The 57,671-nt window shown below is 71.9% G+C and carries 45 protein-coding genes and 1 pseudogene (1 of these 46 running past the window's edge); 24 read left to right on the plus strand and 22 right to left on the minus strand.

Going from position 1 to position 57,671, the window contains the following annotated elements; genetic code table 11:
- On the plus strand, positions 1–294 hold a 294-nt coding region (locus tag VF330_RS16095), incomplete at its 5' end, for a tetratricopeptide repeat protein (RefSeq protein ID WP_330852404.1).
- A 522-nt stretch (positions 295–816) separates the two neighbouring features.
- On the opposite strand, the gene menC is transcribed toward VF330_RS16095, so the two are convergent.
- From menC to VF330_RS16150, 11 genes and pseudogenes are all read right to left on the minus strand, one after another.
- Positions 817–1,917 carry an o-succinylbenzoate synthase gene (gene menC, locus VF330_RS16100; protein WP_330852405.1) on the minus strand — a complete coding sequence of 367 codons (1,101 nt, stop codon included), beginning with the start codon at positions 1,915–1,917 and terminating at the stop codon, positions 817–819.
- On the minus strand, positions 1,914–2,723 hold the full coding sequence (locus VF330_RS16105; RefSeq protein WP_330852406.1) for a GNAT family N-acetyltransferase: 810 nt from the start codon (positions 2,721–2,723) through the stop codon (positions 1,914–1,916). The genes menC and VF330_RS16105 overlap by 4 nt, the downstream gene beginning before the upstream one ends.
- Positions 2,720–3,787 (minus strand): M20 family metallopeptidase, encoded by a 1,068-nt coding sequence (locus tag VF330_RS16110; protein WP_330852407.1) that lies wholly within the window; start codon positions 3,785–3,787, stop codon positions 2,720–2,722. Before VF330_RS16110 ends, VF330_RS16105 begins: the two co-directional genes overlap by 4 nt.
- Complete coding sequence (locus tag VF330_RS16115) at positions 3,787–7,017, minus strand: serine hydrolase (protein WP_330852408.1); 3,231 nt, start codon at positions 7,015–7,017, stop codon at positions 3,787–3,789. Before VF330_RS16115 ends, VF330_RS16110 begins: the two co-directional genes overlap by 1 nt.
- Before the next feature lie 17 nt (positions 7,018–7,034).
- Positions 7,035–8,066 carry a dipeptidase gene (locus VF330_RS16120; RefSeq protein WP_330852409.1) on the minus strand — a complete coding sequence of 344 codons (1,032 nt, stop codon included), beginning with the start codon at positions 8,064–8,066 and terminating at the stop codon, positions 7,035–7,037.
- Positions 8,067–8,074: 8 nt separating this feature from the next.
- Positions 8,075–8,788: pseudogene (locus VF330_RS16125) on the minus strand (ABC transporter ATP-binding protein); the annotation flags it as partial.
- Positions 8,785–10,626 carry a dipeptide/oligopeptide/nickel ABC transporter permease/ATP-binding protein gene (locus VF330_RS16130; protein ID WP_330852410.1) on the minus strand — a complete coding sequence of 614 codons (1,842 nt, stop codon included), beginning with the start codon at positions 10,624–10,626 and terminating at the stop codon, positions 8,785–8,787. The pseudogene VF330_RS16125 and the gene VF330_RS16130, both read right to left, overlap by 4 nt.
- Positions 10,626–11,603, minus strand: a complete 978-nt coding sequence (locus tag VF330_RS16135; RefSeq protein WP_330852411.1) for an ABC transporter permease — start codon at positions 11,601–11,603, stop codon at positions 10,626–10,628. Before VF330_RS16135 ends, VF330_RS16130 begins: the two co-directional genes overlap by 1 nt.
- Positions 11,600–13,180 carry an ABC transporter substrate-binding protein gene (locus VF330_RS16140; RefSeq protein ID WP_330852412.1) on the minus strand — a complete coding sequence of 527 codons (1,581 nt, stop codon included), beginning with the start codon at positions 13,178–13,180 and terminating at the stop codon, positions 11,600–11,602. The genes VF330_RS16135 and VF330_RS16140 overlap by 4 nt, the downstream gene beginning before the upstream one ends.
- Positions 13,177–14,055: a serine hydrolase gene (locus VF330_RS16145; RefSeq protein ID WP_414675382.1), complete on the minus strand. Its 879-nt coding sequence runs from the start codon at positions 14,053–14,055 to the stop codon at positions 13,177–13,179. Before VF330_RS16145 ends, VF330_RS16140 begins: the two co-directional genes overlap by 4 nt.
- Entirely contained in the window at positions 14,052–15,428 is a 1,377-nt protein-coding gene (locus VF330_RS16150; protein ID WP_330852413.1) for a serine hydrolase domain-containing protein, read from the minus strand. The genes VF330_RS16145 and VF330_RS16150 overlap by 4 nt, the downstream gene beginning before the upstream one ends.
- 236 nt (positions 15,429–15,664) lie before the next feature.
- On the opposite strand from VF330_RS16150, the gene VF330_RS16155 reads away from it, so the two are divergent.
- Both VF330_RS16155 and VF330_RS16160 read left to right on the plus strand, forming a co-directional pair.
- Positions 15,665–16,396 (plus strand): ABC transporter ATP-binding protein, encoded by a 732-nt coding sequence (locus VF330_RS16155; protein ID WP_330852414.1) that lies wholly within the window; start codon positions 15,665–15,667, stop codon positions 16,394–16,396.
- A gap of 109 nt (positions 16,397–16,505) precedes the next feature.
- Entirely contained in the window at positions 16,506–19,004 is a 2,499-nt protein-coding gene (locus VF330_RS16160) for an FtsX-like permease family protein (RefSeq protein WP_330852415.1), read from the plus strand.
- A gap of 40 nt (positions 19,005–19,044) precedes the next feature.
- Here the strand turns inward: VF330_RS16160 and VF330_RS16165 are convergent, their stop codons facing one another.
- Positions 19,045–19,572: a maleylpyruvate isomerase N-terminal domain-containing protein gene (locus VF330_RS16165; RefSeq protein ID WP_330852416.1), complete on the minus strand. Its 528-nt coding sequence runs from the start codon at positions 19,570–19,572 to the stop codon at positions 19,045–19,047.
- A gap of 4 nt (positions 19,573–19,576) precedes the next feature.
- On the minus strand, positions 19,577–20,383 hold the full coding sequence (locus VF330_RS16170) for a hypothetical protein (RefSeq protein ID WP_330852417.1): 807 nt from the start codon (positions 20,381–20,383) through the stop codon (positions 19,577–19,579).
- Between the two features lie 471 nt (positions 20,384–20,854).
- Here VF330_RS16170 and VF330_RS16175 point away from each other — a divergent pair, with 471 nt between their 5' ends.
- Genes VF330_RS16175 through VF330_RS16235 form a run of 13 tightly spaced genes read left to right on the plus strand, consistent with a single transcriptional unit; the run spans position 20,855 to position 38,479 of the window.
- Positions 20,855–22,564, plus strand: coding sequence for a non-ribosomal peptide synthetase (locus tag VF330_RS16175; protein WP_330852418.1), 1,710 nt, complete (start codon positions 20,855–20,857; stop codon positions 22,562–22,564).
- Positions 22,564–25,368 carry a condensation domain-containing protein gene (locus tag VF330_RS16180; RefSeq protein ID WP_330852419.1) on the plus strand — a complete coding sequence of 935 codons (2,805 nt, stop codon included), beginning with the start codon at positions 22,564–22,566 and terminating at the stop codon, positions 25,366–25,368. Before VF330_RS16175 ends, VF330_RS16180 begins: the two co-directional genes overlap by 1 nt.
- Positions 25,365–25,658, plus strand: coding sequence for an acyl carrier protein (locus tag VF330_RS16185; RefSeq protein WP_330852420.1), 294 nt, complete (start codon positions 25,365–25,367; stop codon positions 25,656–25,658). The genes VF330_RS16180 and VF330_RS16185 overlap by 4 nt, the downstream gene beginning before the upstream one ends.
- Positions 25,655–28,987: a thioester reductase domain-containing protein gene (locus tag VF330_RS16190; RefSeq protein ID WP_330852421.1), complete on the plus strand. Its 3,333-nt coding sequence runs from the start codon at positions 25,655–25,657 to the stop codon at positions 28,985–28,987. The genes VF330_RS16185 and VF330_RS16190 overlap by 4 nt, the downstream gene beginning before the upstream one ends.
- Positions 28,984–29,826: a 3-hydroxyacyl-CoA dehydrogenase family protein gene (locus VF330_RS16195; protein ID WP_330852422.1), complete on the plus strand. Its 843-nt coding sequence runs from the start codon at positions 28,984–28,986 to the stop codon at positions 29,824–29,826. Before VF330_RS16190 ends, VF330_RS16195 begins: the two co-directional genes overlap by 4 nt.
- Positions 29,823–30,062, plus strand: a complete 240-nt coding sequence (locus tag VF330_RS16200; RefSeq protein WP_330852423.1) for an acyl carrier protein — start codon at positions 29,823–29,825, stop codon at positions 30,060–30,062. The genes VF330_RS16195 and VF330_RS16200 overlap by 4 nt, the downstream gene beginning before the upstream one ends.
- Positions 30,059–31,153 carry an acyl-CoA dehydrogenase family protein gene (locus VF330_RS16205; protein WP_330852424.1) on the plus strand — a complete coding sequence of 365 codons (1,095 nt, stop codon included), beginning with the start codon at positions 30,059–30,061 and terminating at the stop codon, positions 31,151–31,153. The genes VF330_RS16200 and VF330_RS16205 overlap by 4 nt, the downstream gene beginning before the upstream one ends.
- Positions 31,150–32,112, plus strand: a complete 963-nt coding sequence (locus tag VF330_RS16210; RefSeq protein WP_330852425.1) for a 3-oxoacyl-[acyl-carrier-protein] synthase III C-terminal domain-containing protein — start codon at positions 31,150–31,152, stop codon at positions 32,110–32,112. The genes VF330_RS16205 and VF330_RS16210 overlap by 4 nt, the downstream gene beginning before the upstream one ends.
- Positions 32,100–33,149, plus strand: coding sequence for an HAD-IIIC family phosphatase (locus VF330_RS16215; RefSeq protein WP_330852426.1), 1,050 nt, complete (start codon positions 32,100–32,102; stop codon positions 33,147–33,149). The genes VF330_RS16210 and VF330_RS16215 overlap by 13 nt, the downstream gene beginning before the upstream one ends.
- Positions 33,146–34,546, plus strand: a complete 1,401-nt coding sequence (locus tag VF330_RS16220; protein WP_330852427.1) for an AMP-binding protein — start codon at positions 33,146–33,148, stop codon at positions 34,544–34,546. Before VF330_RS16215 ends, VF330_RS16220 begins: the two co-directional genes overlap by 4 nt.
- Positions 34,543–35,778 carry an MFS transporter gene (locus VF330_RS16225; protein ID WP_330852428.1) on the plus strand — a complete coding sequence of 412 codons (1,236 nt, stop codon included), beginning with the start codon at positions 34,543–34,545 and terminating at the stop codon, positions 35,776–35,778. Before VF330_RS16220 ends, VF330_RS16225 begins: the two co-directional genes overlap by 4 nt.
- On the plus strand, positions 35,775–36,815 hold the full coding sequence (locus VF330_RS16230; protein WP_330852429.1) for an LLM class flavin-dependent oxidoreductase: 1,041 nt from the start codon (positions 35,775–35,777) through the stop codon (positions 36,813–36,815). Before VF330_RS16225 ends, VF330_RS16230 begins: the two co-directional genes overlap by 4 nt.
- A complete protein-coding gene (locus VF330_RS16235; protein ID WP_330852430.1) occupies positions 36,812–38,479 on the plus strand; it encodes a DUF885 domain-containing protein in 1,668 nt (555 codons plus the stop codon). Before VF330_RS16230 ends, VF330_RS16235 begins: the two co-directional genes overlap by 4 nt.
- A gap of 42 nt (positions 38,480–38,521) precedes the next feature.
- Here VF330_RS16235 and VF330_RS16240 read toward each other — a convergent pair whose 3' ends face one another.
- From VF330_RS16240 to VF330_RS16265, 6 genes are all read right to left on the minus strand, one after another.
- Complete coding sequence (locus VF330_RS16240) at positions 38,522–41,242, minus strand: GH92 family glycosyl hydrolase (RefSeq protein ID WP_330852431.1); 2,721 nt, start codon at positions 41,240–41,242, stop codon at positions 38,522–38,524.
- A 100-nt stretch (positions 41,243–41,342) separates the two neighbouring features.
- The gene (locus VF330_RS16245; protein ID WP_330852432.1) at positions 41,343–42,611 is read right to left on the minus strand and encodes a hypothetical protein; all 1,269 of its coding nucleotides are present in this window, start codon (positions 42,609–42,611) and stop codon (positions 41,343–41,345) included.
- An 87-nt stretch (positions 42,612–42,698) separates the two neighbouring features.
- Positions 42,699–43,952 carry a cytochrome P450 gene (locus tag VF330_RS16250; RefSeq protein WP_330852433.1) on the minus strand — a complete coding sequence of 418 codons (1,254 nt, stop codon included), beginning with the start codon at positions 43,950–43,952 and terminating at the stop codon, positions 42,699–42,701.
- Positions 43,953–44,260: 308 nt separating this feature from the next.
- Positions 44,261–45,010, minus strand: coding sequence for a DUF899 family protein (locus VF330_RS16255; RefSeq protein ID WP_330852434.1), 750 nt, complete (start codon positions 45,008–45,010; stop codon positions 44,261–44,263).
- A gap of 2 nt (positions 45,011–45,012) precedes the next feature.
- Positions 45,013–46,632: an ABC-F family ATP-binding cassette domain-containing protein gene (locus VF330_RS16260; protein WP_330852435.1), complete on the minus strand. Its 1,620-nt coding sequence runs from the start codon at positions 46,630–46,632 to the stop codon at positions 45,013–45,015.
- Positions 46,625–48,235 carry an ABC-F family ATP-binding cassette domain-containing protein gene (locus tag VF330_RS16265; RefSeq protein WP_330852436.1) on the minus strand — a complete coding sequence of 537 codons (1,611 nt, stop codon included), beginning with the start codon at positions 48,233–48,235 and terminating at the stop codon, positions 46,625–46,627. Before VF330_RS16265 ends, VF330_RS16260 begins: the two co-directional genes overlap by 8 nt.
- A gap of 229 nt (positions 48,236–48,464) precedes the next feature.
- On the opposite strand from VF330_RS16265, the gene VF330_RS16270 reads away from it, so the two are divergent.
- Both VF330_RS16270 and VF330_RS16275 read left to right on the plus strand, forming a co-directional pair.
- On the plus strand, positions 48,465–49,406 hold the full coding sequence (locus VF330_RS16270) for a patatin-like phospholipase family protein (protein ID WP_330852437.1): 942 nt from the start codon (positions 48,465–48,467) through the stop codon (positions 49,404–49,406).
- Between the two features lie 4 nt (positions 49,407–49,410).
- Positions 49,411–50,883: an amidase gene (locus tag VF330_RS16275; RefSeq protein WP_330852438.1), complete on the plus strand. Its 1,473-nt coding sequence runs from the start codon at positions 49,411–49,413 to the stop codon at positions 50,881–50,883.
- Here VF330_RS16275 and VF330_RS16280 read toward each other — a convergent pair.
- A complete protein-coding gene (locus VF330_RS16280; protein WP_330852439.1) occupies positions 50,873–51,826 on the minus strand; it encodes an alpha/beta hydrolase in 954 nt (317 codons plus the stop codon). The genes VF330_RS16275 and VF330_RS16280 overlap by 11 nt on opposite strands.
- Positions 51,827–51,894: 68 nt before the next feature.
- Here VF330_RS16280 and VF330_RS16285 point away from each other — a divergent pair, with 68 nt between their 5' ends.
- Entirely contained in the window at positions 51,895–52,488 is a 594-nt protein-coding gene (locus VF330_RS16285; protein ID WP_330852440.1) for a helix-turn-helix transcriptional regulator, read from the plus strand.
- On the opposite strand, the gene VF330_RS16290 is transcribed toward VF330_RS16285, so the two are convergent.
- Positions 52,475–53,698, minus strand: coding sequence for an MFS transporter (locus tag VF330_RS16290; RefSeq protein ID WP_330852441.1), 1,224 nt, complete (start codon positions 53,696–53,698; stop codon positions 52,475–52,477). The genes VF330_RS16285 and VF330_RS16290 overlap by 14 nt on opposite strands.
- Positions 53,699–53,816: 118 nt before the next feature.
- Here VF330_RS16290 and VF330_RS16295 point away from each other — a divergent pair, with 118 nt between their 5' ends.
- A complete protein-coding gene (locus VF330_RS16295) occupies positions 53,817–54,473 on the plus strand; it encodes a helix-turn-helix domain-containing protein (protein WP_330852442.1) in 657 nt (218 codons plus the stop codon).
- Here VF330_RS16295 and VF330_RS16300 read toward each other — a convergent pair.
- Positions 54,448–54,624, minus strand: coding sequence for a hypothetical protein (locus tag VF330_RS16300; RefSeq protein ID WP_330852443.1), 177 nt, complete (start codon positions 54,622–54,624; stop codon positions 54,448–54,450). The genes VF330_RS16295 and VF330_RS16300 overlap by 26 nt on opposite strands.
- A gap of 119 nt (positions 54,625–54,743) precedes the next feature.
- On the opposite strand from VF330_RS16300, the gene VF330_RS16305 reads away from it, so the two are divergent.
- The 4 genes in view from VF330_RS16305 to VF330_RS16320 are tightly spaced (at most 9 nt apart) and all read left to right on the plus strand, a layout consistent with a single transcriptional unit that may run on beyond the window.
- The gene (locus tag VF330_RS16305) at positions 54,744–55,907 is read left to right on the plus strand and encodes a HAMP domain-containing sensor histidine kinase (protein WP_330852444.1); all 1,164 of its coding nucleotides are present in this window, start codon (positions 54,744–54,746) and stop codon (positions 55,905–55,907) included.
- Positions 55,904–56,545, plus strand: coding sequence for a response regulator transcription factor (locus VF330_RS16310; RefSeq protein WP_330852445.1), 642 nt, complete (start codon positions 55,904–55,906; stop codon positions 56,543–56,545). The genes VF330_RS16305 and VF330_RS16310 overlap by 4 nt, the downstream gene beginning before the upstream one ends.
- Before the next feature lie 9 nt (positions 56,546–56,554).
- Entirely contained in the window at positions 56,555–57,028 is a 474-nt protein-coding gene (locus VF330_RS16315) for a cation:proton antiporter regulatory subunit (RefSeq protein WP_330852446.1), read from the plus strand.
- A 5-nt stretch (positions 57,029–57,033) separates the two neighbouring features.
- Positions 57,034–57,671: the 5' portion of a cation:proton antiporter gene (locus tag VF330_RS16320; protein ID WP_330852447.1), read on the plus strand. Its footprint extends 541 nt past the window's final position; only the first 638 of its 1,179 coding nucleotides appear in the window; it begins with the start codon at positions 57,034–57,036; the stop codon falls past the right edge of the window.

Genomic DNA, 57,671 nt, shown 5'->3' on the forward strand with positions numbered 1-57,671 from the left:
CGGTACGAATTGGCCCGGTGGAGTGGCGAAGCCGGGGACGCGGCCGAGGCCGTGGCAGCGTGCGAGGACGTGCTGACCGACCAGTCGAGGGTGCTGGGACCCGATCACCCAAGCACCCTGGCCACTCGTGCCGGTCTGGCCAGTTTGCTGGGAAAGGCTCGCGGGCCTGCGCACGCCGTGGCCGAGTACGACGCGGTGCTGGCCGATCAACTTCGTGTGCTCGGGCCCGACCATCCCAGTACGGCGACGGTTCACCGGGAGCTCGTGCGCTGGCGCGATAGGTTGTCGCGTTGAGCGCCCAGACAGGAGAAAGACGTAGAACAGGCTATGGCCGTGGATCGCTTACTCCGCGCCGGCCCTTCCTCCTCGGCCGTGTCTTGTGCATCGACGGGCATCCTGTCGGATGCGAACAACTTGCTGCGACCCTTCTTGCGGCCTTTCATGTCATGTCTGTCGGCACCCATGTGGTTGGCCTCGCGGTCACCGCCTACTCCGACTATCCCGTCCTCTCGGCCCTGACCTAACTGAACCGCCGGTCTTGGCAACGTACTCGCGATCGACGTCAACGGGTCCGCGAACATGGTCCTTGGTGTGCTGTTCGCCACCGAGACGACTCCGCGCGGGTTGGTCGGCCTCGTCATGCACGCCTGGCGAGCGACAGCCACACCATGGCGCTGCCGGTCTTCGCTCTGTGGAACCACGCCGCGCGCTACGAGCGCGAGGAAGTGTCGAGCGCGGCAATACGTCCGTCAACGAACTTGAATGGAGTAGTGCTGACCGCAGGAGTTATGTTTCCACGTGTCAGAGCGGCTTTGACTACAAGGCGATCCACTCCGTCTTCACCGTCACGGCGTCGAGGGCGTCCGGCAGCGGTGTCACGCCCAGGCCGGGACCGGTCGGCACGGCCAGGTGGCCGTCGTCCAGCACGAACGGCTCGGTCACGTCCATCGCGTAGTAGCGGTCGGACGCCGAGGTGTCGCCCGGCAACGTGCAGCCCGGCAGCGCCGCCAGCGCCACGTTCGCCGCCCGGCCGATGCCCGTCTCGAGCATCCCGCCGCACCACACCGCGATGCCGTGCGCCGCGCACACGTCGTGGATGCGCCGCGCCTCCAGGTAGCCGCCGACGCGGCCCGGCTTGATGTTCACGATCTGGCAGGCGCCGAGCGTGATCGCGTCCGCGGCCGACTTGGCCGAGGTGATCGACTCGTCCAGGCAGATCGGCGTGCGCACGACCTTCGCCAGCTCGGCGTGGGCGAGGATCTCCTCCTCGTCCAGCGGCTGCTCGATCAGCAGCAGGTCGAACGGGTCGAGCCGGGCCAGGTGCCGGGCGTCGCCGAGGGTGTAGGCGGTGTTGGCGTCGACCTGCAGCAGCACGTCGTCGCCGAACTGCTCGCGCACCGCGCGCACCGGCTCGACGTCCCAGCCGGGCTCGATCTTGAGCTTGATCCGGACGTAGCCCTCGGCGAGGTAGCCGCCGACGGCGTCGAGCAGCTCCGGGATCGAGTTCATGATCCCGACCGACACCCCGCACGGCACGCGGTCGCGCGTCGCGCCGAGCTCGCGGCCGAACGACACGCCGCGGGTGCGCAGCTCGGCGTCCAGCACCGCCATCTCCAGCGCGCCCTTGGCCATCCGGTGCCCGCGGAACCTGCTCAGCCGCGGCGCGACGGACACGCCGTCGACGTCCCCGGACAGCGCCGGCACGAGGAACCGCCGCAGCACGTCCGCGCAGCCCTCCAGGTACTCCGACGAGTACACCGGGTCGGCCATCGCGACGCACTCGCCCCAGCCCTCCGCCGAGTCCGCCACGGCGCGGAGCAGCAGCAGCTGGCGCGTGGTCTGCGTGCCGAACGACGTGCGGAACGGGGACTTCAGCGGCATCTCGATCCAGCGGATCTCCACCCCGTCGAGCTTCACGGCTGTTCCTCCCTCTCCACGACGTACCAGCCGGACCTGTCGAACCCGGTGACGCGGGCGCCCGCGGCGAGCAGCTCGCCCAGGACGTCGCGCACGGCGTAGCGCCATTCGGTGGCCGCGGCCGGGTTCGTGGCCCGCAGCGCCTCGATGTCCGGCGGCACCGCGACGAGCACCGTGCCCGCCGACCCGGTGCCCCGCAGCGGCAGGCCGTCCTCGGAGATCCCGAGGCCGATCACGCCCGTGGCGGTGGTGGCGCGCGGGTGGCCCTCGCACGCCTCGGCGACCTCCGGCGAGGAGATCCGCCACCGGATCAGCAGCCGGTCGGTCTCGCCGCCGCCGTTGATGTCGTCGTCCATGTGCCCGTAGAAGTCCGGCAGGTACTCGGTCGCGTCCGCGGCGAGCTTGCCCAGGTTGAAGTAGGCGTTGCGGCGCACCAGCGGGTCGAACGTCCAGGTGATCTCGGTGAGCCCGCGTTCCAGGGCCCACGCCCGCTGGTCGAGCTTCATCGCGTAGCCGACGTTGCGGCCGCGCATCCCGGCCGCCACGCCCGCGATGTGGCTGTGCAATGCCCCCGCGGCCGGCGGCGAGCAGAAGCCGATGCACGCGCCGACCAGCTCGTCGCCGTCGAACGCGCCGCCGACGTAGCTGCCGGCCTTGGCCATCGCCCGCAGCAGCTCCGCGTTGACCGGCGGAGTGCCGCCGTCGCCGGTCGGCCGCCAGATCGACTCGTACAACCGTTGCGTCGCCAGCAGTTCCGCGTACTCGGTGAGCTGGCGCACCACCACGTTCTGCGCCACCAACGTCATGTCAGCTCCTTCACGAGCGCCGCGAGAAGCGCGGTGCGCGGTGCCAGCTCCGACACCAGCACGTGCTCGTTCTCGGCGTGCGCCCCACCGCCCACCGCGCCGAGTCCGTCGAGCGTCGCGACGCCCACCCCCGCGGTGAAGTTGCCGTCCGACGCGCCGCCGACCGCGGCCTGCGCGAGCTCGAAGTCCGCCAGCCGCGAGGCCAGGCCGAACAGCCCGGAGGACGCCGAGAGCTCCATCGGAGCGCGGTTCGGGCCACCGGTCACCTCGATCTTCGAGGAGTCCAGCACCGGTTCCAGCGCCCGCATCGCCCGGTCCACGCGCAGCTGCTCCGCGAGGTTGCGCACGCGCACGTCCACCATGAACTTCCCCTGTGCGGGAACGGTGTTCGTCGTCGTACCGGCGGACAGCACCGTCGGGACCACGGTCGTGCCGGCGGTGGCGTCCGCCAGCGCCGCCACGGCGAGGATCTGGTGCGCGGCCTCGACGGTCGCGTTCACGCCGCGTTCGGGTTCGAGACCGGCGTGCGACGCCCGGCCGTGCAGCGTCACCTCGTACATGGACGTGCCCTTGCGCTCGGTCTTGAGCGCGCCGCCGTCCGCGGACCCCTCGGTGACGAACACGGCCGAGTGCTGCACGGCCTCCTCCTCGATCAGCCCGCGCGACGACGGCGAGCCGATCTCCTCGTCCCCGGTGACCAGCACCGTGACGCCGTCGGGAGACCCCAGCGACGCGACGGCGTGGAAGATCATCGCGACGCCGGTCTTCATGTCGAAGCAGCCCGGCCCGCGCAGCACGCCGTCGCGCACCTCGAACGGGATCCGCTCCAGCGTCCCGATCGGCCACACCGTGTCGTGGTGGCCGAGCAGCAGCACCTTGCGCGGACCGGTTCCCAGCCGCCAGCGCAGGTGCGTGCGGCCGTCCAGCACGATCCGCTCCGGCGCCGCCCCGAGCAGGGCGGAGCCCACCTCGGCGGTGACCTCCGCGCTGCGGGCGACCGCCGCGAGGTCGGTCGACGGCGACTCGCAGGTCACGAGCCGCTCGATGTCAGCCAGCAGAGTCATCAGGACACCTTCGGCGTGGCGCGGACACCCATGTGCACGTACTCCTCACCCGTGGGCAGCGAGTAGAACACGACGGAGGTCCAGCTCGCGTTCTCCGACTCGCGGCACACGAACGTGGAGTCGTCGACCGGGACCAGGTCGACGTCCGGCGGGTCGGGGACGATGCCCTTCAGCGGACCGGTGATCGCCGCCTTGAGCCGCAGCCCGTGCTCGCCCTCGTAGACCTCCATGAGCGTGGACTCCCGCTCGTACCGGCCCACGTACCGCTTCGGGTCGATCTCCGGCAGCTCGGCCGGCGGCTCCATCGGCCGCGGCATGGCCACGCCGGCCAGCTCGGCGAAGATCTCGCGGTAGAGCTCCAGGTAGATCTCGCGCGCGTGGTCGCCGTTGGTCAGCAGCGTGACCGCGAGCTGCTGCTCCGGCAGCAGGCGCAGGAACGCGGACTGCCCGATCGTGTTGCCGTCGTGGCCGATCAGCCGGTGCCCGTCCCAGCCGAACCGGATCCAGCCGACGCCCCACGAGTCGCCGAGCACGTTCGGGTCCGGCAGGTCGGTCTGCTTCTCGGTCATCGTCGCCGCGGACTGCTCGGACAGCACCCGCGTGCCGTCCTGCGCCACACCGCCCTCGAGGTGCATGCGGGCGAACTTCAGCACGTCCTCGGTGGTCGAGAAGATCGTGCCGGCGGGGCCGAGCGAGCGCGGCAGCTGCCACACCGGCGCCGGCACCTGCTCGCCGTCTTGGTCCATGTGCCCGACGGCGGCGAGGTGCAGCAGGGCCTCCTCCGGCAGGGTGCCGGTGTGCTCGAGGCCGAGCGGCGCGAACAGCTTCTCCTTGAGCGCCGCGTCCCACGTCCCGCCGGTGAGCTTCTCGATCACCCGGCCCGCGAGCACGAAACCGGCGTTGCTGTAGGAGAACGTGGCGCCGAGCGGGTGGTTCTGCGGCGCGTCGGCGAGCAGCTCGACGTAGCGCTCCAGGCAGTCGTCGCCGCGGCCGGTGTCGGTGAACAGGTCGCCGTCGATGCCGCTGGTGTGGGTGAGCAGGTGGCGCATGGTCACCTTCTGCCCGACGACCGGGTCCTTCAGCTTGAGCTCCGGCAGCACGTCCACGATCGGCGTGTCGAGGTCGAGCTTGCCCTCGTCGACGAGCTGCATGACGACCGTCGACGTCCAGACCTTGCCGATCGAGCCGATCTGGAAGATCGAGTCGTCGGTGACCTCGACGCCGGTCCTGGTGTTCAGGACGCCGTGGTGGGCTTGGACGACCTCGCCCTTGTAGAGGATGCCGAGCGCCGCGCCGGGCACGCCGTGCTTCGTCGCGAGCGCGGAGAGCCTGCGCTGCCAGTGCTTCGCGTCGAGCGGCCGGCGGTGCTCGGCGTGCTCGCGCACCCAGTCGACGACGCGGTGGTTGAAGTCCGCGCGGTGCGACGGCTTGCCGTTGAGGATGAACAGGTGCGACTCGTCCGGGTACAGCACGAGCTGGGCGGGCACCGAGTTCTGGCGCAGCGCGGAGAACCACTGCTCGGCCTGGCCGACCGGGCACCGGTCGTCGGCGGCGCCCTGGTAGACCAGCGTCGGCGTGCCGACCTGGTCGACGAGCGTGAACGGGGACAGCTCCGCGAGGTGCTCGCCCCGGCCGCCCAGCTCCAGCCTGGTGATGTAGTGCCCGCCGTCGGAGGTGCCGTCCATGCTGGTCAGGTCGGCGACCACGCCACCGGCGACGGCGGCGGCGAACCGCCCGTCCCGGCTGGTCAGGTAGCAGGTCATGAAGCCGCCGTAGCTGTAGCCGGTGACGGCGAGCTTGTCGGGGTCCGCGAGCCCCTCGTCGACGAGCTGGTCGAGCGGCTCCAGGAAGTCCTTGGCGTCGGCCTTGCCCCACGCGCCGAGCGCCGCCTTGTAGAAGTCCTCGCCGTAGCCGTCGCTGCCGCGCGGGTTGAGCGTCAGCACCGCCCAGCCCTGCTGCGCCAGCACCTGGTGGTAGAGGTGGACCGGGTCGGCGGTGCCGTTCCACGCGTTGTGCGGGCCGCCGTGGATGTCGAGCAGCAACGGCAGCGGGCCGGTGCGCTCGGGGTCGCGCAGCAGCCAGCCGTGCACGACGGTGCCGTCGGAGATGGTGAACTCGCGCTCCTCGCGCGCCACCACGTCGTCGGAGCCGTGTCCGGTGTGGACGGTCACCTCGCCGCTCGCCAGGTCGACCGTGGCGACCTCGCCGTAGGACGTGGCCGTGCCCAGCACGACGGCGGCGACCCCGCCCGCGATGGACAGTCCGGACACCGCGCGGGAGTCGCCGCCCAGGACCAGGCGCGGCTCGCCGCCGGCGGGGTCCACGGCGTAGAGCTGGGTGAAGCCGCGGTCGCGGGCGCAGAACAGCACCGAGCCACCGTCGAGCGCCGGGGCGCCGCCGGGGTAGCCCGGCGCACCGGGCATCACGTTGCGGTCGAGCGCGCCGGTCAGCGAGCGCACCTCGCCGTCGAGCGACAGGTGCAGCAGGTCGACGTGCCCGGCGTCGGCCGTGGTCCGCCCGGTGACGAGCAGGCCCTCCTCGGTCCACTCGACGGTCGCGGCCTGCCCCTCGGCGAGCCCGACGACCCTCGGTTCCGCGTGGCCCTCGACGTCGACGACGTGCACCGCCGCGCGGAACGTCAGGTCGGCGTCGTCGTCGAGCGACGCGGTGAAGGCGAGCTTCGACCCGTCCGGCGACCACGCGGGGGAGCCCGCGAAGTAGTCGCCCGCGGTCACCTGGCGCACCTCGCGGGACTCCAGGTCGAGCACGTGCAGGTGGGACCGGATGCTGCGCAGGTAGCCGGCGCCGTCGGCCTTGTAGGCGAGCCGCTCGGTGACGATCGGCGCCTGGGCGTCCGCGATGTCGACGGGCGCGGAGAACGCGAGCCGGGTGCCGTCCGCGTTCCACACGGGCGCGCCCGCGCCGAGCGGCAGGTCCGTCAGCTGCTCGGGCTCGCCACCGTCGGCGGGCAGCAGCCAGAGCTGCGCCGGTCCGTCCTGGGCGCGCAGGAACGCGATGATGCCGCCCTTCGGCGACCACGCGGGCGCCACGTCGGCCTTGCCCCTGGTGAGCTGCCGGGCCTTGCCGCCGGACAGCCGCCACAGCGCGCGTTCGTCGCGGTCGGCCTCGCGGTCGGTGGTCCGCAGCACGTACACGACGTCCGTGCCGTCGGGGGAGATCGCGGGCTGCTCGGGCAGCGCGAAGCCGTACAGGTCCTCGATGGTGGTCATGGTGGTGGTCCCCCTCGTCAACGGGTGGCGCCGAGCTCGGCGCGGAAGAGATCGAGCACGTTGCGGCCCAGCACCAGGGCGATGTCGTCGTCGGCCCAGCCGCGCTTCTGCAGCGCCTCGGTGACGAGCGGCAGGCCCGCCGGCCCCTCCAGGCCCGGCAGGAACTGATCGATCGGCACCCCCTCGATGGCCTGCGTCTCGCAGCACGGCGGTGTGGTGTCGGCGAGGACCTCCTTGACGAAGTCCGGGCCGAGGCCGACGTGCAGGATGCCCATGACGCCCGCGACGTGCTCGATGTGGTCGATGAGCCGGTCGATGGTGAAGTCGGACTCGTGCAGGAACGGCGCGAAGAAGTTCACGCACACCACGCCGCCGTTGGCCGCGATGCCCCTGAGCTGGTCGTCGGTGAGGTTGCGGTGGTGGTCGCGCAACGCCCGTGCCGACGAGTGGGTCGCCATGACGGGACGGGTCGCGAGCTCCAGCACGTGGTCCACGCCCGCCGCGCCGAGGTGGCTGACGTCGAAGATCATGCCGAGCCGCTCCATCTCGCGCAGCGCCTCGACCCCCGCCCTGGTGAGCCTGCTGCCGGTGGCGTCCTCACCGCTGCCGTCGGCCAGCGCGGTGCGGCCGAAGTGCGCGAGCGACGCGATCCGCACGCCCAGCCGGCTGAGCGTCTCGAGCAGTTCGACGTCCTCGCCGACGCCGGGCGCGCTTTCTAGGGCGAGCACGAGCGCGATGCGGTTGTCCGCCAGCGCCGCGTCGATCTCGGCGCCGTCGCGGCAGAGCGCGACCGCGCCGGGGCAGGCCTCGGCGATGCGGTGGGCCGCCTCGATCTCCCGGAGCGTCTGCCGCAGCGCGCCCTCGGGGCGGAACACGTCGTCCACGAACACCGGCAGCACCTGGACGTTGACCCCGCCGGCCTCCAGCTGCGGCAGCCAGCGGTCGCGGAAGTGCGGCACCCACTGCTCGACGGGCCGGTGCGCGATGGCGGTGAGCAGGTCGTTGTGGGTGTCGGCGACGACGCTGCGCCCGTGCAGATCGCCGGTCATGAGGCCTCCAGCCTGGTGTGCCGCTTCGGCGCGGCCGCGAGCAGCTCGCGCGTGTACTCGTGGCCCGGCTCGGTGAGCACCTGCTCCGCCGGTCCCTCCTCGACGATCCGGCCGTCCTTCATGACGGCGATCCGGTCGCTCACGTACCGCACGACGGCCAGGTTGTGCGAGATGAACAGCATCGACAACCCGAGCTGCCGCTGCAGGTCGCGCACGAGGTTCAGCACGGCTCCCTGCACGGACACGTCGAGCGCGGACGTGATCTCGTCGGCGACGACGACCTCCGGCTGCCCGGCCAGCGCCCTCGCGAGCGCGACCCGCTGCCGTTGCCCGCCGGACAGCCGCGCGGGCAACGACGTGGCGCGGCCGGGATCGAGGTTCACCAGTTCGAGGAGCCGCGCGACCTCGGCCTTCTTGTGCACGCCCTTCGGCATGGCCTCGGCGATGGAGCCGCCGATGCTCATCCGCGGGTCGAGCGAGGAGTACGGGTCCTGGAACACCATCTGGACCTTGCGCCGGTGCCGGGTCTCGCCGTCGACCAGCACCTGCCCGCTGGTGACGGGGACCAGTCCCACCGCGGTGGCCGCGAGGGTGGACTTGCCGGAGCCGGACTCGCCGACCAGGCCCACGACCTGGCCCGACGGGACGACCAGCGAGACGTCGTCGACGGCCAGGTGGTGGCCGTAGCGGACGCTGACGCGGTCGAAGCGGAGCTCGCTCATCGCGCACCTCCGGCAGCCGCCAGGGTCAGTTCCTTCTCGGACTTCCAGCACGCCACCCGGTGGCCGTCCGACATCTCCGTCAGCTCAGGCTCCTCTTCTCGGCACCGGTCCTCGGCCAGCGGGCAGCGCGGCGCGAACGGGCAGCCCCGCGCGATCTCGCCCGGCTCCGGTGGCCGGCCCGGGATGACCGCCAGCGGCGCCTCCCGGTCGGTGTCCAGGTCGGGCACCGCGGCCAGCAGCGCCGTCGTGTACGGGTGGCGGGCGGCGGTGAACAGCTCGTCGGTCGGCAGCTCCTCGACGATCCGGCCCGCGTACATCACCAGCACGCGGTCGCAGGTCTGCGCGACCACAGTGATGTCGTGGCTGATCAGCAGCACCGCCGCGGTGCGTTCGGCCCTGATCCGCGCCAGCAGCTTGAGCACCTCGCGCTGCACGGTGACGTCGAGCGCCGTGGTGGGCTCGTCGGCGATCACCAGCTGCGGCTCGCCCATGAGGCCCATCGCGATCATCGCGCGCTGCCGCATACCGCCGGAGAACTCGTGCGGGTACTGCTTCACGCGTCGCTCCGGCTCGGGAATCCGCACGGCGCGCAACCGATCGACCGCCTTCCTCACCGCTTCCTTGCGCGAGAGCCCTTGGTGCACCTCGGACACCTCGGCGAGCTGGCTGCCGATGCGGCGCGTCGGGTTGAACGACGTCATCGGGTCCTGGAACACCATCGCGAGCTTCGTGCCGAGGTCGCGGTCCGAGGTCGTGCGCAGCGGCTTGCCGTCGAAGTCGAGCCGGTCGGCGGTCACGGTGCCGGGGTGTTCGACCAGACGCGACACGGCCAGTGCCGTGAGGCTCTTGCCGGAGCCCGACTCGCCGACCACGCCGATCATCTCTCCGTTGTGGACGGTGAACGACACCCCGCGCACCGGCGTGATGCCGCCGGGGAACGACACGTGCAGGTTCCGAACGGTCAGCAGGCCCTCGTCCGGCTCCTCCACAGTGGAATCGTGCCGTGCGACCGCGCGGCCCCGCACCTGCTGCCTGCCGCCGGCGGCGGACGCGGCCGCCTCGCCGAACAGGTTGAACGCGAGCCCGGCGAGCACGACGGCGATTGCCGGGCCCAGCGCGGGGGCGGGGGAGATGTAGATGCGCTGCAGGCCCTCGCCGAGCAGCCGTCCCCAGTCGTAGGACGGCGCCTGGACGCCGATGCCGAGGAACGACAGGCCGGCGAACGCGGTCAGCGCGGACCCCGCCGCCAGGGTCGCGTTGATGACGAGCGGTTCGGCGATGTTGGGCAGGATGTGCCGCACCAGCAACCGGAACCGGCCCACCCCGCACACCCGCGCGGCCTTGATGAAGTCACGTCCGCTCACCGCCGCCGTGAGCGTCTGGGTGAGCCGGGCGAACGACGGCGCGATCGCGAACGCGATGGCGAGCACCGCGCCGATCGTGCCGGTGCCGAAGATGACGGCGAAGAACAACGCCAGCAGCAGACCGGGGAACGCCACGGCGATGTTCACGGCCGAGGTGACGACGCGGGCCGCCCACCGGGGCAGCACCGACGGCACGGACCCCAGCACCAGACCGGTCGTCACGCCGATCAGCGTGGCCAGCAGCGCGAGCCCGATCGTCAGCCGGGTGGCGACGAGGACGCGGTGGAAGATGTCGCGGCCGAGCTGATCGGTGCCGAGCAGGTGGTCCGCGGACGGGCCCTGCTGCAACGAGTCGGTGTCGATGGCGGCGGCCCGGTCGCCCCACAGCAGCGGGGCGAACACGGCCAGCAGCACCAGCACCGCGAGGAGCACGGCCGACGCCAGGCCGACGGGGGAGCGGAGTGCGGCGCGCATCAGGCCTCCCTGATCGTCGAACGCGGGTCGAGCAACGCCAGCACGACGTCCACGACGAGGTTCACCAGCAGCACGCCGGCGCCGTAGACGAGCACGATTCCCTGCACGGTGGGGTAGTCCTTCTGCTGGATCGAGCCGACGATCGTCGACCCCAGTCCCGGCCACGCGAACACGTTCTCCACCAGCACGGTCCCGGCGACCAGCGACGCCAGCAGCATGCCGCCGAGCGTGAGGGTCGCGGTGACGGCGTTGGGCAGCGCGTGCCGCAGGTAGACCAGCCGCGCCGGCAACCGCTTCGCCCGCGCGGTCCGCACGAAGTCGTTGCCCAGCACGGAGAGCAGCTCCACCCGCACGATCCGCGCGAGCACGGCGGCCGGTCCGATCGCCAGCGCCAGCACCGGGAGCACCCACGACCCTGGCGCGTCGTTGCCCGCCACCGGGAACAGGTTCAGCGTCACCGCGAGCAGGCTCACGAGCCCGACGGCGAGCAGGAACTCCGGGATCGCCGCGAGCACGACGCTCGACGACGTGAACGCGAGCTCGCCACCGCGGCGTCGGCCGCCCTTGGTCAGGACCGCCATCACGACACCGACCGGCACCGCCACGACGATCACGAACAGGAACGCGAGCACCGCGAGCTGCACGGTCGCGGGCAGCCGGTCGCCGATCAGGTCGGACACCGGGGTGTTCGTCGTCAGCGAGGTGCCGAGGTCACCGCGGAAGAGGCCGGTGAGGTAGCGCCAGTACTGCACGAGCAGCGGGTCGTCGAGCCCCAGCGCCGCGCGCCGGGAGGCGACGACGTCCGGGGGCGCGGCGAGACCGAGCGACTCGCGGACCGGGTCGCCGGGGATCAGGTGGATCATCAGGAACGCCGCGGTCACCAGCACCCACAGCGAGACCAGGAACCGCACGGCCCTGCGCCGGGCGAAGGGCAGCCAGGTGCTGACGCCCTCCGCCCGCCGGCGCACCTCGATCATGACGCGAGCATCCGGATCGACGCCGGGTCCGGGCTGTCGCTGATCGTGAACTTCGCGCCCTTCACGAACACCGGCAGCACCGAGTCGTAGTAGGGGATGAAGCTGGAGTCCTTCACCAGCGCGGCCTCGGCCTTGTTCCAGTTCTCGCACCCGTCCTTGCCCGCCTTGGTGGCGGCCTCCTTCGACTGCGCGTCGAACTCGGCGTTGGAGATGTGGGCGAAGTTCACGCCGTCGGGCGGCAGCGCGCCGGACGCGAACGGCGTGAGCTGGCTCGGCAGCGAGAGCGTGAGCGGCACCATCGACGCGTCCCACGCGCCGGTGTCGAACAGCGCCTGGTTGATGCCGGCCGAGTCGACGGGCGCGATCTCCACCTTCACGCCGATGCCCTGCCACGTCTGCTGGATCAGCTCGGCGCTCGAGGTGAGCGTCGGCCCGGCGACGGTCGGCTGGAGCAGCTTGACGGTCAACGGCTTGCCGTCCTTGACCCGCGTGCCGTCCGCACCCGCCTTCCAGCCCGCCGCGTCGAGCGCCGACGTGGCCGCCGCCTTGTCGAACTTGGCCAGGTTCGGGCCGACGTTGTCGCCGGTGCACGGCCGCGGCTGGACCGTCACGAGGCTCTGCGACGGCTTGCCCTTGCCGTTGGTGAGCACCTTGCCGACCTGGTTGAGGTCGAGGCCCTGGACGAGCGCCTTGCGCACCGCCGGGTCCTTGCCGGGGTGCCCGTCGGCCTGGTTGAACGTCAGCGTGCCCAGCGGCGTCGCGCCGTCGACGTGGTCGACCTTCTGCGCCAGCAGGCGTTCCTGGTCGGGCCCGACGATCTGGGCGGCGGTGAGCTGGCCCTGCAGCAGCAGGTTGACCGCGGTCGTCTCGTTCGGGATCACCCGGATCACGACCTTGTCCGGCAGGCCCGGCTGGTTCTGCTGCCAGTCACCTGGTCCCCACGCGAAGTCCTTGCGGCGCTCCATCGTGTAGCGGTCGTTCGGCACGATCTCGGTGATCTTGAACATGCCGGTGCCCTGCTCGCCCTTCGCGAGCAGCGAGCGGTCGGCCATGCCCTTGGCGCACACGATCGGCAGCGTGCCGATGTTCGTCAGCAGGAACGCGTCCGGCGCGCCGCTGGTGACGGTGACCGTGCGGGCCGCGTCGTCCGCCGTGGCGGTGGTGCCCGCCGGGACCTGCAGGCCCGTCAGCGCCGCCTTGTTCGCGGGGTCGCCGACGAACGAGATGTTCGCGGCGACGTCCTTGGCGGTCAGCGGGCTGCCGTCGGTGCACGTGATGCCCTGGCGCAGCGTGAAGGTCGCGGTGGTGGTCGTGGCCTCCCACTTCTCGGCGAGCCCGGCGATGATCTCGCCCTCGGGGGTCCGCTCGATCAGCGCCGCGTAGAGGAACCGGTCGAGCGCGCGGGCCGCGGACAGGACCGTGAGGGCGGGATCCAGGCTGCCCGGATCCGTGCCGATCGACATGGTGAACGTCTTGCCGTCGGCCAGTGCCTTCTCGCCGGACCCGGAGTTCCCCTGGGTCCCGCAGGCCGACGTGGTCAGGACAACGGCACCGAGGAGGGCTACCGCACGCTTCATGATGGGCTCCGGAGGTGGTCGACGGCGAGACGTCCGGCGCGGCCGATCACCGCGTCGACGGCGGGTTGCCGGAGGTCGAGAGACTGGGAACGCGTGAACACCGCCACGGCGTAGCGGCGTCCGTCGGGGTAGTCGACGACTCCGGCCTCGTTGCGCACGCTCGGCAACGTGCCGGTCTTGGCGGAGATCCGGACGTCGGACGGGAACCCCGATCCGAGCCGGTGCGGCCAGACCTGCTGCGCCATGATCGACCGGACCTTCCCGCACGCCTCCGGCGAGGCGGCGTGGTCGGTCCAGATGGCGTCCAGCAGGGTCGTGATCTCCCTCGGCGTCGAGGAAGTCGTGCGTTCGGGGTCCACAATGGACAGCTTGCCGACCACGTCCCAGGAAGGGTTCCCGAGCACCTGCTCGACGTCGTCCGTGCCGAGGTCCGCGGCCACCGAGGCGAACAGGTCCTCGCAGCAGCCCAGGACCCGCGTGCGGCCCAGGCCCAGGTTCGCGAGCACCGCGTCGACCGCGGCCTGGCCGACCCGGTGGAAGACGACGTCCGTCGCGGCGTTGTCGCTCATGGTCATCATGAACAGCGCGGCGTCGCGCCAGCTCATCTCGACGTCGTCGGCGCACCCGGCCGTGCCGATCCCGCCGACGCGGTACCGGGAGGTGACGAGCGTGCGCCCGGTCTCGTCGAGCCGGCCCGCCGCCACCTCCTCGGCGAACGCCACCGCGACGGGGATCTTGAACACCGAGGCCAGCACGACCGGGTCGTCGGCGCCGAGGCCCGCCTCGGGGCCGTTCTCGACGCCGACCTCGCGGGCGTGGACGAACCCCTCGACGCCCACGTCCGCGAAGGTCTTCTCCAGGAGTCCGGAGATCACGGGGCCACCCGGCGGTCCGCGCGGCCGGTGTGCAGGTAGAGCGCGTGCCCGTGGCCGTCGTCGCCGACGAACGCGTGCGGCATGTGGATGCCGTGCACCGGCTCGGCGGCGACGAGGGTGTCGTTGCGCCACGGCACGAGCTCGGTCCGTCCGGCGGACTCCGGGCTGACCTCGGCCATGATCCCCTTGGGCACGAGCTCCATCCAGATCCGGCCGTCCTCGTCCTGCGTGATCACGCGCTCGGCGACCGACGACACGTACACGCCGGTGAACCGCTCGCCGTCGACGCGTCCCGGTTCCGCGGCGGGCTCGGGCATCGCGGACAGCTCGATGCCGGTCAGCTCGCGCAGCACGTGCCGGAAGACCGCCTGGTAGAGGTCGAAGGTGTTGCCGCCGTTGGTGAGCAGCGCGATGGCCACACCCTGCTCGGGAACCAGGCGCAGGAAGGCGTTCTGGCCGATCGTGCCGCCGTCGTGGCCGATGACCGTGCCCTGCGGGTGGTGGAACATCTCCCAGCCCAGGCCCCACGCGTCGCCCATCAGCGCGAGGTCCGGCACCCGCACCTGGACCTCCTGCATGGCGCGGACGGACTCCGGTGACAGCACCTCGGCGCCGTCGTTCATGTGCATCCGCGCGAACTTGAGCAGCTCGCTCGCGCTCATCGCGAGCATGGAGCCGGCCGGCGCGTTCGAGCGCACGAGCGACCAGACCGGCGCGAGCTGCGGCCCGGTCTCCTCGTCGTGGGTGAGGTGCCCGACGGCGGCGCGGAACATGATCGCCTCGTCCGCGCTCGTGGCGGCGTGGGTGAGGCCGAGCTCGGCGAACAGGTGCTCGCGCAGGCAGCGGTCGTACTGCTTGTCGCGCAGCACCTCCACGATCCGGCCGAGCACGCAGTAGCCGGCGTTGTTGTAGCTGAACATCTCGCCGGGCGGGAACAGCTGCGGGGTGTCGTGCAGCGTGGCGACGTACTTCTCCACGCAGTCGTCACCGCGGCCGGTGTCGGTGAAGAGGTCGCCCTCGAAGCCCGCCGTGTGGTTGAGCAGCTGCCGGACCGTGATGGCCGCGGAGGCCTCCTCGTCGGCCACCCGGAAGTCCGGCAGGTAGGTGCGCACGGGCGCGTCGACGTCCAGCAGGCCCTCGTCGGCGAGCTGCATCACCAGCGTCGCCGTCCAGACCTTGGTGATCGAGCCGACCTGGAACACCGAGTCGGTGGTCGCCTCGACCCCGGTGTTCTTGTTGAGCACACCCGCGGCCGCCTCGACGACGTCGTCGCCCACCGACACGGCGGCGCTCGCGCCCACCACGCCGTGCTCGGCCACCAGTCGCGGCAGGTTCTCCTGCAGCCAGTCGCTGATCTCGTTGAGCTTGGACATCCGCGCGCCTCATCCACGTCGACGTGACTCCGGTCACGAGTAAACCTAGGTTCGCGGCTCGTGCCGACACCTCGTCGCAGCGGACGAATCTGACCTCCCGGATCTGTCCACGCCGACGAACTCCTCACTCGGGTGGAGCAGGCTCCACCTCCCTCCGGGCAGTCTGCGTGATCGTTCCCGGCCGCCCGCGAAATTACGTTCTTCCTCGGAAACCGGTGCGAGACAAGGAGAACGTGATGAGGGCAGACGCGCTGTCGCTGCAGGCGGTGCGGAAGGTGTACGGCTCGGGAGGGGGTGCCGTCACCGCACTGGACGAGGTCACCGTCGGCATCCGGCGGGGCACCTTCACCGCGGTGATGGGTCCGTCCGGCTCGGGCAAGAGCACGTTCCTGCACTGCGCGTCGGGTATGGACAGGCCGACGTCCGGCCGCGTCCTGCTCGGCGACACCGACCTCGGCGGCCTGAAGGAGGCCGCGCTCACCGTGGTGCGGCGCGACCGGATCGGGTTCGTCTTCCAGGCCTACAACCTGCTGCCGTCGCTGACCGTCGAGCAGAACATCACCCTGCCGCTGCGCCTCGCGGGCCGCCGGGCCGACGCCGGGTGGCTGCGCGAGGTCGTGACGCGGGTCGGGCTCGACGGCCGGCTGTCGCGGCACCCGTCCGAGCTGTCGGGCGGCCAGCAGCAGCGCGTGGCCATCGCCCGCGCCCTGGTGGCCCGGCCCGAGGTCGTGCTGGCCGACGAACCGACCGGTGCCCTCGACACGCGCACGGCGCAGCAGGTGCTGGCGCTGCTGCGGTCGATCGTGGACGAGATGGGCCAGACCGTGCTGATGGTGACGCACGACCCGGTCGCGGCCTCGGCGGCGCACAGCGTGCTGTTCCTGGCGGACGGGAGGCTGGCGGGGGAGCTGGTCTCGCCGACGCCGGAGAAGGTCGCCGAGCGCATGACGCACCTCGGGGAGTGGTGAGCGTGCTGCACCTCGCCGACCACCTCGCCCGCACCGGGCAGGTGCTGACCGTGGAACTGCTGGCCTGCGCGGCTCTCGTCGCGACGGCGTTGCTGAGGGGTGACCGGCCGTGCTGACCCTCGCCTGGCAGACCGTCAAGGCCCGCACCGGCGGGTTCGTCGGCGCCTTCGTCGCCGTCCTGTGCGGCACCGCCCTGGTCGCGGCCTGCGGGATCCTCATGGAGTCCGGGTTCCGCGGCGGCGTGCCGACCCAGCGCTACGCGGCCGCCGACGTGGTCGTCACCGGCGACCGGGCGGTGCAGCCGCCCGACGCCGACTCCCTCGAGTTCGAGTACGCCTCCGAACAGCCCACCGTCGCGGCGGGGCTGGCCGGCCGGATCGCCGCGGTGCCCGGCGTGAAGACCGCGGTCGCCGAGCAGACGTTCCCGGTCGTCGTGGTCGGGCCCGACGGGCAGCCGCTCGCCGGCAAGCCCTCCTACGGCCACAACTGGGAGTCGGCCGTGCTGGCGCCGTACCGGTTGAAGGACGGGAACGCGCCGAAGGACGGCGAGGTCGTCCTCGACTCCGCCCTCGCGGCGCGATCGGGGGCGAAGGCCGGCGACGAGATCCGGGTGATGACCCGGTCCGTGCCCGTCGCGTACCGGGTCGCCGGTGTCGCGGAGGCCGCGGGCGACCGCCAGGCCGCGCTGTTCTTCAGCTCCGCCACGGCCGACGCCCTCGCCGGGCGCCCGGACCGGGTCACCGCGGTCGGCGTGCTCGCCGAACCGGGGACGCGCGACCTCGCCGCCCGGCTGGAGGGCGTGCTGAAGAGCGACCACGTCACGGTGTCGGAGGGCGCGGACCGCAGCGCCGCCGAGTTCGAGGACGTCGGCCGCACCAAGTCGATCCTCGCCATCCTCGCCGGGTCGCTCGGCGGCTACGCGGTGCTCGTCGCGATCTTCGTCGTGGCCAGCACGCTCGCGCTGACCGTCGAGCAACGCCGCCGCGAGTTCGCGCTGCTGCGGGCCGTCGGCGCCACGCCCCGGCAGGTGCGCAGGCTCATCGGTGTCGAGACGACTGTGGTGTCGCTGGTCGCGGGCGTGCTCGGCAGCCTGCTCGGCATCGCCGTGAGCCTCGGGATGCGCAGCGCGTTCGCGGCGATCGGCGTGGTGCCGGACGACTTCGCGTTGTCGATCGGCCCGATCCCGCTGGCGGCGGCGCTGCTGATCGGGGTGGCCGCGGCACGGGTGGCGGCCTGGAGCGCGTCGCGGCGGCCGTCGTCGATCAAGCCCGTCGAGGCGCTGGGCGAGGCCGCCGTGCAGAAGCGCGACGTCGGCAGGGCGCGCCTGGTCATCGGCTGGGTGCTGCTGGCGCTCGGGCTCGGCGCGGCGACGGTGCCCCTGTACGTGCGGGGCCAGGGGGGCGCGGCGTCGTCGGTGATGGCGGCGCTCGTGCTGATCATCGGGCTCGGGCTCGTCGGCCCGTGGGTGATCGGCGGTGCCGTGCGGCTCGTCGCGCCCGTGCTGGGCCGCAACGGGGTGAGCGGCTACCTGGCCTCGGCGAACGTGCTGAAGAACTCGCGCCGGCTGGCCGCGGCCGTGACGCCGTTGATGCTCGCGATCGGGTTCTTCGTCGTGAACTTCTACAGCCAGCTGACCTTCAACGAAGCCGTGCGGCAGGAGACGACCCGGTCGATCACCGCCGACCACGTCGTCACCGGCGTGACGGGCGTGTCGCCGGAGGTCGTGGAGACGGTGCGGCGGCAGGGTGTCGCGGCGACCTCGCTGGTCCGCACCCAGGTGATCACCGCGACCAGGAGCAGCGACAGCGTCCAGGTGCAGAGCCGCCAGGCCAACGGACTCGACGCCACGGCCGGTCCGTCGGTCGACCTCGGTGTCGTCACCGGCGACCTCGCCGATCTCACCGCCGGCACGGTCGCGCTGGGCGCCGACCACGCCTCGTGGGAGAACAAGAAGGTCGGTGACACCGTCGAGTTCTGGTACGCCGACGGGCAACCGGCGAAGCTGCGCCTCGTCGCCACCTACCGGCACGACCTGGCGTTCGGCGACTACGTGCTCTCCGCCGCCGACGCACGCGCGCACACCACCGCCCGGATGGACAGCGCGGTGCTGGTGAAGTCGGGTGACGCCGCCGTGCTGCGGGACCTGGCCGCGCGGTACCCCGGTGTCCAGGTCGCGGAGCAGGTGGCCGCGCAGGACCGCGGTGACGAGCGGACCCAGTTCCTGCTCAACCTGGTCGCGGTCGGCGTGATCCTGGGCTACGTGGCGATCTCGGTGTCGAACACGCTGGTGATGTCCACCGCGGCACGGCGCCGCGAGTTCGCCCTGCTGCGGCTGGTCGGCACCGGACGCCGGCAGGTCGTCCGGATGATGCGGGCGGAGGCGGTGCTGACCGTCGGGCTCGCGGCGGTGCTCGGCACGGTCGTGGCCGCGGTGCCGCTGGTGCTGCTGGCGATCGGCATGACCGGCAGCCCGGTCCCGGTCGGACCGGTCGTGGTCTACCTGGGAGCGCTGGCCGCGGCGGCGCTGCTGGGCACGGTGTCGATCGCGATCTCGACGCGGTTGTCGTTGCGCGGCAAACCGATCGACACGATGGGCACACGGGAGTGAGCGAAGGGCGCGGCGCCCCTGGTGCCGCGCCCTTCCGCCGTCACAGCCCCAGGTGCACGCTCGCGTGCTGGTACACCTTGGACTGCGTCGGGTCCGCCTCCGGCATGTTCACCTTGTAGCACAACCCGGCCAGCGTCTGCGGCTCCTCACCGGAGTGCCGGAACGGCAGGTCCTTGTGCCACAGCCCCGGATCGACGGACGCCGTGGCGGTGATGAGGGCGTCGCGCACGGTCCGGAACCGGTCGCGCACCAGCTCCGGTGGCAGCAGCCGGCCCGCCGCCACCCCGCCCGCGTTCAACGCCCGGCCGCAGTCCCTCGTCTCCCAGCGGGAGTCGACGTACCAGTGCGCGCGACCGGCCTGCGCCTCGGTGAGCACGGCCAGCACGATCTCGTCCCACATCGACACGTGGACCACCAGGTCGGTGACGGTGATGGGCTCGGGGCGCAGCGGGTTGTGGTGGATCTCCGGGGGAGTGCCCCCGAGGTCCGCCTCGATCGCCGCGAGCAGGTGGTCGCGGTCGGTCGTCAACGCCTGGCAGGCGGTGTCCTGGTCCATGTAGTCGGGCAACGCTCTATCTCCCCGCTTGGGTCTCGGCCTCACGGCGCAGTTCGCCGTCGAAGTCCAGCTTGCCGCCGGGACGGGCGAAGGAGCGAGCCCTGCCCGCGCTCGTGCGGCGGATCACCGTGAGGCTGTTCTGCAGCATCTTGTGCGGTTCCAGCAGGTTCACGATCTCGAGCTCGCCCGGTTTCGCCCGCCCGACCTTGGCGATGTAGTCGAGGATGGCCTCCCCCTCGGGGTAGGTCATCAGGTAGTGCAGGACGAGCAGGCCGCCGTCCGGGTTGATCAGGTCCCAGAAGTTGTCGAAGAAGTACAGGCACTCCCACGCGTCCACCCAGGCGAGGTCGATGGGCGCGAGGTCCTCGGGGAGCAGGTCGCGGCACTCCCGCACGTTGGCGTTGATCACCTGCACGCGGTCGGCGAGACCGAGGGACTCCAGCACCTCCAGCACCTGCCCCGCCGACGAGTCGGGGATGGACAGGTCGTCGACGGCGACGAACTTCGGCTCGTACGGGTCCAGGTAGAAGCCCGGCGCGCGCAGTGCCGGTTCGGCGTAGACCCAGTCGGTGTCGAGCGCCCCGGCGGTGTCCAGGTGTCCGGCCGTCTTCGCCGCGAGCGCCGCCGACTCCGTGCGCACCTGGTCCGAGACGTGCGCGAGCGCCGCCGCGAGGTACGGGGTGGTGTAGCCCATCCCGACCTCCAGGACCCGCCGCGGGCGCGTCAGTTGCACGAGCGACGACAGCAGCGGCGCCACCACCTCGGTGCCCGCCGCCGGTACCAGCAGCCTCTTGACCGCAGCATCGAACGCCGCGTCGAACATCGTTGCCCCCTCAGGCCTCCCGGACGTGTCGCGGTTCCGCTGACCGGTTTCGGACAATGTCCGGATTACCGGCGGAAATGATCCTCCGCACGTCGTGATCAATCCACGCGGCCCCGGTCCGCGAACGCGATTGTCATGCCGCGCACTGTACACATCAGACGCGTCCGTGGGGGACTGAATGGGATGAGGGGACCTCTGGGTCCCAGTTCAACTGAACGGCGTATTGCAGCGCCTGATGGCGCAGTTATCGTTGTGCAACTGCCTCAGAGGTGCGCGCCTTTGAGTCTGGGGTCCGGGGGGATCCGCTTTGTTTTGTGTCTGTACCAGCAGCTTTGCGCTCAGGCGCAATACTCGATACGAGATCTGAATCGGCGTATTCGGCTCCCTTATGCGGGGGCCGGAAGAAACGTGTGCGGGGGTGGATCAATGCGTCCGGATCAACGGACGGTGCTGTCGCTCGTCCGTGCTCAGGTGGATCAACGGCCTGGGTCCGTCGCGGTGAGCGGGCCGGGGGAGGACCTGACGTACCGGCGGCTCTGGGACCTCGCGGGTTCCCTCGCGGCCGAGCTGACGGCGCTGGGCGTGCGACGCGGTGACCTGGTCGCCGTCGCCGTGAACCCGTCGGTGGACCTCGTCGTCGCGTTCCTCGGCGTCCTGCGCGCCGGCGCCGCCTACCTGCCCCTCGACAACCGCGCGCCCGCCGACCGCCTCGCGGTGATCCTCGACGAGGCCGCGCCGCAGGTCGTGGTGCGGGCGCGGGACGAGACCCGCTGGTCGACCCCGCTGCCGCCCGGCCTGACCCCGGTGACCGTGCCGGACGAGGTGTCGTCGCAGGTCGATGACGTGGAGGTCGGCCGGGACGACCCCGCGTACGTGGCGTACACGTCCGGCTCGACCGGGCGGCCCAAGGGCGTCGTCGTCCCGCACCGCGCCGTCGTCCGGCTGGTGACCGACGCCGACTACTGCCCCGTCGGCCCTGGTGACAGGGTCGCGAGCCTCTCCAACCCGGCCTTCGACGCGACCACCTTCGAGGTCTGGGCGCCCCTGGCGGTGGGTGGCGCGGTCGTCGCCATCCCCTCGCCGGTGGACCTGGTCCTCGAGGACTGGGTCGCGGCCCTGCGCGACCTGTCGATCACGACGATGTTCCTCACCACCTCGCTCTTCCACTCCATCGCGCGTGAGCTCCCGACGGCGTTCGAGCAGCTGGAACACCTGGTCGTGGGCGGTGAGCAGCTCGATGCGGAGATGGTGCGCCGGGTGCTCGGCTCCCGCCCGCCCGGCCGGATCGTCAACGGGTACGGGCCCACGGAGACCACCACGTTCGCCGCCGTCTTCGAGTGCAGTGCCGAGGCCATGCGCGACGTGGTCCGCACGCCCATCGGGTTCCCGCTGCAGAAGACGACCCTGCACGTCCTCGACGAGGAGCTCCAGCCCGTTCCCGCAGGTGAGACGGGTGAGCTGTGCATCGGCGGGCCCGGTGTCGCCCTGGGCTACCTCGGCCGGCCCGAGCTCACCGCGGAACGGTTCGTCGTCGCGCCCGGCGCCGGGGAGCAGGTCTACCGGACCGGTGACCTGGTCCGGCAGCTCCCGGACGGGGCGCTCGAGGTGGTCGGCCGCCGCGACCGGCAGGTCAAGCTGCGCGGTTTCCGCATCGAGCTGGAGGAGGTCGAGCAGGCCGCCGCGGCGACCGGTCTCGTCGACGCCGTGTTCGTCGAGAAGGTCGGCGACGGGCCCGCCGCCACCCTCGTGGGGTTTGCCCTGCCGACCGCCGGTGGCCAGGAAGAACTGCCGGTCGCGTTGAGGGCGCGTTTAGCGGAGGTGCTTCCGGACTACATGGTCCCGGCGCGCTGGGTCGTGTTGTCGCACGTGCCGCTCGGGCCCACCGGAAAAGCGGACCGCACCGAGCTGCTCGCGTTGCTCGAACCGGTGTCAAGAACGACCGGCGATCTGCCCATAGAGTCCGTTGATGACATCTGCCGCGTCTGGCGGGAAGTGTTGCGGGTAGCACGCGTGGAACCACTCGACAACTTCATTGATTTGGGTGGGAACTCATTGCTCGCCGTTCAGGCGGCGGCCAGGTTGAATGAATTCTTGATTACTTCGGTCGAACCGGCGGAAATCCTTCTCGCCGAGTCGGCCGCGGAACTGGGTGCACGAGTGCGTCATGCGGGGGCCGTCTGATGAGCGGTCCCGCCAGGCTCCACGCGACTATCGCACCGCTGTCATTTGCCCAGGAACGACTTTGGTTCGTGAACGCCGCCGCACCCGAGTCCCCGATCTACAACGTGCCGTTGTTCCTGCGCTGGCGGGGCGAGGTCGACGTCGCCGCGCTGCGCAGGGCGCTGCTCGCGGTGATCGGGAAGCACGAGGTGCTGCGGACCACCTACGAGGACCGGGACGGCACCCGCGTCCAGGTCGTCGGCGAGGCACGCGTCGAGGTCGAGGTCGTCACCCACGACCCCGGCGTCGAGGCGCGGCGCGGGTTCGACCTCGCGGCGGAACCACCGCTGCGGTGCGCGGTCTGGAAGGGACAGCCGGACGGGGACGCGGTCCTGCTGACCATCCACCACATCGCCGTGGACGGGTGGTCGCTGCCCGCGTTGTTCGGCGACCTCGGGACCGCCTACGACGCCGAGCTGGCCGGGCACCGGGCGGACCTGGGCGAGCTGCCCGTCCAGTACGCGGACTACGCGGTCTGGGACCGGGCCGGGTTCGACGAGCAGCTGCTCGCCCACCGCGCCGCCGAGCTGGCGAAGGTGCCCACCGGCCTGAAGCTCGGCGGCGCCTGGCCGGCCTCGGAGGGCTTCCACACCGGTGAGCAGCACCGGTTCGCCGTTCCCGCCGCCACCTGGGAGGCCGTGGGTGAGCTGGCGCGCAAGCTGCGCGCCACGCCGTTCGTCGTGCTGCTGGCCGCGTACGGCGAGGTGATCGGCCGCTGGTCCGCGCGCGACGAGTTCCTGGTCGGCGCCGTCACCGCCAACCGCACGCACCCGTCCGTCGAGGACCTGGTCGGCTTCTTCGTCAACACCGTGCCGCTGCGCTGCACCACGCGTCCGCCCACGTTCGCGCAGCGCTGCGCCGAGCTGCGCCGCGAGGCGTTCGGATCCATGACCTACCAACGCATCCCGTTCGACCAGCTGGTCGCGCGGACGCCCGGCCGGGGGCTGGTGGAGGTCGGGTTCGCGCTGCAGAACATGCCCGCGCCGGACACGACCCGGTGGTCGGCGCCGGACGTGCTGCCGACCGGGACGGCGAAGTACGACGTGCTGCTGATCGTCGAGGAGACGGCCGAGGGCGTCGTCGGGACCCTGGAGCACGACACCGAGCTGTACCCGGCCGAGCTCGGACCGCGGCTGGCCGAGGACTTCGTCGCCCTGCTCACCCGCGCGGTGACCGCCCCCGACGCGCCGCTCGCGGAGTTCGCCCTGCCGAACGGGCCGCTGGAAGCCCCGCGGCCGCTGCCCGCGGCCACGGTGGACCTCGACGAGAGCGAGCTCTCCGAACCCGAACGACGTGCGGCCGAGCTGTTCCGCGCGGTGCTGGCCGAGGCCGGGGTGGAGATCGAGCAGCCCGCGCGCAACGCGAACTTCTTCAGCCTCGGCGGGCACTCGCTGCTGGCCGTGGGCATGCTGGCCCGCGCCCGGCGCGAGCACGGCGCCGTCGTGCGGCCCAGCGAGTTCCTGGCGGAGCCGACCGTGGCGCGGCTGGGAGCGTTGCTGCGCAACGGAACCGGGGCGGCACAGCCCGTGACGGCTCCGGAGGACGGCCCGCGGCCCGCGACGTCCACGCAGCAGCGGTTCTGGTTCCTCGACCGGATTCCCGAGCTGCGCGCCGCGTATCTGGTGCCGACCGTCGTGCACTTCCCCGGTGACACCGGAGTGGACGAGCTGCGGGACGCGGTGGACACCGTGCTCGCGCGGCACCCGTCCCTGCGGTCGCGCTTCCGCTTGGACCACAAGGAGAAGCGGGTCGTCCGCACCACGTCGGAGCCACCGGCGCGGGCGACGGTCACCGACGCGCGCGGCTGGGACGAGGGCAAGCTCGCCGACCACGTCGCCGAGCTGTGCTGGACGCCGTTCGACCTCGCGGCGCAGGCGCCGGTGCGCGCGGAGCTCGTGCTCGTCGCGACCGGTGTGCGACTGGTGCTGTGCGCCCACCACATGGTGGTCGACGGCGTGTCCGTCCGCGTGCTGCTGGACCAGGTCGCGGCCGCCGTGCACCGGCGCCCGCTGCCGGACCCGGTCGACCCGGAACCGTCGGCGGGGCACGCCGACGCGTCCGAGCTCGTCGCCGCGCTGGAAGGAGCACCGACCGACGTGTGCCTGCCGCACGACCGTCCCCGCGCCGCGGTCCAGAGCATCCTCGGAGCCACGGGCACGGCCACGTTCGCCGATGCGGACGCCTTCCGGGCTGTTGCCAAGGAGTCGGGCTGCAGCACGTTCCTCGCCACGGCCGCGGTGCTGGCGGTCGCGCTGGCGCGGAGGTCGGAGCAGCGCGACTTCCTGTTCGCCTTCCCCTGGTCGGGCCGGGAGCACCCGGACGCCGTCGGGATGTTCGTCAACACCCTGGTGCTGCGGGCGGACCTGCGCGGTGACCCGACGTGGCGGGAGGTGCTCGACCGGGTGCGCCGGTCCGCCTCGGTCGCGTACCGGGCGGCGGACGTCCCGTTCGACGAGGTGGTGGGAGCGCTGCACCCGCGGCGCGACCTCAGCAGACCGGCGCTGACGCCGGTCTACGTGGCCGCGGACGACGAGTGGCGGCCACCGCTCGGCGGCGAGCTGCTGCCGCTGGACCCGCTGGCGGTCAAGTACGAGCTGGAGCTGACGGTCACCGAGACCGCGGCCGGGCTGCGGCTCACCGCCGCCTACCAGGCCGACCTGTTCGACGACGACACGATCACGAACCTGCTGGCGGACGTCACCGACGTGGCGGCCGCACTGGTGACCAGTCCCGATGCACCCGCGTGTGAGGAGAAACTGCGTTGACGAAGCTCGATCACGTGCGGGAGGCGTGGGCCGAGGCACTGGACATCACGCCCGACGAGGTGCCCACCGAGGTCAGTTTCTTCGACGCCGGCGGCAACTCGTTGCTGTTGCTGCTGCTCTGGGAACGCCTCAACGGCCTCACGACCCGCGACCTGAAGGCGGCCGACCTCTTCGAGCACAGCACCGTGCTGGCCCAGACCGAGTTCCTCGAGGGCACCGACGAACCGGTCGCCGCCGCGGCGACCTCCCGGTCGGCGCTGCTCGGCCGCTCGCGCAGGGAAGCCTCATGAGCGACACGGACGTCGCGGTCGTCGGCGTCGGCTGCCGCTTCCCGGACGCCTGGACGCCCGAGCAGTTCTGGCGCAACATCGACGCCGGCCGGGTGTCCGTCCAGGACCTCACCGCCGAGCAACGCCGGGCCGGCGGCATCACCGACGACGTCGCCGCGCAGCCGGACTTCGTCGCGAAGGGCACGTCCCTGCCGGGAGTGGCCGACTTCGCGGGCGAGTTCTTCGGCTACCCGCCGGCGGAGGTCGACATCATCGACCCGCAGCAGCGGATCTTCCTGGAGGTCTGCTGGGAGGCCCTGGAGGCGGCCGGGCACCCGCCGCGCAAGGACGGTCCCGTCACGGGCGTCTTCGCCGGCAGCGCGGCCGGGACGTACTCGGCGGCGGTGTTCGCCGCCAAGACGCAGGCGGAGGGGCTCGCCGCGGCCATCGACGACCTCGGCCTGACGCTCGGCGGCCAGGCCGACTTCCTGACCTCGCGGGTGGCCTACAAGCTCGGCATGCGCGGCCCGGCCGTGAGCGTGCAGACGGCGTGCTCGTCGTCGTTGTACGCGGTGCACTACGCCGTGCTGAGCCTGCTCTCCGGTGAGTGCGACATCGCGCTCGCCGGCGGCTCGACGGCGCTGGAACCGTTGGCGGGCTACCACTACCAGCCCGGCGGGCTGCTGTCGGAGGACGGGTTCTGCCGGTCGTTCGACGCGAAGTCGAGCGGCACGTCGTTCAGCTCCGGCGTAGGTGTCGTGGCGTTGCGGCGGCTGTCCGACGCACTCGCCGACGGCGACCCGATTCTCGCGGTCGTCAAGGGCAGCGCAGTCGGCAACGACGGCGCGGACCGGCCCGGCTACACGGCGCCGAGCCCGGCGGGTGTGGCCGAGGTCGTCGCGACGGCGCTGCGGATCGCGGGCGTGTCCGCCGACGACCTGCGGTACGTCGAGGCGCACGGCTCCGGCACGCCGCTCGGCGACCACGTCGAGCTGATCGGGCTGAGCAAGGGGTTGCGGCGCAGCACGCACCGCACCGGCTTCGTCGGGCTGGGGTCGGTGAAGACCAACCTCGGGCACTGCGGACCGGCCGCCGGCATCGCGGGGTTCATCAAGGCCGTGCACATCGCGCACACCGGAACCCTGCCGCCGCACCCGTTCTTCGACCGAGCCCGCGACGAGGGCGAGCTGGCCGAGAGCCCGTTCTACCTCACGCGGACGGCCGGGAGCGACACCGACCCGAACCGCCACGTGCTGGTCAACTCGATGGGCGTCGGCGGCACGAACGTCGCCGCCGTCCTCGCTGCCCCGCCCGCCGCGACGACGCCGTCGGCGCAGGCCGGTGAGGTAGTGCGGCTGGTGCTGTCGGCCCGGTCGCGCGGCGAGCTGGACGCGATGTCGAAGCGCCTCGCCGACGAGCTGGACCGCGGCGAGCACTCGGCCGAGGACATCGCCCACACGTTGCGGGTCGGACGTCAGTCGTTCGCGGAACGGCGGGTCGTCACCGCGGCACCGGAGAAGCTCGCGGCGGCACTGCGCCTGCCGCGGCCACCCGCCGTGCAGACGAAGCGCGGTACCGCCCGGCGCGTGGTCGTCGTCGGCGAGGCCTCACCCGAACTCCTCGCCGCACTGCCCGCTTCCACGCAGGTCGTCGCGGAAGCCCCGGCCTCGCCGCCGAAGGACGCGGTCGTCGTCGGCACCGGCCTGTGGGACGCGCTGACCACGGCGTGGCTCCACGGCGTCGAGGTGCGGTGGGACGCCGTGTCGAAGGGCCGCCGGGTCGTGCTGCCGACGTACCCGTTCCAGCGCAAGCGGTACTGGCTGCTCGACCGGCTGCCGCCGATTGCCGCGGTGCCGCAACCCGTTGCGCCACAGCCCGTTGTGGAGAAGGCCGCTGTCGGTGACGACGTGGAGAGCGACGTCGCCGCGGTCTGGCGCGAGCTGTTCGGCGTCGAGACGATCGGGGTCGACGACGAGTTCGGCTCCCTCGGCGGCACGTCGCTGCTGTCGGTGCAGATGGCGTTCGAGCTCCAGCAACGCCACGGCGTGCTGGTGAACGTGCACCGCGCGGGCGGCAGCAAGGCCACCGTGCGCCGGATCGCCGAGATCATCCGCGGCAAGCTCGCCGGAGCCGAACGCGGTGCGGCCGACATCGACCCGATCGCGGACGGCGACGGCGACCTGATGGACGCCGACATCCAGCTGCCGCTCGGCGACATCGCGCCGTCCAACAACGGCACGGGCGTGCTGCTCACCGGCGCGACCGGCTTCCTCGGCGCGTTCGTGCTGCACGAGTTGCAGAAGGCGCGGCAGGGCACCATCCACTGCCTGGTCCGCGCGGACGACGAGGCGCAGGCCTGGGCACGGCTGACCGAGGCGGCGGAGAAGTACCTGCTGCCCGCGCCGGACCCGTCCCGCGTGCGCGCCGTTCCCGGTGACCTCCGCGAGGTCGGCGAGGTGTGCCGGGCGCACCCCGAACTGGCCGCGGACGTCGGCCAGGTGCTGCACGTCGCCGCGAAGGTCGTGTTCACCGAGCCGTACCGGGTGCTGCGCGAGGACAACGTGCTGCCGATGGTCGAGCTGCTGCGGTGGATGCGCGAGAGCGGCGTCGGCGAGTTCAGCTTCGTGTCCACGGTCGCCGCGACGGCACCGGCGCTCGGTGCCGGCGGACGCGTGCTGGAGAAGCGCGCCCAGTCGCTCGACCCGCAGCAGGGCGGGTACGGCGCCGGCAAGTGGGCGGGCGAACGCCTGCTCGAACGGGCCGAGGCCGACGGCATGCGCGTGCGGATCTTCCGGCCGGGGTTCATCCTCGCCGACAGCCGCACGGGCGCCTGCAACGACCGCGACCTGATCTGGCACATCCTCGCCAGCGGCCTGGCCGTCGGCGCCCACCCGGTCGACGACCGGGCGAACCCGATGGCACCGGTCGACGTCGTGTCGAGGGCGATCGCGGAGCTGTCCGCCGACCCGCGGGCCGTCGGCCGCGCGTACCACCTGATCGACGAGAAGTGCCACGGCCTGCGCCAGGTCTTCGAGCTGCTCGACCTCCATACCAAGCCGCTGCCCTCGGACGAGTGGCTCGCGCTGGTCGGCAGGGAGGCCCTGGCCACCGGCAACGAGGTGCTGTCCACGATGGCGCTCTACGAGGTCGAGGGCCACGAGCTGGGCGAGGACGGCATGGAGGCCACGGCGTGGCGCTCCTGGTTGCGGGACAACGATCTCAGCTCCGCGCCGACCACCTCGGTGCTGCGAGGAGGGCTGGCCTACCTCGGGGAGCGGAACGCGGCGATGCGCGCCGTGCTGCCGGAGACCGCGGCAGCGGGACAGCAGGGACTCGGGGGGAACTCGTGATCGCGGTACTCGGCGCGGGCGTGATGGGCACCGGCATCGCCACGCTCGCCATCGGACACGGCGTCGACGTCACCCTCGTCGACGTCGACGACGACAAGCTCGCCACGGCGCGTGCGGCGGTGAAGCAACAGCTGCGCGGCGCCAAGATCATGGGCACGATGCCCAAGTCCGGACCCGTGGGCGAGCTGGTGTGCACCACGGACCTGAGCGACGTCGCGGCCGCCGAGGCGGTGGTCGAGGCCGTCACCGAGCTCGCCGACCTCAAGGCGAAGGTGCTCGCCGAGGTGTCGGCGATCGTGGCGCCGGGCACGTTGCTGCTCACCAACACCTCGGCCATCCCGGTCGACGAGCTGGCGTCGGTCGTGCAGCGGCCGGAGGACGTGGCGGGCGCGCACTTCATGAACCCGCCGTACGTGATCCGCATGGTCGAGGTCATCCGCGGCCCGCGCACGAGCGAGGCCGCGATGGACTCGGTGCGCACGCTGCTCGGGAAGCTCGACCGCGATCTCGTCGTGGTCGGCGACGGGCCGGGGTTCGTCATCAACCGGGTGCTGCAACGGGTCATCAACGAGTCCGCCCGCATCGTCGAGGAGGGGCTGGCCACGCCCGAGGACGTGGACGCGCTGTTCGAGGGGTGCCTGGGCCACCGCACCGGCCCGCTCGCCACGGCGGACCTCATCGGGCTGGACAACGTCGCGGACAGCCTGCGGGTGCTGCACGAACGCACCGGTGACGCCGGGTACGCGCCGTGCGACCTGCTGCTCGCGAAGGTGCGCGACGGCGAGTTCGGACGCAAGACGGGCAAGGGTTTCTACGAGCACGGAGGAGTTTGGGCGTGAGCATCACCGTGGGGCTGCACGACTTCCTCGTCTCCCGCACCAAGAGGGCGTGGGAACCGGACGAGGACCTGTTCGCCGCCGGCGTCGTCTCGTCGCTGTTCGCGCTGGAGCTGGTGGTGTACCTGGAGAAGGCGCACGGAGTCGAGGTCGAGGGCGAGTACCTGAGCATCGACAACTTCCGCACCATCAGCCGCATCGAGAAGATGGTGCACGAGCTGCAGGCGGCCACACCGTGAGCGACGTCCTCGGCTCCGCGCTGGAGCTGCTGACCGAGCGCGTGGCGGACAAGGCGGCCGGGTGGGACCGCGCGGGCGTGCTGCCCGTGGAGGTCCTCCGCGAGCTGGGGGCCAAGGGCGTGCTCTGCGCCCAGGTGTCCACTTCGGACGGCGGACTCGGCCTGTCCAGCGTCGAGAACGGCGAGCTGACCGCGCACCTCGGCACGTTGTGCGGCTCGACCAGGAGCGTGGCGACCTCGCACGGCATGGCCGCGTGGGTCGTCACGCGGCTCGGGTCGCGGCGGCAGCGGGCTGCGTTCCTGCCGCGGCTGACGAGTGGCGAGCTGGCCGCGGTCGCGTTCAGCGAGTCCGGTGCGGGCAGCGACCTCCAGTCGATGACGACCGAGATCCGGCGCGACGGCGACGACGTCGTCGTGTCGGGCGAGAAGGTCTGGATCACCGTCGCCGCGTACGCCGACCTGGTCGTCGTGTTCGGCAGGTTCGGTGAGGGCGCCGGTGCCGTCGTGGTGCCCACGAACACGCCCGGGGTGCACGTCGAACGGATCCCCGAGCCGCTCGGGTGCCGTGCGGCCGGGCACGCGGTCGTCCGGCTCGACGACGTCCGGCTGCCCGCGGACCACCTGCTCAGCGGCGCCGGCATGTCGCTCGGCCTGCTGGTCACCTCCGCGCTGACCTACGGCCGGCTCTCGATCGCCTGGGGCTGCGTCGGAATGCTCCGCACCTGTCTGCGCGAGGCCACGGGCCACGCGCGGTCGCGCACCCAGTTCGGCGTTCCGCTGGCCGAGCACCAGCTGGTCGCCGGGCACCTCGCCGACCTGGTGGTCGCCGAGCAGGTCGCGACGAGGATGTGCGAGCACGCCAGCCGGTGCTGGGACGACGGCACGCCGGAGCTGGTGACGGCGTCCGTGCTCGCCAAGCACGTGTCGGCCACGAACGCGGCCCGCGGCGCCGCCACCGCCGTCCAGGTCCTCGGGTCGGCCGGGGCGCGGGAGACCCACCCGGTCGCGAGGGCGTACCGGGACGCGAAGCTCATGGAGATCATCGAGGGCAGCAACGAGATCTCGCGGTTGCTGCTGGCGGGTGCGGCATGAGCATCGGCATCGGTTCTGTCCATTGTGTACTTCCCGAGCGGCTCGTGGCGGTGGCCGAGCTGCCGGAGTTCGAGGCGCTCGGGCACGACGAGGCGGAGTTCGCCAGGGCGTGCGGCATCGAGACGATCTCGGAGTTCGACGACGTCACGGCCGGCGACCTCGCCGTGCGCGTGACGCAGGAGCTGCTCGACCGCGACCCCGTCGAGCCCGACCTGCTGATGCTGGTCGGCCCGCGCGCACCGGACGTGCTGCTCGGCTCCGACGTCTGCCGCGTGCAGGCCGAGACGAAGCTCAGCGGCGCGTTCGCGTTCACCGTCGACGGCCTGGGCTGCACGGGTTCCAGCGCCGCCTGGGCGCTCGGACGCGACCTGCTGCTCGCCGACCCGGCGAAGCAGTCGGTGCTCATCACCCACGCCAGCAGGCCGACCGGCGCGGACCGGGTGCGGTTCCCGGTCACCGTGATCGGCGACGGCGCGTGCGCGATGACGCTGGTCAAGGGCGGCCGCCCGGTCCTGCGGGCGCACCGGATGGAGACCGACGGCACGTTCCACGACCTGTTCGGTGTCGATTACAAGCAGACGCCCTGGTACGAGTGGCGCGAGGAATGCGGGTCGCCCGACCGCTACCGCTTCGAGCTGGCCATGCACAGCAAGGTCCGGCTCGGGAAGCTCGTGAAGGCCGTGCTCGCGGACGCGGGGATCGAACGGTCGGACGTCGCGGCGACGCTCATGCAGAACGTCACCGCCGGCGCGTACGACTTCTACCAGTCCCTCCTGGACGTCCGCATCCACCCCGTCTGCCGCGAGAACCTGGCCCGCTACGGCCACCTCGGCGCGATGGACGTGGTCCTGAACCTCGACCGGCTGCTGGCGAGCGGGGAGCTCGCCGAGGGAGATCTGGTGCTGGTGCTGAACAACAGCCCGGTCGCCGCCTGGGCGGTGACGTTGTGGGAACTGTGAAATGCCTCGTCTGGGACCTCGACCGGACCCTGTGGGCCGGGACGTTGCTGGAGGGCTTCGAACCCGTCCTCTCCGACGAGGTCCGCGAGACCATCGTCGAGCTGGACCGGCGGGGGATCCTGCAGTCCGTCGCCAGCCGCAACGACCACGACCACGCGTGGGAGTGGCTGGAGAAGCTCGGCGTCGCCGAGTACTTCGTGCTGCCGCAGATCGGCTGGGGCGCGAAGTCCGACTCGGTCCGCGAGATCGCGGACAAGCTCAACTTCGCGCTGTCGGCCATCGCCTTCGTCGACGACCAGCCGACCGAACGCGCCGAGGTCACCTACCACCTGCCCGAAGTGCGCGTCTACGAGGCCGAACGGGTCGCGGAGCTGCTGTCGCTGGAGGAGTTCACGCCGGCGACGATCACCGTCGACTCGGCCCGCCGGCGTGAGATGTACCAGGCGGGCTTCCGCCGGGACACGGCACGCGCCGAGCACGCCGGTCCCGACGAGGAGTTCCTGAGGTCGCTCGACCTGGTCATGACCATCAGCCGGGCCACCGAGTACGAGCTGGCCAGGGCCGAGGAGCTGACCCTGCGCACCAGCCAGATGAACGCCACCGGCGTGCACTACTCGGACGCGGACCTGCGCGCGCTGCTGGCCGACCCCGGGCACGAGGTGCTGGTCGTGACGATGGCGGACCGGTTCGGCCCGCACGGCGCGGTCGGGTTGCTGCTGCTGGAGAAGCACGCCACGGCCTGGCACCTGAAGCTGCTCGCGACGTCCTGCCGGGTGGTCGCGTTCGGCGCGGGGGCGGTGCTGCTGCGGTGGCTCGCCACCGAGGCGGCGCTGGCGGGCGCGCACCTCGTCGCGGACTTCAGGAAGACCGAGCGCAACCGCATGATGGAGGTCGCCTACCGGTTCGCCGGGTTCCGCACCGAGGACTGCGCGTGCCTCGCATCCGTGGACACCCAGGACGTCCAGCACCTCCACCTCGTGCCGCAGCGGCACGAGCCACCGACCACCATGACCCTGGACGCGGTGAGGCTCGCATGAACACGCTGTACGACTGGTTCGCGCGGTCGGCCGAGCGCCACCCGGACCTCGTCGCCATCGAGGTCGGGGGACAGGCCCTGACCTACCGGGAGCTGCGCGAGCGCTCGGACGCGGTGGCCGCCGGGATCCTCGCCGCGCACGGCTCGGTCCCGAAGCGGATCGCGCTGCCCGCCGACCGGTCCCTGCCCACCTACCTCGGTTACCTGGCCGCACAACGGCTCGGCGCCACCGTCACCCCGGTCAACCCGGCTCACCCGGAGTCGCGCAACCAGGCGATCCTGGAGCTGGCGAGGCCCGACCTCGTCCTGTCCCAGGTGGACGAACGCGACGGCGAGCTGCCGCCGCCGGCCGCCCAGGACGTCGCCTACATCCTGTTCACCTCCGGCTCCACCGGCAGGCCGAAGGGCGTGCCGATCACGCACGCCAACCTGGCGCCGTACATCGCGCACAACATCGCGAAGTTCGACGTCGGGCCTGGCTGCCGGATGTCGCACACGTTCGACCTCACCTTCGACCCGTCGGTGTTCGACCTGTTCGTCACGTGGGGCGGTGGCGCGACCCTGGTCGTGCCGGAACGCGCCGAGCTGCTGGAACCGGTGAAGTACCTCGCCGACCGCGGGATCACGCACTGGTTCTCGGTGCCGTCGGTCGTCTCGGTCAGCGCCAACCTCCGCAACCTGCCCACGGGCGTGGAGAACTCGTTGCGGCACAGCATCTTCATCGGCGAGCAGCTCACCTACGGCCAGGCGCGGGCGTGGCAGGAGGTCGCACCGCAGGCGGCCATCACCAACGTCTACGGCCCGACCGAGCTGACGGTGGCGTGCACCGAGTACACGCTGCCGCTCGACCCGGCGGACTGGCCCGAGACGTCGAACGACACCGTGCCGATCGGCCCGGTCTACGGGTTCCTCGACTCGGTGGTGCTCGACGACGGCGAGCTGTGCGTGCGCGGCTCGCAGCGGTTCGGCGGCTACCTCGACCCCGCGGACAACACCGGGCGGTTCCTCCCGGCGCACCTGCCGTTGTCGCGGGAGCACTACTACCGCACGGGCGACCGGGTGCGCGAGGAGAACGGCCACTGGGTGCACCTCGGCCGCCTCGACAACCAGGTCAAGATCCGCGGCTACCGGATCGAGCTCGGCGAGGTCGAGGCCGCCCTGCGCGGGCACGAGGACGTGCGCGACGCCGTGGTGGTCGCGGCCGACACCGGTGCCGAGACCGAGCTGGTCGCCTACTTCACCGGCGCACCGCACACCACCGTCGAGCTGGTGCGGTGGCTGCGCAAGCGGTTGCCGATCCACATGGTGCCCCGGCGGTTCCACCACCTGCCGGAGATCCCGCTCAACGCCAACGGCAAGGCCGACCGCAAGGTGCTCCGGGAGCTGGTCCACTCATGACCTCGTTGCACGAGAAGCTGATCCGCCAGGTCTACCCGCCGGCGGGCCCGGTCAGGGTGCTGGTCGCGGCGAACATGGGCCACGGCCTGTCCAACGGCATGCTGCTCACCGTCGTCGTGCTGTACTTCACGAACTCGGTGCACATCCCTGCCACCCACGTCGGCATCGGCCTGACCGTCGCCGCCGCGCTGAAGATGGCCGTGAGCGTCCCGCTGGGACACCTGACGGACGTCATCGGCGCCCGCACCGCGGCGGTCGCGTTCCACATCGTGCGCGGCGGGTTCATCGCCGGGTACGTGCTCGCCGAGAACGCCGTGGCGTTCGCGGTCGTGGCGACCCTCGTCTACGTCGCCGAGTCCGGCGCCCACTCGACCGAGGCGACGGTGGTGGCGGCCGCGATGCCGCCGGAGGAACGCGTCAAGGCCCGCGCCTACACCCGGTCCGCCAACAACATCGGCTTCTCCGTCGGCGCGCTGGCCGGCGGTGTGGCGCTGACGGCCGACTCACGGCCGGTGTACGTGACGCTGCTGCTGATCTGCGCCGTGCTGTACGCGGCCAGCGGTCTCGTCTACCTCAAGCTCCCCGACGCCGACAAGGTCGCGCGGCCCGAGGGCGCCAGCCGGTGGGAGGTGCTGAAGGACCGGCCGTTCGCCGTGTTCGGCATGCTGAACATCCTGCTGGTGATGAACGTCGGCATCCTGCTCGTCGCGCTGCCCATCTGGATCTCGCAGAAGACGAGCGCCCCGCCGGTGCTGTACTCCGTGATCCTGGTGCTCAACACGATCATGGTCGTGCTGTTCCAGGTCCGGGCCAGCGAGGGCGCCGAGACGATCGAGGGTGGCGCGAAGGCGTTGCGCCGCTGCGGTCTGCTGCTGGCGGTGTGCTGTGCGCTGTTCGCGTTCGCGCAGGGCCAGTCGACGTGGGTCGCGATCGCGTTCCTGCTCGCCGGCGCCGTCGTGCACGCGATCAGCGAGCTGCTCTACAGCGCGGGGTCGTGGGCGTTGGCCTTCGAGCTGGCACCCGAGCACGCGCACGGCCAGTACCAGGGCTTCTTCGGCATGACGTCCGACCTCGGGTCGATGATCACGCCGATCGTGGTGACCACGCTGATCATCGGCCAGGGCTGGCCGGGCTGGCTGGTGCTCGGCGCGTTGCTGCTGGCCGCGGGCTTCGCGGCACCGTCGGTCGCCCGGTGGGCGGCCGCCACCCGACTCCAGGAAAAGGCGGTGTGACCGCGGTGGACTTCAGCCTGTTCTACTTCGCCAACGACAACTGCTCGCTCGACGCGGACCGGTACGACCTCCTGCTGTCGGGCGCGAAGTTCGCCGACACCCACGACTTCGCGGCCGTGTGGACGCCGGAGCGGCACTTCCACCCGTTCGGCGGGATCTACCCGAACCCGGCCGTGACCGGTGCCGCGATCGCCGCCGTGACCGACCGGATCGGCATCCGCGCGGGCAGCGTGGTCTCCCCGCTGCACCACCCGCTGCGGGTCGCCGAGGAGTGGTCGGTGGTCGACAACCTCTCCGGCGGCCGGGCCGGCATCTCGCTCGCGTCGGGCTGGCACGCCACGGACTTCGTGCTGCGCCCGGAGAACTACGAGAACCGCCGCCAGGTCGTGCTCGACAACGTCGAGCAGATCCGCGCCCTGTGGCGCGGCGAGACCCGGTCCTTCGTGGACGGTGCCGGGAACACGAGCGAGGTGCGGATCTTCCCGCCGCCCGTGCAGCGCGAGCTGCCGATCTGGGTCACCAGCGCGGGCGGGGGGGAGACGTTCCGCAACGCGGGCCGGATCAAGGCGGGCCTGCTCACCCACCTGCTCGGGCAGGACCTGGACGACCTCGCCGGCAAGATCGCGCAGTACCGCGAGGAGGCCGGCGACGCCGCGCACGTCGTGCTGATGGTGCACGCGTTCCTGGGCGACGACGAGGACGAGGTGCGCGAGGTCGTCCGCGAACCGATGTCCGCCTACCTGCGCAGCTCCATCAACCTGCTGCTGGGCTCGCAGCTGCCCGGCGCGAAGCGGATCGACCCGGCGAAGCTGCGGGAGTCCGAAGTGGACTTCCTGGTGCAGCGCTCGTTCGACCGCTACTACGACGACGGCGGCCTGCTCGGCACCGTGCCCAAGGCGCTGAAGGTCGTCGAACGGGCCCGCGCCATCGGCGTCGACGAGATCGCGTGCCTGATCGACTTCGGCATCGACACCAAGCAGGTGCTGGCCGGCCTGGACCACCTGAACGAGCTCCGACTTCTTGCGAGGAAGCCTTGACCCACGTCCACGCCCTGTCCGACCGGTACATCGAGGAGTTCGCGACCCTCGACCCGATCAACGGCAGCTACCTCGGCATCCCCGGCCACGACGAGGACCTCACCGACTTCTCGCCGGAGGGCTACGCGGCCCGCGGCGAGCTGCGCGCCCGCACGCTGCGCGAGATGGCCACCGCCCCGGCCGCCGACGAGGGCGAGGAGCTCGCCAGGGAGGTGTTCCAGGAGCGGGTCGGCACCGAGCTCGACCTCCACGAGGCCGGGCTGGACGAGGCCTGCGTCAACACGATCAACAGCCCCATCCAGGACATCCGCATCACGTTCGACCTCATGTCGTCGGAGACCACCGGGGACTGGGAGAAGATCGCCCGGCGGCTGGCGAAGGTGCCGGAGACGCTGGAAGGTCTCGGCGCGTCCCTCGCGAAGGCCCTGGTGCGCGGCACCTCCACGTCCGGACGGCAGCTGGTCAAGATCGCCGGCCAGTGCGACACGTGGGCGGGCAACGCGGACCCGGAGTCGTTCTTCACGAAGTTCGTGCGCGGCGCGGAGGTCCCGGCGGCCCTGAAGGCCGAGCTGGAGACGCACGCCGAGGCGGCCAACGAGGCGTTCGCCGGCTTCGCCCGGCAGCTGCGCGAGGACATCGCGCCGAAGGCACCGGACCGCGACGGCGTCGGCGCCGAGATCTACTCCCTGTGGTCACGCCAGTTCCTGGGCGCGCGCATCGACGTGCAGGAGGCGTACGACTGGGCGTGGGGCGAGTTCGCCCGCATCGAGAAGGAGATGCTCGCCCTCGCCGACCGCATCAAGCCGGGTGCCTCCCTCACCGAGGCCGCCGAGGTCCTCGACGCCGACCCGCGGTACCTGGTCGAGGGCCGCGAGCAGTACGGCGAGTGGATGCAGAAGCTGAGCGACCAGGCCCTGAGCGACCTGCGCGGCGTCCACTTCGACATCCCCGACGAGCTGATGAGGTTCGAGGTCAGGCAGGCGCCGCCCGGCGGCTCCGTCGGCCAGTACTACGCCGCGCCCACCGAGGACTTCTCCCGCCCCGGCAGCACCTGGTGGACCGCACCGGCCGAGCAGACGACGTTCCCGACGTGGCGGCAGATCTCCACGCTGTACCACGAGGGCGTGCCCGGTCACCACCTCCAGCTCGGCACGGCCGTGTACCAGGCGGGCAGGCTGAACAAGTACCAGCGCCTGCTCGCGTTCGCCTACGGCCACGGCGAGGGCTGGGCCCTGTACACCGAGAAGCTCATGCGCGAGCTGGGGTACGTCTCGTCGGACGGCGACGTCTTCGGTTCGCTGACCGACGAGCTGTACCGCGCGACGCGGGTGATCGTCGACATCGGCATGCACCTCGGCCTGGAGGTGCCGCGCGGCACCGGGTTCCACGAGGGCGAGAGGTGGACGCGGGACCTGGCGCTCGAGTTCTTCCTGACCCGCACCACGGTCCGCGAGTCGCTGGCCCGCGACGAGGTGGACCGCTACCTCGGGTGGCCGGCGCAGGCCACGTCGTACAAGCTCGGCGAACGCATGTGGCTCGACGCGATCGCGGACGCCCGCGCGCGGCACGGGTCGGCGTTCGACCTCAAGGCGTTCCACATGCGGGCGCTGGAGATGGGCTCGATGGGGCTCGACACGCTGCGGGTGCAGCTGGCGAAGCTCTGACGTGCCGGGGGCGCACTGGGAACCGGTGCGCCCCCGGTCGGGTCAGCTCGCGTAGACCTCGAACTCGTAGATCCGCGCCGCCGTGTTGCCGTTGTTCGCCGGCGTGGTCACGTTCAGCTTCACGTACCGCGCCTGCCGCGGCGTGAACCGGTGGTACGACCGGCTCGCCCGCACCGAGGACACGTCCGCCACCGTCGTCCAGCTCGTGCCGTCGGTCGACGTCTGGACGGTGTACGCGCCCGTGTTGAACCCGGTGGTCTCACCGCCGAGCCCCGCGTGCTTCAGGACGACCGACCCGACGGTCTGCGCCGAGCCGAGGTCGACCTGGAGGAACTTCGTGCCGCTCGCCAGGGAACACCACTTGCCGGACAGGCTGCCGTCGAACGCCTTCGCCGCCGCCTCGGAGTCGGCGCAGGGCGCGGACGCCGTGGAAGGCTTGCCCAGAGCCAGGTTCGTGCCGAGGGCGGGCGCTGCCGGCGGGGGAGTGAAGCCGTCGTTGTAGGACGGCGGCACGTCCGCGGCGTTCGTCCCCCAGGCGCTGGGCGACGACCCCATCGTGTAGTTCAGCGTCGTGTTCCCGGAGATGTCCCCGTACCGCAGCCAGCTCCGCGTCTGGGCGGTGCCGTTGCGGGTGAAGCTCTGCACGTACTGCGCCGACGGGCCGGCGCCCGAGGCGTTGATCTGCAGCGTGGCACCGGGGCGGGTGACCGTGATCGCCGGGAACAGCGGGCCGTGCAACGCCAGCACGTCGGCACCCGGCGTGGGCGGGTACATGCCCATCGCCGACCAGACGTACCACGCGGAGGTGGCGCCGAGGTCGTCGTTGCCGGGCAGGCCGCCGGCCGCGGTGGTGAACGACTCGGTCATCACGCGCCGCACCGCCGCGCTCGTGCCCTGCGGGTAGGCGGCGTAGTGGTAGGCCCACGGCACGCCGTGCTCCGGCTCGTTGCCGATGTAGAAGTACGGCTGGCTGAGTCCGCCGTTGAGCTGGGTGAAGTGGTGGTCGAGGCGCTGCACCGCGGTCTTCGGCCCGCCCATCAGGTTGATGAGGCTGCCGAAGTTCCACGGCACCATCCACGTGTACTGCGACGCGTTGCCCTCGGTGTAGCCGCTCGGGCTGCCGGGCGTGACGGGCCACGCCCACGAGCTGTCGCTGTTGCGCTTCTGCACGTACCCCGACTCGGGGTTGTACACGTTGGACCACCACTGGGCGCGGGTCATGTAGGTGTTGTACTTCGCCGTGTCACCGACAGCTTTGGCGAACTGCGCGACGGCGAAGTCGGAACCCGAGTACTCCAGCGAGTCCGACGGGTCCTCGGTGACGAAGTGCCTGCTGAGGTACCCGGACTGGCGGCCGCGGATCGCGCTGCCCTGCGTGGTGCCGCCGTTGGAGCTCTTGTCCATCAACGCCAGCGCGGCCGCGGTGTCGAAGCCGCGCACGCCGAACGCGTACATGCTCGCCACGACGATCGGCCCGGGGTCCCCGTTCATCACGAAGATCTCCTGGCTGTTGTGCGACCACTTCGGCAGCAGCCCGCCCTGCTGGCCGTCGAGGACCATGGACTTGGCGATGTCACTGGACTCCGCCGGTGCCAGCAGCGCTATCAGCGACGCCCACGAGCGGTAGATGTCCCAGCCGGAGTAGTTCTGGTACACGGTGTGCGACGCGGTGCGGACGGTCTGGTCGAAGCCGCGGTACTGGCCGTTGACGTCGCTCGCGATGTTCGGGTTCTGGAACACGTGGTAGAGCGCCGTGTAGAACTTCTGCAGGTCCGCGGCCGAGCCACCGGTCGCCTGCACCCGGTTCAGCACGTCGTTCCACGAGGTGTCGGCCGCCGCCCTGGTGGCCGCGAAGTCGAAGCCCGGGTTCTCCGCCGCGAGGTTGGCCTGCGCGCCGGCCACGCTGACGAACGAGATGCCGACCTTGAGCTGCACCACCGGGTTCGACGACGTGTCGAACGTGACGTAGCCGCCCGAGCTCACCCCGCTGGTGCTCGCCGACCCGGCGGTCACCGTGCCGCCGAGCCACGTGCCGAAACCGGTGGGCGCGCGGTCGAACTGGATGGCGTAGTAGAGCGGGTAGGTCTTGGACGAGCCGCAGAAGCCGCCGCCGGTGAACGTACCGGTGAGCTGGCTTCCGCTGATCGAGATCGACCCGGTGCGGTTGCCCGTGGCGCTGCGGCTGCTGTTGACCAGCACCCTGGCCGTGGTCGTGCTCGGGTAGGTGAGCTTCATGAACCCGGTGCGCTTGGTGGCGCTCAGCTCGACGCCGGTGTTGTAGGTGTCCAGCCGGTTCTTGTAGTAGCCGGGCGACGCCGCCTCGTTGGACTTCGTGTACGTGCCCGCGTAGCCGGTCCAGTTCGACCCCGGTGAGGTGGCGACGTTGCCGGTGATCGGGAGGATGCCGAGGTCCTCGTTGTTGGCGCAGCCCGCGCCGTTGAAGTGGGTGAGGCTGAACTCCTCGATCTTCGCGTCGCTGTAGCGGTAGCCGGACGGGGAGGCGGTCGGCGTGTCCGGGCTGAGCTGCACCATGCCGAACGGCACGACGGCGCCGGGGTAGGTGCTGCCGCCCGCGCCGCCGGGCACCGGGTTGGGCGAGTTGCTGTTGTCCGTGCCGATGAACGGGTTCACGTGCTGGGTGAGTGCCGCGGCGGCGCGCGGTGCGGCCACCGCGGGCGTGGCGGCGGCAAGGCCTGCCACCAGCAGACCGGCCGCGAGCAGCGGGATGGAGTGTCTGGCGCGTCGGTGCAGGGAGCCGAGCATGGACCTTCCTCTCTTCGGTTGTCGTGCGGTGTCCTGGGCAGGGAGGGAAGACAACGTTGTCAACGCCCGCGCCGGGGCGCCGTCGGAGGTGGCGGGCCGATCAGCAGGCGGGGAAGAGCGCTCTCGTGCCGCCGGTGGCCTGCCGGTCGCTGAACCGGCAGCCGAACCTCGGGTCGTCGGTCCGCCGCACGTCGTCACCGGCCGGTCGCGTGCCGCGGTCCACCCACGTCGTCAGGTCGCGCCAGGCGGCGCCGGCCTCGGCGGGGGAGAACTCGCAGTGGTCGACCGTGCGGATCGCGCGCTGCACCAGCAGGTGCGTGCGGCCCCGGCGCGCCGCGTCGTCGCGGTAGTCCTGCTCCATCTTGAACGGCACGAACAGGTCGCCGATGCCGTGCAGCGACACGACCGGAGCGCTCGGCAGGCCCTGGACGGCGGGGATCTCGGTGAGCGCCCACGTGTTCCGCGCGACGGGGTTCGCGGCGCGAACGCGCTGCACGGTCGCGTTGACGTCCACCGGCGAGTTCGGCCGGTAGCGCGTGCCGACGTTCGTGGCGACCAGCTGCGGGTTCTCGGCGAGGTTCTGGCTCGCCGAGGCGGCGACGAGCCCGAACAGGAAGTCCTGCCAGTAGGCGTAGGCGGCGTCGGTGCCGGGCCGCGCGCCGCCGGACAGGGTGGCGACCAGGGCGCGGAACTGCTCGTCGTCGCCCGCCAGCGCCTGCCGGATGCGCGGCACGACGGTGGTCTGGTAGTCCGGCGGCAGCGGGTAGGCGCGGATGCCGGTGAGGGTCTGCGCGACGAGGTGGAAGCTCAGGAAGTAGTCGAACAGCTCGTGGTCGCCCACCACGCCGCACATCGGCAGGGCGCCCGCGTAGAAGCCGGGGTGCTGCTCCAGGGACCGGGCGATGACGTGCCCGCCCATCGAGACACCGGCGAGGAAGACCTTCTCCGGCCGCCGCACCAGCCGCCCGAAGAGCGTCGCGAGCTCACGGGTCGTGGTGACGCCGGCCCGGACGTCGTAGGCGTTGCTGTAGTACGACGACGCCGCCCACGCGTAGCCCTCGTCGAGCCACTGCTGCCGCAGCCCGTACGAGGGCGCGTCGACCGTGAGGACCTTGCCGGTGCCGCGGTAGCCGTGCGCCCACATCGCGAGCCGGCCGTTCCAGCGCGGCGGCACCTCGATGACGTAGCCCGCGTGGCTGTGCACGCCCTGCAGGACCCTCGTCGGCCGGCCGCCGACGGTCGCGGGCGCCAGCGGCGGGTTGACGATCGTGTAGCCGGGCAGCGGCTGGTCGCCGCGGTCGGCGGAGGCGGGCTGGGTGGCGGTGAACACGAGGAGGAACGACAACGCGACGCTGAGCAGTCGTCTCATGCCCTCGGACGCTACTGCGGAGCGGCCTCGGCCGCAGGAAGCCGTTCGGCCGCACGCGGGGTGTCCCGGTGCGGCCGAATGCCGTGATCAGAGGATCGGGCTGCTGTGGGCGCCGAGGTGCACGGGCAGCGAGTGCAGCCCGTAGACGATCGAGACCTTGCGGAAGTCGAGCGCCGCCGGCTCCACCGCGAGCCGCAGCTCGGGGAACCGCCGGGCGAGCGCCGGGTACGCGATCCGCAGCTCCATCTTGGCGAGCTCCGCGCCGATGCACCGGTGCGCGCCGTAGCCGAACGCCAGGTGCTGCCCCGCCTGCCGGGCCGGGCAGATCGCGTCGGGGTCGGAGTAGACGCTCGGGTCGCGGTTCGCCTGCGACAGCGAGCACGCCACGATGTCGCCCGCCTTGATCTTCGTCCCGGCGACCTCCACGTCCCGGCGCGCGATCCGCAGGAACGCCACCTGCACCACGCTCTGGTGCCGCAGCAGCTCGTCGACGACCCCGTTCACGGCCTCGTCGCCGGACCGCACCCGGTCGAACAGCGAGGGGTCGCGCAGCATCGCGAGCGTGCCGAGCGAGATCATGCTGGCCGTCGTCTCGAACCCGCCGGTGAGCAGCCCGTCGGCGAGACCCGCGAGCTCGTCGTCGTCCAGCTCGTCGCCGTGCTTGCGGATGAGCTCGCCGAGCAGCCCGTCGTTGGGGTTCTGCCGCTGCGCCCGCACCAGCTCGCGGAAGTACACGATCGACTCGGACACCGCGGACAACGACGCCGTCGCCGCCCCGCCGAGGTCGAAGCGGGACACGCTGCGCCGCTGGAACTCCTCGCGCTCACTGGCGGGAACGCCCAGCAGCTCGCAGATCGTGAGCGCGGGCACCGGCATCGCGAAGTGCTCGACCAGGTCGACCGGACCGTCCTTCATGGACATCAGGTCGAGCTGGTCGGTGACGATCCGCTCGATCCGCGGCACCAGCCGCGAGAGCCGCCGCATGGTGAACTCGGGCGTGAGGACCTTGCGCAGCCGCGTGTGCTCCGGCGGGTCGCTGAACCCGAGTCCGCCCGGCGCCTCGTCGGCGAACAGCCCGAGGTCGCGCAGGTGCCCGAAGTCGTTGCTGAACGCGTCCGCGTCCACCAGCACCTGCTTCGACGCCTCGTAGCCCGTCACCAGCCACACCGTGACCGGCAGCGGCAACCGCGTGACCGGCCCGTGCGCGTGCATCCGCGCCAGTTCCGGCACGGGGTCCAACCCGTTGCGGCGCAGCGGTGCCAGGACCCGGGAGGGGACGAACCACGACGACCCGAGGTCGAAGCCGGTCTTGCTGAGGCGCGCGAGCAACCTCTTCCCCATCCATCCGGTCACGCGGGACCGGACGTCTGTCGCTGACTGCAGAACGTCCCTCATGCGGTGTCCCTCCGGCGGAAAGGGTGAGATGGCAGCGGGCGGCCACAGGAACGGACAATAACGACGGGCCCGCGGGCACGTCGTCATACCTGGGCCTAACTCGCCGTCATACTTTGGTCCAGAAGTTGATCAGGCGCCTATGGGGGTCCGCGGAGGGCGTCCGCGCGGGGACGGAGAGTCAGGCCGGGAGCGGGTGCAACCACCACAAAGGACCGGGCGCGTCCCGCCGCCGACGGGGGCGCCCGGTCCGGACGTCAGTGGCAGTGCCCCCGCCGTCCCAGCGTCCCGACCGGCGCGGCCCCCGGCCGGGTCCACTGCGGAACGGGCCTGCTGTCCTCGCCCCAGCCGGGCTCGCCGGCGGCGTTCGTCCGCCAGAACCACCCGGCGTGCCGGGCCTGCGGCCACCCCTCCGGCTGCGACTCCCAGGCCTCGCCCCGCCCGCGCACGGTCATGTCCAGCAGCCCGAGCGACCCGTTGACCCGCTCGGTCCCGCGCCCGGTGGTCGAGTACGCGAGGAACGTCCGGTCGCCGTCGCGCAGGTAGCTGGTGAGGTACCCCATGTCGCCGCCGACGGGCTCGTCCAGACCGCGCACCGAGTACCAGGGCGACGAGTAGCCCATGAACGCGACGAACTCCGCCACCTCGTCCCACGCGCCGGTGGTCACGAAGGCGAACGAGACGCCGCGCGCGTTGAGGTAGGCGGCGTCGTCGAAGTGCCACGGCAGGTGGGTGCAGCCCTCGCACTGGCCCTGGTGCGGCGCACCGTCCCACCACATGTGCTTGTAGACGACCAGCTCGTCGCGGCCCTGGAACAGGTCGAGGAACGGCACCGGGCCCGCGGCGCCGACGACCTCGGTCCTGCCGTCGAACTCCACCATCGGCAGGCGGCGGCGGGCCGCGGCGATGGCGTCGCCCTCGCGGGTGTGCGCCTTCTCGCGGACCAGGAGCTCGTCGCGGGCCCGCTGCCAGGTGGCGCGGTCGACGATGGGCGGCTGTCCGGTCATGGTCAGTCCTCCGTGGTGCGGGGATCTCCGTCGCAGGGGTGTCGAGGCCGCGTGCCCGGATTCGACACGGAGATCCCGGCGCCCTTCCACCGCGCCCGCAGCCACCGGTCGTGGCTCGCCAGCACGATCGCTCCCGGACCCGGTCCCAGCGCGTCCTCCAGCTCGTCGCACAGCGCCGGGGACAGGTGGTTCGTCGGCTCGTCGAGCAGCAGCAGCTGCGGTGGCGCGGCCACCAGCAACGCCAGGGCGAGCCGCCGCTGCTGCCCCACGGACAGCGCGCCGACCGGTTTGCCCAGGTCCCACCGGTGCAGCAGGCCCAGCGACTCCAACGGCACCTCCGCGACGCGTTCGGCGCCCAGCGCGCGGCCGTAGGTGGCCCGCGGCGTGAGGCGCGGGTGGGCGAACGACGTGTCCTGGCCGAGCAGGCCGACGCTCACCCCGGCCGCCCGCCGCACGCCCGGCACGTCCAGCCGTCCGGCCAGGACCAGCAGCAACGTCGACTTGCCCGCGCCGTTCGGGCCGGTCACGAGCAGCCGGTCGCCGTCGCGCACGTCGAGGGCGTCCACCGCCACCCGCCCCGGCACGTGGACCCGGCGCAGCGACACCAGCTCCGCGCCGGCCGAGGTCAACGGCGCGGCGAAGCTCAGCGGGCGCGGGGGAGCGGGCACGGCGTGGCGTTCCAGGTCCTCCAGGCGGCGAGAGGCGTTGCGGACGCGGCGCGAGATCTGGCTCTGCACGCGGTTGGCCCGCACGCCGTAGCCCATCTTGTCGCTGTCGCGCATCGCCCGGTTCGGCGCGACCCTGCCCGCGATCAGGCCCAGGGACGACCGCAGCCCGGCCAGCTCCTCCTGCTCCTCGGCGTACCGGCGCTCCCACCGGGCGCGGTCGGCGCGCTTCTGCGCCAGGTACTCGCTGTAGGTGCCGCCGAACCGCACGGGGCCGTCGACCGCGGGGTCGAGGTCGAGCAGGTCCGTGCACACCGCGTCGAGGAACGCCCGGTCGTGGCTCGCGACGACGAGGGCGCCGGGCAGGGCGCGCAGCTGCTCCTCCAGGAACGCGGCCGCGTCGTCGTCGAGGTGGTTGGTCGGTTCGTCGAGCAGCAGCGCGGACGGCCGCCGCACCACGAGCGCGGCCAGCGCCAGCCGGCGGCGCTGCCCTCCGGAGAGCGTGCCGAGCGGACGGTCCCGCGCGACGTCGCCGAGCCCGAGTCCGCCGAGGACGATCCCGGCGCGCCGGTCCGCGTCCCAGGCCTCGAGCCGGTCGGCCCGCTCCAGCCGTTCCGCGTACTCCGCCAGGTGCGCCTCGCCGGTGAGGCGTTCCAGGTCGGCCAGCACCGCCCGCGACTCGGCCAGCGCGTCGTCGACCACGTCGGCGACGGAGGCCGAGTCCGGGAACTCCGCCTCCTGCCGGAGGAAACCCAGGTCCGGCGGTCGCGCGACCGTGCCGCCGTCGGGCTGGTCCACCCCCGCGAGCAGCCGCAGCAACGTCGACTTGCCCGCGCCGTTCTCGCCGATCAGCCCGATCCGCCGGCCGGGCGCCGCGGTGAGCGACACCCCGTCCAGCACGCGCCGGCCGCCGAACCCGCGCACCAGCTCGTGCGCGACGAGCGCCGCTTCAGCCATTGCCGGCCTCCAGCAGCTTGCCGCCGTCGAGGCGCAGCCGGCGGTCGATCCTCACCTCGCTCAGGAACCGTTCGTCGTGGCTGACGACGACGAACGCGCCCTGGTAGGAGTTCAACGCGCTCTCCAGCTGCCCGGCGCTCACCAGGTCGAGGTTGTTGGTCGGCTCGTCGAGCAGCAGCAGCTGCGGCGCGGGCTCGGCGAACAGGACGCAGGCGAGCGTCGCGCGCAGCCGTTCGCCGCCGGACAGCACGCCGACCGGCAGGTGCGCCCGCGGACCGCGGAACAGGAAGCGCGCCAACAGGTTCATCCGCTCCGCCGGGGGCATCGCGGGGGCGAACGCGGCCAGGTTCTCCGCGACGGTCCGCGCGTCGTCGAGCAGGTCGAGGCGCTGCGACAGGTACGCCACCCGTCCGTCGGCCCGCTTCACCTCGCCGCTGTCGGGCGTGAGCGACCCGTCGACGACGCGCAGCAGCGTCGACTTGCCCGCGCCGTTCGGTGCGGCCAGCGCGATGCGTTCCGGGCCGCGGATCGTGAGGTCGGCGCCGTCGAACAGGTCGCGCACCCGGATGCCCGTGCCGGTGAACAGCGTGCGGCCGGCCGGGACGGCGGTCTGCGGCAGCTCCAGGCTGATCCGCTGCTCGTCCTTGAGCGCGCGTTCGGCCTGGTCGAGCCGCGACTTGGCGGCGGTGAGCCGGGCCGCGTGCGTGCCGTCGGCCTTGGCGGCGGACACCTCGGCGTTGCGTTTCATGGTGCCCGCGAAGATCTTCGGCAGGCCCGCGCTCGACAGGTTCCTCTGCGCGGTGGACGCACGGCGGGCGGCGCGTTCGCGGGCCTGCTGCATCTCCCGCTTCTCGCGTTTGACCTCCTGCTCGGCGCTGCGGATGTTCTTCTCCGCGACCTCGCGCTCGGCCGCCACCGCTTCCTCGTACTCGGTGAAGTTGCCGCCGTGGAAGCGGATCTCGCCGCCGTCCAGCTCGGCGATCCGGTCCATCCGGTCGAGCAGCGCGCGGTCGTGGCTGACGACCAGCAGGCAGCCGCGCCAGTCGCCGAGCACGTCGTGGAGCCGGTGGCGCGCCTGGAGGTCGAGGTTGTTCGTGGGTTCGTCGAGCAGCAGCACGTCCGGCTGCTTGAGCAACTGCGCCGCGAGGCCGAGCGAGACGACCTGGCCGCCGCTCAGCGTGCCCAGCACGCGGTCGAGCGCGAGGTCGCCGAGCCCGAGCCGGTCGAGCTGGGCGCGCGTGCGCTCCTCGACGTCCCAGTCGGTGCCGATGGTGGTGAAGTGCTCCTCGGCGGCGTCACCGGACTCGACCGCGCGGAGGGCGCGCAGGACGTCCGCGACGCCGAGCACCTCGGCCACGGTGAGCCCGGCGGTGAGGGGCAGGTCCTGCGGCAGGTAGCCGAGGACGCCGTCGACGGTCACGGTGCCGCCGGACGGGGTGAGGACGCCGGCGACGAGCTTGAGCAGCGTGGACTTCCCGGCGCCGTTGGGGGCGACGAGACCGGTGCGGCCACCGGGCACGGAGACGGACAGGCCGTCGAACACGGGGGTGTCGTCCGGCCAGGAGAAGGACAGGCCGGACACGACGACGAAGGCATCGGACATGGGTGTGAGACCTCGGGTGTGCTGCGCGCGGGTCGTGCGCTTCGCGCGAGTGGGAAAAGGGGACGACGAATCGGCCACCGGCAGTCGATGGCCTGTCACATCCCGGGCTCACCCGGAGATGTCGTCTTCACCCACCAGCACGTCGGCCTCCTGGTTCAGGGGCGGTGATCTCCACTCCACGGTAGCAGCCGTCGCGAATGGATTCCCGGGTCATGATTCACTCGGGTGTGTGACCAGTGAAGGACCCGTCCTCGACCTGCTGCGGGCGCGCCGGCGTCAGCGCAGCGTTCCGGGACGACGCGATGACGGCGCCCGGCTCGTGCTGCTCGTCGAAGGCGGCAGCTCGCGCGGCGCGTACTCGAGCGGCATGACCGCCCCGATCGAGCGGAACGGCCTGCTGCCGTTGTTCGACGCCGTCTACGGCAGCTCCGCGGGCTCCCTGAACGCCGCGTGGCTGCTCTGCGGCCGCGTCGACCGCAGCAAGCACGCCTGGTGGGACCCGGCGGTGATGAGCACGACGATCAACCCGCGCCGCGTGCTGAGCAGGCGCCCGGTCGTCGACACCCACCACCTCGTGCACACCGTCTACACCCAACGGCACCCGATGGGCTTCCAGGAGATCCTCGACAACCCCGTCGAGTTCCACCCGATGGCCACGGACGGCCTGAGCGGCGAGTCCACCGACCTGCACAAGACCATCCACGACACGGTGAGCGTGCAGACCGCGTTGCGGGCCTCGACCGCGATGCCGCTGCTGGCCGGCGAACCCGTCGTGATCGACGGCCGCCCGTACGTCGACGCGGGCCTGACCGAGATGGTCCCGGTGCGCACCGCGCTGGCGCAGGGCGCCACCCACGTCGTGGCGTTGCGGACGCGCCGGACCGACGAGGTCGCGATGCCTCCCGCCCGCGCCGAGCGGCTGCTGCTGACGCGCTGGTTCGCCCGCTACGCCCCGGGTGCCGCGGCGCCGTGGCTGAGCCGCGTCGAGTCGTGGGTGGAGGAGGAGGCCGCGCTCAACTCGCACCCGGCGTGCCTGCAGATCCGGCCGCCGCTGGGGAGCGCTCAGATCGGCAGGACCGAACGGGGCCCGGAGGTGCTGAAGGCGGCGTTCGAGACCGGCGCGGCCGCCGCGCGGGAGGCACTGGCGGAGATGGCCGAACAGCTACCTTGAGCGCGTGGACTTCGACGAGTACCGGAACTACGACGCGACCGGGCTGGCCCGGCTCGTCGCGGACAGGCAGGTGTCCGCGGCGGAACTCCTGGAGACGGCGAGGGCACGCGCCGCCGAGGTGAACCCGCGGCTCAACGCGATCGTGCGGGACGTGCCCGCCGAGCCGTCCGACGACCTCACCGGCCCGTTCGCCGGGGTGCCGTTCCTGATCAAGGACCTCGGCCAGGACTACGCGGGCCTGCCCACGTCGAACGGGTCGCGGTCGCTCCGGCGGCACCCGGTGGACCGGCACTCGACCGTGGTCCAGCGCTGGCTCGACGCCGGGCTGGTGATCTTCGGCAAGACGAACCTGCCGGAGTTCGGCGCCAAGGCGATCAGCGAGTCGGTCGTGTGGGGGCCCGCGCGCAACCCGTGGGACCTCGACCGGACGCCCGGCGGTTCGTCCGGCGGCAGCGCGGCCGCGGTGGCCGCCGGGATCGTGCCGTGCGCCGGCGCGAACGACGGCGGTGGCTCGACGCGGATCCCGGCGGCGTGCTGCGGGCTCGTCGGGCTGAAGCCGGGACGCGGGCTGACGCCGTTCGGGCCGGAGACCGCCGAGATGATGCACGGCGCGGCGGTGCAGGGGGTCGTGTCGCGGACGGTGCGCGACACGGCCGCGATGTTCGACGTCATCTCGGGTGGCGAGCCGTCCGGTCCGTACTCGGTGGCGATGCCCTCGGAGTCGTTCCTGTCGTGCGTCGGCGCGGATCCCGGCAAGCTGCGCATCGGCGTGCGGGTGCCGTCGGCGATCAACCCGGACCCCGACCCGGAGGCGCGCAAGGCCGTCGAGTCGGCCGTCCGCGTGCTCACCGACCTCGGCCACCACGTCGAGGAGCTGCCGCGGGCGCCGTTCGACGACGCCGCACTGGCCAAGGACTTCCTGCTGACCTGGTTCGTCAACCTCGCCTGGAAGGTCGCCGACGCGAAGCGGCTGACCGGGGCGCCGGACGTCGCGTTCGAACGTGACACGCTGCTCATGGCCGCGCTGGGACGGGCCACGAGCAGCGTCGACTACGTGGACGCCGTGCAGCGGCGGCACGAGCACACCCGCCGGCTGAGCGTGTTCTTCGAGTCCTACGACCTGCTGCTGACGCCGACGCTCGCGACCCCGCCGCCGAAAATCGGCCAGTTCGAGCTGCCGGTGTCGTTGCAGCGGGCGACCGACGTGCTGCTCAAGACCCGCACCGCGCGGCTCCTGCGGCACACCAAGATCGTCGACGACATGATCCGGCAGAACCTCGGCTGGGTGCCTTACACGCAGCTCGCGAACCTGACCGGCCGGCCCGCGATCTCGCTGCCGCTGCACTGGACCGCGGACGGCCTGCCGCTCGGCGTCCAGTTCGTCGCGCCGCTGGCGGGGGAGTCCTCGCTCATCAAGCTCGCGGCGCAGCTCGAAGAGGCGCTGCCGTGGGCGGACCGCGTGCCGGTCATGAGCTGAGGAACCGCAGCAGCTCCGCGGTGACGAACCCGGGGTTCTCCTCGACGAGCCAGTGCCCCGCGCGCGGCACGTCGACGGTGCGCACGATGTTCGTCATCCGCGGGGCCGCCGTGCCGCGGATCGCCTCGGCCTGTCCCTCCGCGGCCATGACCAGAGTCGGTGCGGTGACCGGTTTTGCGGCTTCGGTGTCACGCACGTCCTGGTCGAGCGCGCGGTACAGCTCGAAGCCGTTCGTCAGCGCGGTGGAGTACGTGCGCGCGTACTCGTCGATCTCGGCGTCGGTGAACGGCGACGTGGTGGACGTGCCGCCGAAAGCCGTGCCCTGGTAGGAAACCTGCGGGTAGAACAGCTTCAGGTAGTCGCGGACGTCGTCGTGCACGACCGCCTCCGGGACCTCGCGCTGCGAGTGGAAGGCGATGTGCCAGCTGAGGGTCCGGTACGTGCGGGCGTCGATCGCGGGACCGGGCAGCGGCAGGTCGAGGTAGCCGAGCTTCGCCGTGTCGGCGGGGAACTGGCTGGCGTACTGGAACGCGACGGCGGCGCCGAGGTCGTGGCCGACGATCGAGGGGTTCTTCAGACCGAGCCGCTGCGTCAGGCCGTGGACGTACTTCGCGAGCGTCGCCTTGTCGTAGCTCTTCGCGGCGCCGGTGCTGTCGCCCAGGCCGGGCAGGTCGATCGCGTAGACGGTGTGGCGCTCGGCGAGCTCCGGCATGATCGGCCACCAGCCGTACCAGGTCTGCGGCCAGCCGTGCACCAGCACGACCGGTGAGCCGCTTCCGCCTGTCACGTAGTGCATCCGCACGCCGTCGACGTCGGCGAACTCGTGCCGGAAGTCCTTCTGGAACGCGGCGTCGTCGCGCGTGACGGAGGTGTAGGCGGGCGGTTCGGTCGTGGGCGCGCAGGCCGTGAGGAACAGGAGAAGTGCGAGCACGAGGCGTTTCATGCCCCCAAGGTGCTCGACTCGTGCCGGATCTGGCACGAAAACTTGCCGCTCTGGCAAGATGGACGCCCGTGCACCGCGAAACCGAAGAGGTCCTCGACGCCGTCGGCCCCCGCCTGCGGGCGCTGCGGCGGCACCGCGGCATCACGCTCGCCGACCTCGCCACGACCACGGGCATCTCCGAGAGCACGTTGTCGCGCCTGGAAAGCGGGCAGCGCCGCGCGACCCTGGAGCTGCTGCTCCCGCTGGCACGCGTGTACGACGTGCCGCTGGACGAGCTCGTCGGCGCCCCGCGCACGGGCGATCCGCGCATCCACCTGACGCCGATCCACCGGTTCGGGATGACGTTCGTGCCGCTCTCGCGCCGGCCGGGTGGCGTGCAGGCGTTCAAGATGCTCATCCCCGCCACGCAGAAGCCACTCGAACCGACTATGCAGACGCACGACGGGTTCGAGTGGCTCTACGTCCTCAACGGACGGTTGCGGCTGGTGCTCGACGACCTCGACCTGACGTTGCCGCCGGGCGAGGCCGCCGAGTTCGACACGTCGTCACCGCACTGGCTGGGCAGTGCCTACGGCGGGGCGGTCGAGCTGGTGGTGCTGTTCGACCCGCAGGGCGTGCGGGCCCACGTCCACGACCCGCACCGCGCCGCTACCTCCGGTTGAACCTGGCGGTGGCGATGACGCCGGTCAGCGTCACGAGCGCCGTGACGACACCGAACCAGGACGCCATGGTCGCCGCGCCGACGACGCCGGCGACGGGTCCCGCGACGACCGCCGAGACGCCCATCCCGAGGTAGCCGACGACGTAGATCGCGGTGAACAGACCGGCGCGCTCGTGCGGTGCCACCTCGGGCACCAGGCCGCGGGTGGTGCCGGCGAACGCGGAGCCGATGCCCGCACCGGTCAGCAGCGCGGACACCCAGACGAGCGCCTGCGCGTGCGCGCCGATGGCCCCGACGAACACGATCGCGCCCACGGTCATCCCGCTCATCCCCGCGAGCCGCAGCAGGTGCGGGCGGACCGAGCTGGTGGAGGCCGAGACGCCCGCGCCGACCGCGAACACGACGAACGCGACCAGCGCGCCGACGATCGGGCCGCGCACGTGGAAGACCGACACCAGCACGACGGGAACCAGTCCCATCCACAGCGTCATCATCATGAACGCGCCGACGATCCCCGGGACCGTGGTCGCGTACAGGCGGCGCACCTGCTTCGGCAGCGACACCCGCGGGACCAGCGAGGCCAGCGCACCGGGCTTGCGCGTCGCGGTCTCCGGCGTGAACACCGCGAAGACCGTGGCGAGCGCCATCACCACCACGAGCACCAGCCACACCGCGAACGCCGCGTCGGCCGCGAACTGCGCGACGAGGCCGGAGTAGAGCGCGCCGATGCCGAGGCCCGCGAGCGGTGCCATGCTCGTCATCTGCGCGCCGAGCTTCTTGTGCCGTTGCGGCGCCAGCTCGACGACGGCCGCGCTGAGCGAGCTCGACGCCGCCGCGGTGGCGACACCCTGCACGACCCGCGCCACGATCAGCCACCCGATCGACGGCGACAGCAGGAACACCACCATCGCCACCAGGTCGAGGGCCAGTGAGCCGATCATCAGCGGCCGCCTGCCGACGTAGTCGGACAGCGAGCCGACCACGGGGATCGTGACCAGCAACGCGAACGCGTAGACGCCGAACGCGAGGGTCAGCACCCACGGCGCGAACCCCCACTGCGCCTGGTAGATCGGCAGCAGCGGACCGGGCGCGCCGGCCGCGACGAGGACCGCGACCATCGCCGCGGAGATGCCCGCGAAGCCCACGCCGTGCGGCAGGAACAGCCCCCTCCTCGCTGTCGCGGTCGCGGGTCGGTCCAGGACTGCGGTCATGACGGTTCCTCCACGTCGGGTCGAGGTGACCGACGCTAACGACCGCACTTCGTTATTGCAAGTAAACTCTTTTTTACGAAGTCAGCTAGGTCTGCGCAAGCGCGCTATCGTGGATGGCGTGAAGCGACGTGACTACGCCCAGTACTGCGGACTCGCCCGAGCGCTGGAGCTCGTCGGCGAGCGGTGGGCGTTGCTGATCGTGCGCGACCTCACAGTCCGTCCTCGCCGCTACACCGACCTCCAGGAGGGCCTGCGGGGCATCCCGACGAACGTGCTCTCGACGCGCCTCAAGGAGCTGGAGCAGGCCGGCATCGTCGAACGGCAGGTGGCCCCGGCGCCGTCGCGGGGCGTCGTCTACACCCTGACCGAGGTGGGCCACGCCCTGGAGCCGTCGCTGATCGCACTGGGCCGCTGGGGCTCGTCGCTGCTCGGCGACCCGCAGCCCGGCTACGTCGTCACCCCCGACGGCGCCGTGCTGAACCTCCGCGCCGCCTTCCAGGCGAACGAGGCCGCGGGCATCACGGCCTCGTGGGAGCTGCACCTCGCCGACGTGGTCGTGCACGCCGTGCTGACCGACGGCGAGCTGACGTCCGGCCTGGGGCCCGTTCCCGGCGGGGCCGACCTCGTGATGACCCCGCGGTTCGCGGAGGACGAGCTGCCCGCCTACCGGACCTTCGTCCGCGCGGCGAAGGACGGGCGGGTGGACCTGGAGGGTCCGCGCGAGCTGTTCGACACCTTCCTGCGGGTGTTCACCTACCCGCGGCGCGCGGCCTAGCGAGTCCGGCGGAGCCGCACAGGATCAGTCCGGCGGCCACCAGCAGGGCGTGCGGGAGCAGCAGGCCGGCGAGGACCAGCACGAGCGCCACGACGTGGAACGGCCAGGTGGGCCGGGTGCGGGCGGGGGTCCTGCGATCGGTGACGGGCATCGGGCGCCTCCCCGGTTCGGTTGAGAGCGTCGAGTTCCACGATCCGCGATTCCGCCGCCGTTGACGATCGGTCCGGGCACCCAACTTCGCAGTTCACGAGCGCGGGATGAGCGGCCGGCATGGGTGTCGGCCCCCCGTGCGCCCTGCCGCGCACCCCTGCCACCGGTGACCCCCGCCACCCCGCCGGAGCCGTGACCGTCACCACCCCGCCCGCCACCGACCAGCGCGGCTCCCCGCGCACCGCGAACATGGGTGTTGCCACGGATGGACAGGTGGCGTCCCCGGCAGTCAGTCTCGCGTGCGTGGCGGGAAGTGATCACGGAAAGGCGGCGCGTGTGTCGTTGTTCGCGCGGATCTTCCTGCTCAACGCCCTGGTGCTGGTGGCGGCGGCCGCCGTGCTCGTGTTCGGGCCCGCCACCGTGTCGACGCCCGCCCTGCTCAGGGAGGTGCTGGTGCTCGCGGCCGGGCTCGCGGTGATGCTCATCGCCAACGCCCTGCTCATCCGCGTCGGGCTCGCGCCGCTCGGGCGGCTCACCCGCGCCATGACCACCATCGACCTGCTCAAGCCGGGACCGCGGCTGCAGGCCAAGGGGCACGGCGAGATCGCCGAGCTGATCACCACGTTCAACAGCATGATCGACCGGCTGGAGGCCGAGCGCGGGTACAGCTCGGCCATCGCGCTCTCGGCCCAGGAGTCCGAGCGGCGGCGGGTGGCGCAGGAGCTGCACGACGAGGTCGGGCAGTCGCTGACGGCCGTGCTGCTGGGGCTCAAGAGGGTGGCGGACCAGTCGCCGCCCGCGATCCGGGAGGAGCTGGTGCAGGTGCAGGAGACCACGCGCAGCTCCCTCGACGAGATCCGCCGCATCGCCCGCCGGCTGCGGCCGGGGGTGCTGGAGGAGCTCGGGCTGGTGAGCGCGCTCAAGTCGCTGACCGCCGAGATCTCCGCGCAGACCGACGTGAGCATCAGGCGGGCCTTCGACAAGAACCTGCCGCCTCTCGACGCCGAGACCGAGCTGGTCGTGTACCGCGTCGCGCAGGAGGGCCTCACCAACACCGTCCGGCACGCCGACGCCCAGGAGATCGAGCTGAGCCTCAAGGCCCGTCCGTCCGAAGTGGAGCTGAGAGTCCGGGACAACGGCAGGGGGATCGGCACCAGCGCGGAAGGGGCGGGGATCAGGGGGATGCGCGAACGGGCGTTGCTGGTCGGCGCCGAGCTCGCCGTCGGACCGGCCGGGCCGTCCGGCACCGAGGTGCGGCTCGTCGTGAAGGCGGCGACCGCATGACCGTGCGCATCCTGCTGGCCGACGACCACGCGCTCGTGCGGCGCGGCGTCCGGATGATCCTCGACAGCGAACCGGACCTCGAGGTCGTCGCCGAGGCGGGCGACGGCGCGGAGGCCATCGGCAAGGCCAAGGAGCAGCAGCCGGACCTCGCGATCCTCGACATCGCGATGCCGCGCCTCACCGGCCTGCAGGCCGCCCGCGAGCTGTCCCGCATCCAGCCGGACCTCCGCATCCTCATGCTCACCATGTACGACAACGAGCAGTACTTCTTCGAGGCGCTCAAGGCGGGCGCGTCCGGGTACGTGCTCAAGTCGGTCGCCGACCGCGACCTCGTCGAGGCGTGCCGGTCGGCCATGCGCGGCGAGCCGTTCCTCTACCCCGGCGCGGTCAGCTCGCTGATCCGCAACTACCTGGACCGGGCGAAGGAGGGGCTCCCGCCGCGGACGATCACCGACCGCGAGGAGGAGATCCTCAAGCTGGTCGCGGAGGGCCACTCCTCCAAGGAGATCGCGGACATGCTCGTGATCAGCGTCAAGACCGTCGAGCGGCACCGGGCCAACCTGCTGCAGAAACTCGGGCTCAAGGACCGCCTCGAACTCACCCGGTACGCGATCCGCGCCGGGCTCATCGAACCCTAGGACACTCGCGTGAACGTCGAAGTGACGCCCCTGCCCGGCATAGGGGTCAGGCAGGACTTCTCCATCCGCTCCGGCCGCCGGATCGGCGTGATCACCTACCGCGACGGCAAGTTCGAGCTCATCCTGTCCAAACAGGACGATCCCGACGCGACCGCGGCGTCGATCCCGCTCGCGCCGGAGGAGGCGGGGACGCTGGCGGGTCTGCTCGGGGCGCCGCAGCTCGTGTCACAGCTCGACGCGCAGCACCGCGACATCGCCGGGATCTCCACCCGCCAGCTGCCGGTCACCGCGTTCGCGAACCGCACGCTCGGCGACACCGCGCTGCGCACCCGCACCGCCGCGTCCATCGTGGCGGTCGTGCGGGCGGGCACCGCGCACCCGTCGCCGGGTCCTGACTTCTTGTTCCAGAACGGCGATCTCGCGGTCGTCGTCGGCACCGCGGAGGGGCTCGATGCCGCCGCGGACATCCTGACGGGCGGCTGAGGCACGTGCACGACACCACGATCGCGCTCATCCAACTGGGCGCGGTCTTCTTCGGACTGGGCCTGCTCGGCAGGGTCGCCTGGAAGTTCGGCATCTCGCCGATCCCGCTCTACCTCGTCGGCGGACTCGCGTTCGGCTCCGGCGGGCTCATCCCGTTGCACGGCATCGAGGAGTTCGCCCACCTCGCCAGCGAGATCGGCGTGGTGCTGCTGCTGTTGCTGCTGGGCCTCGAGTACTCGGCGTCCGAGCTCACGACGGGCCTGAAGAAGTCGTGGATGGCGGGCCTGCTCGACATCGTGCTGAACGCCGCGCCCGGCGCCGTCGTCGCGTTGCTGCTGGGCTGGGGACCGGTCGGCGCGCTCGCGATGGCCGGCGTCACCTACATCTCGTCGTCCGGCATCATCGCGAAGGTCCTCGGCGACCTCGGCCGGCTCGGCAACCGCGAGACCCCGGTGATCCTGTCGGTGCTGGTGTTCGAGGACCTCGCGATGGCCGTGTACCTGCCGGTCCTCACGGCGGTCCTGGCGGGCGTCAGCTTCCTCGGCGGGCTCACGTCGGTCGGCATCTCGCTGCTCGCGATCACCGTGGTCCTCGTGGTGGCGCTGAAGTACGGCCGGGTCATCTCCGCGATCGTGGACAGCCC

This window comes from Lentzea sp., assembly GCF_036380075.1.
Taxonomy (GTDB): domain Bacteria; phylum Actinomycetota; class Actinomycetes; order Mycobacteriales; family Pseudonocardiaceae; genus Lentzea.

Coding starts and splice junctions, on each gene's coding strand:
- VF330_RS16105 (WP_330852406.1), bottom strand. CDS start 2,723: ATGACGTTGGTGGCGCAGAACGTGGTGGTGCGCCAGCTCACCGAGTAC.
- VF330_RS16110 (WP_330852407.1), bottom strand. CDS start 3,787: ATGACTCTGCTGGCTGACATCGAGCGGCTCGTGACCTGCGAGTCGCCG.
- VF330_RS16115 (WP_330852408.1), bottom strand. CDS start 7,017: ATGACCACCATCGAGGACCTGTACGGCTTCGCGCTGCCCGAGCAGCCC.
- VF330_RS16120 (WP_330852409.1), bottom strand. CDS start 8,066: ATGACCGGCGATCTGCACGGGCGCAGCGTCGTCGCCGACACCCACAAC.
- VF330_RS16130 (WP_330852410.1), bottom strand. CDS start 10,626: ATGCGCGCCGCACTCCGCTCCCCCGTCGGCCTGGCGTCGGCCGTGCTC.
- VF330_RS16135 (WP_330852411.1), bottom strand. CDS start 11,603: ATGATCGAGGTGCGCCGGCGGGCGGAGGGCGTCAGCACCTGGCTGCCC.
- VF330_RS16140 (WP_330852412.1), bottom strand. CDS start 13,180: ATGAAGCGTGCGGTAGCCCTCCTCGGTGCCGTTGTCCTGACCACGTCG.
- VF330_RS16150 (WP_330852413.1), bottom strand. CDS start 15,428: ATGTCCAAGCTCAACGAGATCAGCGACTGGCTGCAGGAGAACCTGCCG.
- VF330_RS16155 (WP_330852414.1), top strand. CDS start 15,665: ATGAGGGCAGACGCGCTGTCGCTGCAGGCGGTGCGGAAGGTGTACGGC.
- VF330_RS16170 (WP_330852417.1), bottom strand. CDS start 20,383: ATGTTCGACGCGGCGTTCGATGCTGCGGTCAAGAGGCTGCTGGTACCG.
- VF330_RS16180 (WP_330852419.1), top strand. CDS start 22,564: ATGAGCGGTCCCGCCAGGCTCCACGCGACTATCGCACCGCTGTCATTT.
- VF330_RS16190 (WP_330852421.1), top strand. CDS start 25,655: ATGAGCGACACGGACGTCGCGGTCGTCGGCGTCGGCTGCCGCTTCCCG.
- VF330_RS16210 (WP_330852425.1), top strand. CDS start 31,150: ATGAGCATCGGCATCGGTTCTGTCCATTGTGTACTTCCCGAGCGGCTC.
- VF330_RS16220 (WP_330852427.1), top strand. CDS start 33,146: ATGAACACGCTGTACGACTGGTTCGCGCGGTCGGCCGAGCGCCACCCG.
- VF330_RS16225 (WP_330852428.1), top strand. CDS start 34,543: ATGACCTCGTTGCACGAGAAGCTGATCCGCCAGGTCTACCCGCCGGCG.
- VF330_RS16240 (WP_330852431.1), bottom strand. CDS start 41,242: ATGCTCGGCTCCCTGCACCGACGCGCCAGACACTCCATCCCGCTGCTC.
- VF330_RS16245 (WP_330852432.1), bottom strand. CDS start 42,611: ATGAGACGACTGCTCAGCGTCGCGTTGTCGTTCCTCCTCGTGTTCACC.
- VF330_RS16250 (WP_330852433.1), bottom strand. CDS start 43,952: ATGGGGAAGAGGTTGCTCGCGCGCCTCAGCAAGACCGGCTTCGACCTC.
- VF330_RS16255 (WP_330852434.1), bottom strand. CDS start 45,010: ATGACCGGACAGCCGCCCATCGTCGACCGCGCCACCTGGCAGCGGGCC.
- VF330_RS16260 (WP_330852435.1), bottom strand. CDS start 46,632: ATGGCTGAAGCGGCGCTCGTCGCGCACGAGCTGGTGCGCGGGTTCGGC.
- VF330_RS16265 (WP_330852436.1), bottom strand. CDS start 48,235: ATGTCCGATGCCTTCGTCGTCGTGTCCGGCCTGTCCTTCTCCTGGCCG.
- VF330_RS16280 (WP_330852439.1), bottom strand. CDS start 51,826: ATGAAACGCCTCGTGCTCGCACTTCTCCTGTTCCTCACGGCCTGCGCG.
- VF330_RS16290 (WP_330852441.1), bottom strand. CDS start 53,698: ATGACCGCAGTCCTGGACCGACCCGCGACCGCGACAGCGAGGAGGGGG.
- VF330_RS16300 (WP_330852443.1), bottom strand. CDS start 54,624: ATGCCCGTCACCGATCGCAGGACCCCCGCCCGCACCCGGCCCACCTGG.
- VF330_RS16305 (WP_330852444.1), top strand. CDS start 54,744: ATGGGTGTCGGCCCCCCGTGCGCCCTGCCGCGCACCCCTGCCACCGGT.
- VF330_RS16310 (WP_330852445.1), top strand. CDS start 55,904: ATGACCGTGCGCATCCTGCTGGCCGACGACCACGCGCTCGTGCGGCGC.